The sequence below is a fragment of the Thalassobaculum sp. genome, from assembly GCF_040219215.1.
Taxonomy (GTDB): domain Bacteria; phylum Pseudomonadota; class Alphaproteobacteria; order Thalassobaculales; family Thalassobaculaceae; genus Thalassobaculum_A.
The window spans coordinates 1-55172 of the sequence record NZ_JAVJSX010000033.1 but is presented as its reverse complement, the minus strand read 5'-3'; the positions used below and the strand labels follow the sequence as shown (position 1 = coordinate 55172).

Annotated in this window: 56 protein-coding genes; 25 read left to right on the top strand and 31 right to left on the bottom strand. The window is 65.8% G+C overall.

Going from position 1 to position 55172, the window contains the following annotated elements; translation table 11 throughout:
* Nucleotides 1–66: 66 nt before the first annotated feature.
* Nucleotides 67–375, top strand: a complete 309-nt coding sequence (locus tag RIC54_RS22310; protein WP_350096738.1) for an NIPSNAP family protein — start codon at nucleotides 67–69, stop codon at nucleotides 373–375.
* A gap of 88 nt (nucleotides 376–463) precedes the next feature.
* Here RIC54_RS22310 and grxD read toward each other — a convergent pair whose 3' ends face one another.
* From grxD to RIC54_RS22270, 8 genes are all read right to left on the bottom strand, one after another.
* A complete protein-coding gene (grxD, locus tag RIC54_RS22305) occupies nucleotides 464–805 on the bottom strand; it encodes a Grx4 family monothiol glutaredoxin (RefSeq protein WP_350096736.1) in 342 nt (113 codons plus the stop codon).
* A 32-nt stretch (nucleotides 806–837) separates the two neighbouring features.
* Nucleotides 838–1071, bottom strand: a complete 234-nt coding sequence (locus tag RIC54_RS22300; RefSeq protein WP_007671094.1) for a BolA family protein — start codon at nucleotides 1069–1071, stop codon at nucleotides 838–840.
* A 21-nt stretch (nucleotides 1072–1092) separates the two neighbouring features.
* Nucleotides 1093–3312, bottom strand: coding sequence for a phosphoribosylformylglycinamidine synthase subunit PurL (gene purL, locus RIC54_RS22295; protein ID WP_350096734.1), 2220 nt, complete (start codon nucleotides 3310–3312; stop codon nucleotides 1093–1095).
* A 10-nt stretch (nucleotides 3313–3322) separates the two neighbouring features.
* Nucleotides 3323–4012, bottom strand: a complete 690-nt coding sequence (purQ, locus tag RIC54_RS22290) for a phosphoribosylformylglycinamidine synthase subunit PurQ (RefSeq protein ID WP_350096732.1) — start codon at nucleotides 4010–4012, stop codon at nucleotides 3323–3325.
* 79 nt (nucleotides 4013–4091) lie between these two features.
* Nucleotides 4092–6041 (bottom strand): PAS-domain containing protein, encoded by a 1950-nt coding sequence (locus RIC54_RS22285; protein WP_350096730.1) that lies wholly within the window; start codon nucleotides 6039–6041, stop codon nucleotides 4092–4094.
* A gap of 115 nt (nucleotides 6042–6156) precedes the next feature.
* Nucleotides 6157–6399 carry a phosphoribosylformylglycinamidine synthase subunit PurS gene (gene purS / locus RIC54_RS22280; RefSeq protein ID WP_350096728.1) on the bottom strand — a complete coding sequence of 81 codons (243 nt, stop codon included), beginning with the start codon at nucleotides 6397–6399 and terminating at the stop codon, nucleotides 6157–6159.
* A gap of 55 nt (nucleotides 6400–6454) precedes the next feature.
* Entirely contained in the window at nucleotides 6455–7222 is a 768-nt protein-coding gene (gene purC / locus RIC54_RS22275) for a phosphoribosylaminoimidazolesuccinocarboxamide synthase (RefSeq protein ID WP_350096726.1), read from the bottom strand.
* Nucleotides 7223–7339: 117 nt separating this feature from the next.
* Nucleotides 7340–8122: an NRDE family protein gene (locus RIC54_RS22270; protein ID WP_350096724.1), complete on the bottom strand. Its 783-nt coding sequence runs from the start codon at nucleotides 8120–8122 to the stop codon at nucleotides 7340–7342.
* Nucleotides 8123–8245: 123 nt separating this feature from the next.
* On the opposite strand from RIC54_RS22270, the gene RIC54_RS22265 reads away from it, so the two are divergent.
* On the top strand, nucleotides 8246–8572 hold the full coding sequence (locus tag RIC54_RS22265) for a DUF1476 domain-containing protein (RefSeq protein ID WP_350096722.1): 327 nt from the start codon (nucleotides 8246–8248) through the stop codon (nucleotides 8570–8572).
* A 25-nt stretch (nucleotides 8573–8597) separates the two neighbouring features.
* Here RIC54_RS22265 and RIC54_RS22260 read toward each other — a convergent pair whose 3' ends face one another.
* From RIC54_RS22260 to RIC54_RS22250, 3 genes are read right to left on the bottom strand one after another with little or no spacing between them, the layout of a single operon-like run.
* Nucleotides 8598–9059 carry a GNAT family N-acetyltransferase gene (locus tag RIC54_RS22260; RefSeq protein WP_350151425.1) on the bottom strand — a complete coding sequence of 154 codons (462 nt, stop codon included), beginning with the start codon at nucleotides 9057–9059 and terminating at the stop codon, nucleotides 8598–8600.
* Nucleotides 9056–10354, bottom strand: coding sequence for an adenylosuccinate lyase (purB, locus tag RIC54_RS22255; RefSeq protein ID WP_350151423.1), 1299 nt, complete (start codon nucleotides 10352–10354; stop codon nucleotides 9056–9058). Before purB ends, RIC54_RS22260 begins: the two co-directional genes overlap by 4 nt.
* 36 nt (nucleotides 10355–10390) lie before the next feature.
* A complete protein-coding gene (locus RIC54_RS22250; RefSeq protein ID WP_350096716.1) occupies nucleotides 10391–10969 on the bottom strand; it encodes a P-loop NTPase family protein in 579 nt (192 codons plus the stop codon).
* A gap of 129 nt (nucleotides 10970–11098) precedes the next feature.
* Between RIC54_RS22250 and mtnA the strand changes: the two genes are divergently transcribed.
* The 6 genes from mtnA (at nucleotide 11099) to RIC54_RS22220 (ending at nucleotide 15877) form a co-directional block, all read left to right on the top strand.
* Complete coding sequence (gene mtnA / locus RIC54_RS22245) at nucleotides 11099–12202, top strand: S-methyl-5-thioribose-1-phosphate isomerase (RefSeq protein ID WP_350096714.1); 1104 nt, start codon at nucleotides 11099–11101, stop codon at nucleotides 12200–12202.
* An 88-nt stretch (nucleotides 12203–12290) separates the two neighbouring features.
* Complete coding sequence (locus RIC54_RS22240; RefSeq protein ID WP_350096711.1) at nucleotides 12291–13007, top strand: class II aldolase/adducin family protein; 717 nt, start codon at nucleotides 12291–12293, stop codon at nucleotides 13005–13007.
* The gene (locus tag RIC54_RS22235; protein ID WP_350096709.1) at nucleotides 13004–14329 is read left to right on the top strand and encodes an aspartate aminotransferase family protein; all 1326 of its coding nucleotides are present in this window, start codon (nucleotides 13004–13006) and stop codon (nucleotides 14327–14329) included. Before RIC54_RS22240 ends, RIC54_RS22235 begins: the two co-directional genes overlap by 4 nt.
* Nucleotides 14326–14577 (top strand): hypothetical protein, encoded by a 252-nt coding sequence (locus RIC54_RS22230; RefSeq protein ID WP_350096707.1) that lies wholly within the window; start codon nucleotides 14326–14328, stop codon nucleotides 14575–14577. The genes RIC54_RS22235 and RIC54_RS22230 overlap by 4 nt, the downstream gene beginning before the upstream one ends.
* Nucleotides 14578–14586: 9 nt before the next feature.
* Nucleotides 14587–15657, top strand: coding sequence for an AraC family transcriptional regulator (locus RIC54_RS22225; protein WP_350096705.1), 1071 nt, complete (start codon nucleotides 14587–14589; stop codon nucleotides 15655–15657).
* Nucleotides 15554–15877 (top strand): VOC family protein, encoded by a 324-nt coding sequence (locus RIC54_RS22220; protein ID WP_350097337.1) that lies wholly within the window; start codon nucleotides 15554–15556, stop codon nucleotides 15875–15877. The genes RIC54_RS22225 and RIC54_RS22220 overlap by 104 nt, the downstream gene beginning before the upstream one ends.
* A gap of 6 nt (nucleotides 15878–15883) precedes the next feature.
* Here the strand turns inward: RIC54_RS22220 and RIC54_RS22215 are convergent, their stop codons facing one another.
* Complete coding sequence (locus RIC54_RS22215) at nucleotides 15884–16369, bottom strand: MarR family winged helix-turn-helix transcriptional regulator (RefSeq protein WP_350096703.1); 486 nt, start codon at nucleotides 16367–16369, stop codon at nucleotides 15884–15886.
* 113 nt (nucleotides 16370–16482) lie between these two features.
* Between RIC54_RS22215 and RIC54_RS22210 the strand changes: the two genes are divergently transcribed.
* From RIC54_RS22210 to RIC54_RS22200, 3 genes are all read left to right on the top strand, one after another.
* Nucleotides 16483–17409, top strand: coding sequence for a DMT family transporter (locus RIC54_RS22210; RefSeq protein ID WP_350096701.1), 927 nt, complete (start codon nucleotides 16483–16485; stop codon nucleotides 17407–17409).
* Between the two features lie 70 nt (nucleotides 17410–17479).
* A complete protein-coding gene (locus tag RIC54_RS22205) occupies nucleotides 17480–17728 on the top strand; it encodes a hypothetical protein (protein ID WP_350096699.1) in 249 nt (82 codons plus the stop codon).
* A gap of 112 nt (nucleotides 17729–17840) precedes the next feature.
* Nucleotides 17841–18113: a hypothetical protein gene (locus tag RIC54_RS22200; RefSeq protein WP_350096697.1), complete on the top strand. Its 273-nt coding sequence runs from the start codon at nucleotides 17841–17843 to the stop codon at nucleotides 18111–18113.
* Between the two features lie 9 nt (nucleotides 18114–18122).
* Here the strand turns inward: RIC54_RS22200 and RIC54_RS22195 are convergent, their stop codons facing one another.
* Both RIC54_RS22195 and RIC54_RS22190 read right to left on the bottom strand, forming a co-directional pair.
* Nucleotides 18123–18569, bottom strand: coding sequence for a cupin domain-containing protein (locus RIC54_RS22195; RefSeq protein WP_350096695.1), 447 nt, complete (start codon nucleotides 18567–18569; stop codon nucleotides 18123–18125).
* Nucleotides 18566–19222 carry a helix-turn-helix domain-containing protein gene (locus tag RIC54_RS22190; protein ID WP_350096693.1) on the bottom strand — a complete coding sequence of 219 codons (657 nt, stop codon included), beginning with the start codon at nucleotides 19220–19222 and terminating at the stop codon, nucleotides 18566–18568. Before RIC54_RS22190 ends, RIC54_RS22195 begins: the two co-directional genes overlap by 4 nt.
* A gap of 181 nt (nucleotides 19223–19403) precedes the next feature.
* Between RIC54_RS22190 and RIC54_RS22185 the strand changes: the two genes are divergently transcribed.
* Nucleotides 19404–20687, top strand: coding sequence for an MFS transporter (locus RIC54_RS22185; protein ID WP_350096691.1), 1284 nt, complete (start codon nucleotides 19404–19406; stop codon nucleotides 20685–20687).
* Here the strand turns inward: RIC54_RS22185 and radC are convergent.
* The 5 genes from radC to RIC54_RS22160 all read right to left on the bottom strand — a co-directional run bounded on the left by radC (nucleotide 20684) and on the right by RIC54_RS22160 (nucleotide 25737).
* A complete protein-coding gene (radC, locus tag RIC54_RS22180; protein ID WP_350096689.1) occupies nucleotides 20684–21373 on the bottom strand; it encodes a RadC family protein in 690 nt (229 codons plus the stop codon). The two genes, RIC54_RS22185 and radC, sit on opposite strands and share 4 nt — an antisense overlap.
* A 96-nt stretch (nucleotides 21374–21469) precedes the next feature.
* On the bottom strand, nucleotides 21470–21907 hold the full coding sequence (locus RIC54_RS22175; RefSeq protein WP_350096687.1) for a c-type cytochrome: 438 nt from the start codon (nucleotides 21905–21907) through the stop codon (nucleotides 21470–21472).
* Between the two features lie 102 nt (nucleotides 21908–22009).
* A complete protein-coding gene (locus RIC54_RS22170) occupies nucleotides 22010–23647 on the bottom strand; it encodes a GMC family oxidoreductase (protein ID WP_350096685.1) in 1638 nt (545 codons plus the stop codon).
* Nucleotides 23648–23768: 121 nt separating this feature from the next.
* Nucleotides 23769–24593 carry an SDR family NAD(P)-dependent oxidoreductase gene (locus RIC54_RS22165; RefSeq protein WP_350096683.1) on the bottom strand — a complete coding sequence of 275 codons (825 nt, stop codon included), beginning with the start codon at nucleotides 24591–24593 and terminating at the stop codon, nucleotides 23769–23771.
* 34 nt (nucleotides 24594–24627) lie between these two features.
* On the bottom strand, nucleotides 24628–25737 hold the full coding sequence (locus RIC54_RS22160; protein WP_350096681.1) for a C45 family autoproteolytic acyltransferase/hydrolase: 1110 nt from the start codon (nucleotides 25735–25737) through the stop codon (nucleotides 24628–24630).
* 198 nt (nucleotides 25738–25935) lie between these two features.
* On the opposite strand from RIC54_RS22160, the gene RIC54_RS22155 reads away from it, so the two are divergent.
* Nucleotides 25936–26544 carry a pyridoxamine 5'-phosphate oxidase family protein gene (locus RIC54_RS22155; protein ID WP_350096679.1) on the top strand — a complete coding sequence of 203 codons (609 nt, stop codon included), beginning with the start codon at nucleotides 25936–25938 and terminating at the stop codon, nucleotides 26542–26544.
* 9 nt (nucleotides 26545–26553) lie between these two features.
* Here the strand turns inward: RIC54_RS22155 and RIC54_RS22150 are convergent, their stop codons facing one another.
* Nucleotides 26554–27717 (bottom strand): NAD(P)/FAD-dependent oxidoreductase, encoded by a 1164-nt coding sequence (locus RIC54_RS22150; protein ID WP_350096677.1) that lies wholly within the window; start codon nucleotides 27715–27717, stop codon nucleotides 26554–26556.
* Nucleotides 27718–27811: 94 nt separating this feature from the next.
* Between RIC54_RS22150 and RIC54_RS22145 the strand changes: the two genes are divergently transcribed.
* Both RIC54_RS22145 and RIC54_RS22140 read left to right on the top strand, forming a co-directional pair.
* The gene (locus RIC54_RS22145; protein ID WP_350096675.1) at nucleotides 27812–28738 is read left to right on the top strand and encodes a LysR substrate-binding domain-containing protein; all 927 of its coding nucleotides are present in this window, start codon (nucleotides 27812–27814) and stop codon (nucleotides 28736–28738) included.
* A gap of 248 nt (nucleotides 28739–28986) precedes the next feature.
* Nucleotides 28987–30006, top strand: a complete 1020-nt coding sequence (locus RIC54_RS22140; RefSeq protein WP_350096673.1) for a hypothetical protein — start codon at nucleotides 28987–28989, stop codon at nucleotides 30004–30006.
* Nucleotides 30007–30022: 16 nt separating this feature from the next.
* Here the strand turns inward: RIC54_RS22140 and RIC54_RS22135 are convergent, their stop codons facing one another.
* Entirely contained in the window at nucleotides 30023–30244 is a 222-nt protein-coding gene (locus tag RIC54_RS22135; protein ID WP_350096671.1) for a hypothetical protein, read from the bottom strand.
* A 343-nt stretch (nucleotides 30245–30587) separates the two neighbouring features.
* On the opposite strand from RIC54_RS22135, the gene RIC54_RS22130 reads away from it, so the two are divergent.
* Both RIC54_RS22130 and RIC54_RS22125 read left to right on the top strand, forming a co-directional pair.
* Nucleotides 30588–32846, top strand: a complete 2259-nt coding sequence (locus tag RIC54_RS22130) for a patatin-like phospholipase family protein (RefSeq protein ID WP_350096669.1) — start codon at nucleotides 30588–30590, stop codon at nucleotides 32844–32846.
* 135 nt (nucleotides 32847–32981) lie between these two features.
* Nucleotides 32982–33104 (top strand): hypothetical protein, encoded by a 123-nt coding sequence (locus RIC54_RS22125; RefSeq protein ID WP_350096667.1) that lies wholly within the window; start codon nucleotides 32982–32984, stop codon nucleotides 33102–33104.
* A gap of 80 nt (nucleotides 33105–33184) precedes the next feature.
* Here the strand turns inward: RIC54_RS22125 and RIC54_RS22120 are convergent, their stop codons facing one another.
* The 3 genes from RIC54_RS22120 to RIC54_RS22110 all read right to left on the bottom strand — a co-directional run bounded on the left by RIC54_RS22120 (nucleotide 33185) and on the right by RIC54_RS22110 (nucleotide 34906).
* The gene (locus tag RIC54_RS22120) at nucleotides 33185–33457 is read right to left on the bottom strand and encodes a hypothetical protein (protein ID WP_350096665.1); all 273 of its coding nucleotides are present in this window, start codon (nucleotides 33455–33457) and stop codon (nucleotides 33185–33187) included.
* Between the two features lie 112 nt (nucleotides 33458–33569).
* On the bottom strand, nucleotides 33570–34373 hold the full coding sequence (locus RIC54_RS22115) for an SDR family NAD(P)-dependent oxidoreductase (protein WP_007670996.1): 804 nt from the start codon (nucleotides 34371–34373) through the stop codon (nucleotides 33570–33572).
* Between the two features lie 62 nt (nucleotides 34374–34435).
* Nucleotides 34436–34906 (bottom strand): DUF423 domain-containing protein, encoded by a 471-nt coding sequence (locus tag RIC54_RS22110; protein WP_350096663.1) that lies wholly within the window; start codon nucleotides 34904–34906, stop codon nucleotides 34436–34438.
* 16 nt (nucleotides 34907–34922) lie between these two features.
* On the opposite strand from RIC54_RS22110, the gene RIC54_RS22105 reads away from it, so the two are divergent.
* The 3 genes from RIC54_RS22105 to RIC54_RS22095 all read left to right on the top strand — a co-directional run bounded on the left by RIC54_RS22105 (nucleotide 34923) and on the right by RIC54_RS22095 (nucleotide 39333).
* Nucleotides 34923–35378, top strand: coding sequence for a FecR family protein (locus RIC54_RS22105; RefSeq protein ID WP_350096661.1), 456 nt, complete (start codon nucleotides 34923–34925; stop codon nucleotides 35376–35378).
* Nucleotides 35379–35381: 3 nt separating this feature from the next.
* Nucleotides 35382–36416: an OmpA family protein gene (locus tag RIC54_RS22100; RefSeq protein ID WP_350096659.1), complete on the top strand. Its 1035-nt coding sequence runs from the start codon at nucleotides 35382–35384 to the stop codon at nucleotides 36414–36416.
* A gap of 64 nt (nucleotides 36417–36480) precedes the next feature.
* Nucleotides 36481–39333, top strand: a complete 2853-nt coding sequence (locus RIC54_RS22095; protein ID WP_350096657.1) for a CHASE2 domain-containing protein — start codon at nucleotides 36481–36483, stop codon at nucleotides 39331–39333.
* 83 nt (nucleotides 39334–39416) lie between these two features.
* Here the strand turns inward: RIC54_RS22095 and RIC54_RS22090 are convergent, their stop codons facing one another.
* The 5 genes from RIC54_RS22090 to RIC54_RS22070 all read right to left on the bottom strand — a co-directional run bounded on the left by RIC54_RS22090 (nucleotide 39417) and on the right by RIC54_RS22070 (nucleotide 44051).
* Nucleotides 39417–39800: a hypothetical protein gene (locus tag RIC54_RS22090; RefSeq protein ID WP_350096655.1), complete on the bottom strand. Its 384-nt coding sequence runs from the start codon at nucleotides 39798–39800 to the stop codon at nucleotides 39417–39419.
* A 186-nt stretch (nucleotides 39801–39986) separates the two neighbouring features.
* A complete protein-coding gene (locus RIC54_RS22085) occupies nucleotides 39987–40766 on the bottom strand; it encodes an SDR family NAD(P)-dependent oxidoreductase (RefSeq protein ID WP_350096653.1) in 780 nt (259 codons plus the stop codon).
* A 2-nt stretch (nucleotides 40767–40768) separates the two neighbouring features.
* Nucleotides 40769–41806: an isopenicillin N synthase family dioxygenase gene (locus RIC54_RS22080; RefSeq protein WP_350096651.1), complete on the bottom strand. Its 1038-nt coding sequence runs from the start codon at nucleotides 41804–41806 to the stop codon at nucleotides 40769–40771.
* Nucleotides 41807–41862: 56 nt separating this feature from the next.
* Entirely contained in the window at nucleotides 41863–43128 is a 1266-nt protein-coding gene (locus tag RIC54_RS22075) for a TIGR04372 family glycosyltransferase (RefSeq protein ID WP_350096649.1), read from the bottom strand.
* A complete protein-coding gene (locus tag RIC54_RS22070) occupies nucleotides 43125–44051 on the bottom strand; it encodes an NAD-dependent epimerase/dehydratase family protein (protein WP_350096647.1) in 927 nt (308 codons plus the stop codon). The genes RIC54_RS22075 and RIC54_RS22070 overlap by 4 nt, the downstream gene beginning before the upstream one ends.
* A gap of 88 nt (nucleotides 44052–44139) precedes the next feature.
* Here RIC54_RS22070 and RIC54_RS22065 point away from each other — a divergent pair, with 88 nt between their 5' ends.
* On the top strand, nucleotides 44140–45003 hold the full coding sequence (locus RIC54_RS22065; protein WP_350096645.1) for an alpha/beta fold hydrolase: 864 nt from the start codon (nucleotides 44140–44142) through the stop codon (nucleotides 45001–45003).
* 4 nt (nucleotides 45004–45007) lie between these two features.
* Here the strand turns inward: RIC54_RS22065 and RIC54_RS22060 are convergent, their stop codons facing one another.
* Nucleotides 45008–45403 (bottom strand): response regulator, encoded by a 396-nt coding sequence (locus RIC54_RS22060; RefSeq protein ID WP_350096643.1) that lies wholly within the window; start codon nucleotides 45401–45403, stop codon nucleotides 45008–45010.
* A 9-nt stretch (nucleotides 45404–45412) separates the two neighbouring features.
* Nucleotides 45413–49066, bottom strand: coding sequence for a PAS domain-containing hybrid sensor histidine kinase/response regulator family protein (locus RIC54_RS22055; protein ID WP_350096641.1), 3654 nt, complete (start codon nucleotides 49064–49066; stop codon nucleotides 45413–45415).
* Nucleotides 49067–49195: 129 nt separating this feature from the next.
* Here RIC54_RS22055 and RIC54_RS22050 point away from each other — a divergent pair, with 129 nt between their 5' ends.
* From RIC54_RS22050 to RIC54_RS22035, 4 genes are all read left to right on the top strand, one after another.
* Entirely contained in the window at nucleotides 49196–50467 is a 1272-nt protein-coding gene (locus tag RIC54_RS22050; protein ID WP_350096639.1) for a hypothetical protein, read from the top strand.
* A gap of 279 nt (nucleotides 50468–50746) precedes the next feature.
* On the top strand, nucleotides 50747–52522 hold the full coding sequence (locus RIC54_RS22045) for an N-acetylglutaminylglutamine amidotransferase (protein ID WP_350096637.1): 1776 nt from the start codon (nucleotides 50747–50749) through the stop codon (nucleotides 52520–52522).
* An 18-nt stretch (nucleotides 52523–52540) separates the two neighbouring features.
* Nucleotides 52541–54349, top strand: a complete 1809-nt coding sequence (gene ngg / locus RIC54_RS22040; protein ID WP_350096635.1) for an N-acetylglutaminylglutamine synthetase — start codon at nucleotides 52541–52543, stop codon at nucleotides 54347–54349.
* On the top strand, nucleotides 54333–55172 hold an 840-nt coding region (locus RIC54_RS22035; RefSeq protein WP_350151420.1), incomplete at its 3' end, for a M20/M25/M40 family metallo-hydrolase. The genes ngg and RIC54_RS22035, both read left to right, overlap by 17 nt.

Genomic DNA, 55172 nt, shown 5'->3' with positions numbered 1-55172 from the left:
TGCGGCCGAAGCATACGGCCTTCGGCGCGGGCTACATCCCGGGTCAGTACCAATCAGGAGGCTGACGTGACAATCACCGTGTTCATCCGCTACCAGCTCGACCCGTTCAAGCGCGATCGGTTCGAGGAGTACGCCCGGAACTGGCTCACCATCATTCCGAACTGCGGCGGCAACCTGCTCGGCTACTGGATGCCGCACGAGGGCACCAGCAACATCGCCTTCGGACTGATTTCGTTCGAGAGTCTCGCTGATTACGAGGCTTACCGGGCGCGGTTGCGCGCCGACGTCGACGGCAGGGAAAACTTCCAGTTCGCCGAGGGCGAACGGCTCATCCTGGCCGAGGAGCGGACGTTCCTACGGCAGGTCGAGCCCTGAACCCAGATGCCGACCGATGGCCGACGGGTATACCGCTGAACAACCGGCGGCTGGGGCGGCGCCGCCGCCCCAGCCGCCGGGATATCAATCAGGCAGCCGGCCGGGCCTCGACGCCATGGGTGTTGAGCATCTCGGTCAACTCACCGGTCTCGAACATCTCACGGATGATGTCGCAGCCACCGATGAACTCACCCTTGACGTACAACTGGGGAATGGTCGGCCAGGAGGAATACTCCTTGATGCCATCGCGGATCGCCGGGTCCTCAAGCACGTTGATGCCCTTGAACTTGACGCCGAGATGGCTCAGCACCTGAACCACCGTGGCGGAGAAGCCGCATTGCGGAAACACCGGCGTGCCCTTCATGAACAGCACCACGTCATTGCCTCCGACCTCCTGGTCGATGCGCTGGCGCAGGGTCTCATCGAGCATTGTCGAAATCCTCCGTTAAGGGTGCTTCGCCGTCACTCCGGCGTCGCCGTCTGCAGAGCCAGGGCATGCAGTTCGGTTCCCATCCGCCCCTGCAAAGCCTTGTACACCATCTGGTGCTGCTGAATCCGGTTCTTTCCCGAGAAGGCAGCCGACACGACGTGGCATGCGTAGTGATCACCGTCGCCGCGCAGGTCCTCAATGGTGACCAGAGCATCCGGCAGCGCGGACTTGATCATCCGCTCGATTTCACCCGCGTCCATCGCCATGACGCAACTCCTCTGTTTCGTTCAGACGCCGCTGGCCATGTAGCCCGGCAGCCATGCTTCGTGTCGTTGGCGAAGCGTCTCCACCGATATGAGATCGCTGCCCCCCACTGTCAAATCGCCGTCGTCGGTGGACGTCCCAACAACACTGGCCGGGACCCCGGCGGCGGCCGCCGCCGACAGGACCCGGTCGGGGTCATCGGTCGTGACCACATAACGGCCCTGATCCTCGCCGAAACACCAAGCATACGCCAGTGCCCCCGTGGGGATCTCGACCGTGGCGCCGAGCCCGCGCCCGGCGAGGGCCATTTCGGCGACCGCCACGAGCAGGCCGCCATCGCCCACGTCATGGCAGGCTGTGACGGCTGCATCGTTGATCAGCCTGCGGACCAGTTCGCCGCTCCGGCGCTCTGCCGCCAGATCGAGTGGCGGCGGGGCGCCTTCCTCGCGTCCGGCGATCTCGCGCAGGTACAGCGAGGCGCCAAGCCAGCCGTCGGCACGGTCGGCGGCCTGCCCGAGCACGACCAGGGTCTCGCCGGCGGCCTTCAGCGAGGGCGTGCACAGTTTGCTGACGTCGTCGATCAGGCCGACGCCACCGATCACCGGGGTCGGCAGGATCGCCTGACCCTCGGTCTCGTTGTAGAGCGAGACGTTGCCGGAGACGATCGGGTAGTCGAGGGCGCGACAGGCGGCCCCCATGCCGTTCACGCTGCCGACGATCTGGCCCATGATCTCCGGCTTCTGCGGGTTGCCGAAGTTCAGGTTGTTGGTCACGGCGAGCGGCTTGGCGCCGACCGCGCAGATGTTGCGCCACGTCTCGACCACCGCGTGCGCGCCGCCGATCTCCGGGTCGGCCACGCAATAGCGCGGCGTGCAGTCGACGGTCACCGCCAGGCCGCGATTGGTGTCCTGGATCCGCACCACCCCGGAATCCGCACCCGGCCGGATCATGGTGTCGCCCATGACCAGATGATCGTACTGCTCCCAGATCCAGCGCCGGCTGGCCATGTCGGGGCATTCCAGCAGCTGGGCGAGCGCGCCGGTCAGGCTGGCCGGTGCGGGCACGTCACCGGAGGCGACCACGGGGCGCTTCGGCGTCGGGATGTGCGGCCGGTCGTACTCCGGTGCCTCGGTCACCAGCGGGCCGACCGGGATCTCGGCCTGTACCGCGCCGTCCTTCTTGAGGACGATCGTGCCGGTCTCGGTCACGGTGCCGATGATGGCAAAGTCGAGATCCCATTTGTCGAACACCGCGCGAGCCTCGGCCTCGGATTCCGGGCGGATGATCATCAGCATCCGTTCCTGGCTTTCCGACAGCATGATCTCGTAGGCGGTCATGCCGGTCTCGCGCACCGGCACCATGTCCAGGTCGAGTTCGATGCCGAGCCCGCCCTTGCCGGCCATCTCGACGCTGGACGACGTGAGGCCAGCGGCACCCATGTCCTGGATCGCGATGATGCAGTCCTTCTGCATCAGCTCCAGGCATGCCTCGATCAGCAGCTTCTCGGTGAACGGATCACCGACCTGCACGGTCGGGCGCTTCTCCTCGGAGTCCTCGGAGAACTCGGTAGACGCCATGGTCGCACCGTGGATGCCGTCGCGGCCGGTCTTGGCGCCGACATAGACCACGGCGTTACCGGGGCCGGCAGCGGCCGAATAGAAGATGCGATCGGCCGGCGCCAAGCCGACGGTCATGGCGTTGACCAGGATGTTGCCGTTGTAGGCGGGATGGAAGTTCACTTCGCCGCCAACGGTCGGCACGCCGACGCTGTTGCCGTAGCCGCCGATGCCGCCGACCACGCCTGCTACGAGATGACGGGTCTTCGGATGATCCGGGCTGCCGAAGCGCAGGGCGTTCAGGTTGGCGATCGGCCGCGCGCCCATGGTGAACACGTCGCGCAGGATGCCGCCGACGCCGGTCGCCGCGCCCTGGTACGGCTCGATGAAACTCGGATGGTTGTGGCTCTCGATCTTGAAGATCGCCGCCAGGCCTTCGCCGATGTCGATGACGCCGGCATTCTCGCCGGGCCCCTGGATGACGTGCGGGCCTTCGGTCGGCAGGGTCTTCAGCCAGCGCTTGGACGACTTGTAGGAACAGTGCTCCGACCACATCACCGAGAAGATGCCGAGCTCGGTGATGTTGGGCTCGCGGCCCATGATTTTCAGGAGAACCTGGTACTCGTCCTCCGAAAGGCCGTGCTCGGCGACCATCTGCGGCGTGATCGCGACGTTCGGAATGCTCATAAGATGTCCTCTACGCCAGCGCCCGGGCCAGGCCGTCGAACAGGCCGCGCCCTTCGGTGCCGCCGTGCAGCGGGTCGATCGCGTCCTCGGGATGCGGCATCAGGCCGAGCACGGTCTTGGTCTCGTTGAAGATGCCGGCAATGTTGCGGCGCGAACCGTTCGGGTTGGCATCTGCACCGTCGCCACCGTCGGCATCGACGTAGCGGAACGCCACCAACCCCCGGTCTTCCAGCCGGTCAAGGGTGGCTTCGTCGGCGTAGTAGTTGCCGTCGTTGTGGGCGACCGGCACCGCGATGGTCTGGCCCGCCGTGTAGCCGCCGGTGAAGATCGACTGGGATGACTCCACGCGCAGGTGGACGGTCTTGCAGATGAACTTCAGGCTGGCGTTGCGCATCAGCGCGCCCGGCAGCATGCCGGCTTCGGTCAAGGTCTGGAAGCCGTTACAGACGCCAAGCACCGGCACGCCCTTGTCGGCGCGTTCCTTGACGGTGCGCATCGCCGGGGAGTGGGCCCCCATGGCGCCGGCCCGCAGGTAGTCTCCATAGGAGAACCCGCCGGGCACAACGATCAGGTCGACCGCGGGCAGGTCGACCTCCTTGTGCCAAACCATGAGCGGATCGGAACCGAATGCCTGCCGCAGGGCGATCATCATGTCGCGGTCGCGGTTCGAGCCGGGGAAGACGATGATTGCGGATTTCATGGGCGCTCCGGGGGCGTCGCGGTGGGCCGGAACCTAGGTCCGTCTCAGGCGAGACGCAAGCGCGGAGCGTAAGGGATTGTCATCGGTCGGTGCCGGCGGCCAGCGCGTCGGGCCGGGCGCCGCCGATGCATTCCTTCGGGAGCCGAATCGTCATGGTGGTGCCCTTTCCAACGGCACTTTCCAACTGCAGTTGGCCCTTGTGGACCTCCACGAACGCCTTGGTCAGCGGCAGCCCCAAGCCGACACCTTCGTAACGCCGGCTCAGCCGATTGTCGGCCTGCTCGAATGGACGCAGTACCTTGGCATGATCCTCGGGGTCGATGCCGATCCCATCATCGATCACGGCAATGGCGACGCCGTCTTCCGCCACCTGCGCGGTTACCAGGATGCGCCCGCTCGGTGGTGTGAACTTCGCGGCGTTGGAGACGAGGTTGATCAGAATCTGGCGGATCAGACGGGCGTCGGCATTGAGGATCGGAAAGTCCGGGGCAACCTCAACATGGATGCCGGCGATTTCCTGACCTCGGCGGGCCCGGACCATCGCGACGGCTGCCTGGATCTCGACCGACAGGTCGACCAGGCCCAGACGGAGCCGGATCTGTCCCATCTCGATCCTGGACAGGTCGAGAACATCCTCGATCAGGCTCAGCAGGTGCTGTCCGCTGGTCTGGATGTCGTGGGCATAGCCTTCGTACCGCTCGTCTCCCAGCGGCCCGAAGATCTTTTGCGCCAGCAGGTCGGAGAAGCCGATGATGGCATTCAGCGGGGTGCGCAGTTCGTGGCTGACGGTCGCCAGGAACAGGCTTTTCGAGCGGTTGGCGATTTCGGCCTGACGCAGGGCTTCCTGAAGTTCGCGTCGCGCGCGGGCCAGTTCCGCGCTGAATTCGGTCTCGTCGGTGGACGTGCCGCGATACCCGCAGAAGCGGCCGGTGTCGTCATAGATGGGCACGCCAGAGACACGCCAGTAGCGCAGTGAGCCGTCGACCGTGGGAATCTCATACCGGAAGTCCCGGAACGGCTCACGGGCGTCCAGCACCGCTTTGTGTGCGGTGAACAGTGGATCGTCCTCGACGTCCACTCCGGCGTTGCCCCAACGGGTCTTGCCGAGGACCTGGGCGACCGGTGGTTCGCGCCGGCCGACGGCGGTGTCGACGACCATTGTGAACTCCAGGTTTTCATCCATCTCCCAGAAGCGGTCGGAGCTGGCGTTTACGAAATCATGAAATCGCTGCTCGCTTTCCCGATAGGCGTGCTCGACGCGCTTTATGTCGGTGATGTCCTGGGAGGTCGTGACGGTACCGCCGTCGGGCAGGCGGTGATCCCTGATCACAATCCATCGGCCGTCCCGCATGCGGGTCGTGTGACTGCGACCGGAGAGACGGTGCATTTCCAGCCGTTTCTGGATATAGGCTTCGGGATCGGCTTCGGCCTCGGCGGCGAGGTTCTTCGCCACCCGCGCCCGGATGTGTTCCTCGAACGTCATGCCCGGGCGCAGTGGCGCGCCTTCGGCCTCGCTCACCTGCCGGATCCGCGCGTTGGCGTAGATCAACCGGTCCTCGGCGTCCCAGACGCGAAGACCATCGGGGGCGTAGTCGAGAGCCTGCTGAAGCGCTTCGAACGTCAGGTCCGCTCCGCGCAGACTTTTCCGATCGTCCTGACGCTCGTGATATGTTGAAACGCTGCCACCCGAGGGAAGCGGGCGGTTGACGACCTTGATCTGGCGGCCGTTCGACCGGGTCAGTTCAATCTGATGCTCAATGTGGTACTGGACACGCTCCAGTTGTTCATTGACCAGATCGTCCGCTGCACCGGAGCCAAACTCGCCCCTTTCGGCGTCGAAACGCAACAGCGCTTCGCGGGTCGTGCCGGGTGCCGCCAGCCCCTCGGGGTAGTCGAAGATCTCTTTGAAACGATTGTTGCAAAACAACAGGACCAGCTGTCGGTCGAACACTGCGAGCCCGACATCGGCATGGTTGAGTGCCTCGATCAGAGGCGCAATGTCTGGCGGCAATGTCGTCGAGTCGAGCAAGTGCGCACTCCGACAGACTTATGCAACAGACCATCTACTGTACCGGAGGACGCCCGGAATCCAAGCAACACAGCGGGACCCGCCATGACAGTCCTGCGGTGCGCCCGTTCCGCTGTCAGGCTTCGATGCGGATCGAGTAGTTCTCGATGACGGTGTTGGCGAGCAGCTTCTCGCACATCGACTTCACCGTCGTTTCGGCCTGCGCCGGGTCGCTTTCGGCCAGGTCGATCTCGATGACCTTGCCCTGGCGGACCTCACCGACCCCGTCGAAGCCGAGAGTGCCGAGCGCGTGTCCGATCGCCTTGCCCTGGGGATCGAGAACACCGGATTTCAGGGTGACGTGAACAATCGCCTTCATCGATCCTCCATCGGCGCGCCATGCGCCATCGTGCCTGGTGACGGTCGTCAGTCGGTTATTGCATCAACTGTGGACCCTTGAGGTCCATTGGGCCGGCTTCGGGCAGCACGCCGAGGCGACGGGCCACCTCCTGGTAGGCTTCCTCGACCCCGCCGAGATCGCAGCGGAACCGGTCCTTGTCCATCTTCTCGTTGGTGCGCAGGTCCCACAGACGGCAATTGTCAGGGCTGATCTCGTCGGCGATCACGACCTGAACCTCGTCGTGCTCGTTGTACAGGCGGCCGAACTCCAGCTTGAAATCGACGAGGCGCAGGCCGATGCCGAGGAACAGCCCGGTCAGGAAGTCGTTGACCCGCAGCGCCAGCGCGACCATGTCGTCCAGGTCCTGGGGGCCGGCCCAGCCGAACGCCGTGATGTGCTCCTCGGTGACCATCGGGTCGCCGAGCTCGTCGGATTTGTAGCTGTACTCGATGATCGAGCGCGGCAGGACGGTGCCTTCCTCCAGACCGAATCGCTTGGCGATCGAACCGGCGGCGATGTTGCGGACCACCACGCCGATCGGAATGATCTCCAGCTCACGCACCAACTGTTCGCGCATGTTCAGGCGCCGCATGAAGTGCGTCGGGATGCCGACCTCCGACAACCGGGTCATCAGGTACTCGCTGATACGGTTGTTCAGCACTCCCTTGCCGGTGATCGTACCCTTCTTCTGATTGTTGAAGGCGGTCGCATCGTCCTTGAAGTACTGAATGAGGGTGCCGGGTTCGGGGCCCTCGTACAGAACCTTGGCCTTGCCTTCATAGAGCTTGCGGCGTCTGGCCATGAAGCGGTCTCCGGAGCCACGCGGTTACGCGCGTGGGCGGGCGTCGAGTTGTTTGGATCGGTACTGCGGCGCACCCGCGCTACCAAGGGCGTCCTATAGCAGCCGGCTTCCTGAAACTCAATCTGCGGCCGCCCGAGCCTGGGTAAGGGGTTCCGTGTCAATCGTTGCGAATGCCGTCCGGTCCGGTCGGCCGGGGGCAAAGCGGAACACCGGGTGGCCGCCGCCAGGCGCCGGCAGGGCGACCATGGTCGAACTGCTGGTTCCGAACTCGCCCGGACCGGTGATGGTCATGGCTCCTCCCGGGCCGGCATCCGGTGCATGGTCGGTTGTGCCGAGCAGCATTTCCCAGGCGCCCCAGTGCTCCGCCGTTGGATCGGGAGCGGGGGCCGCCCGGAAACGGTCCAGGTAGCGGGCGGTGCGGGCCGAGCCGGAGCGGTCGTTCAGGTCGTGCGCCGTCAGCATCGACACGCCAGCCGGAATCGGCGACAGGTCGATGGAGTAGCCGTCGCCACGATGGGCCAGCCAGAAGGCGTCCCTGTTGTCGGCAATCAGCATGTTGAACGGCCGGTAGCTGCCGGGCTCGAGCGCCTCCAGCGCCCGTGCCGCATCGGCCGCATCGGTATGGTCGAGCACTTCCAGCACCAGCTCGCCGCGAGACCGCTTGCCGGGCGCCGGGCCGAGCGTGCCGTGGCGGTTCAGGATGCAGGCCACGACACCGTTGTCGTTCAGGCCGAGCCAGCTGCCGCCTGCCAGTACGTCGAGCCCGGCGGTGACTTCCGGACGGTCCGGCCAGTGCCGGGCTGGCGGATGCCACGGCCGGCCGGCAAGCTCGTCGCGGTTGGCGGCGAGGATCACGGGCCAGCCATGGCCGGGGCGGCGGAGAATGACGACGGTGCACATGCTGGCGGGAAAGTGGCGGCATTGGCACCATTTCGCAAGGCCGTGATCGATCGTTCACATCCGGCGGGGCGCAGTGTATGGTCCGCGCGATTTCAGCCGAAAGGCGTTCCCAGGAGGGCCGTAATGAGTGGTTTCCAGGACCGTGAGCGCGCCGAAGAATCGCGTTACGCACACGATGCCGAACTGATGTTCAAGGCGAACGTCCGCCGCGACCGCAAGGTCGGGCTGTGGATCGCCGAAGAGTTCCTGAAGCTCCAGGGCGAGGCCGCCGCCGATTTCGCCGGCGAAGTCGTGGCCTCCGATTTCGAGAAGCCGGGTGACTCCGACGTCATCGAGTTCGTGCTGAAGAGGGTCGCCGATGCGGGTGGCGAACTGACCGAAGCGCGTCTGCGCCACCGCATGGACGAGTTCCTGCGCGAAGCGCTGGCCGAGGTGAAGGCGAAGAACTGATCGGGTAGGCCGGACGTCGCGAAGGTCAGCGCGACCAGACGTAGCGGGCGTCCGGCTCGTTCTCCTTGTTACCCGATCCGTCGGTGAGTTCGGCGAGAACGAAGCCGCGGGCCTCGTAAAATCGGCGGGCCCGGCTGTTGCACTGGAATGTCCAGAGCTGAAGGGCCGGGCGGTCCGCACGTGCCTGCTCCAGAAGCGCGCTGCCGGTCCCGCGCGCCCAGCGGAGCGGATCCACGTAAAGCTGGTTCAGCCAGCCGCTCCGGACCGCGCAGTAACCGATGATATTACTGCTGCCCGAGCCATCGTCCTCGGCGACCCAGACCTCGTCGTGGGCAAAAACCCGCTTCCGGAAGAACCAGCGGTCCTCCTCCGGCGTGTGCAGCCCGACCAGATGCGGCATCGCCGCGTCGAACGCAGTCCGATGCAGCAGGGCGATCACGTCGCTCTCGCCGGTTATGGCCCGGCGGATGCGCAGGCCGACGCTCACGCCCGACCGAACACCCGGCGGAAGATCGTGTCGACGTGCTTGGTGTGATAGCCGAGGTCGAACAGGTCATCGAGTTCCACGGCTGACAACGCGGCCGTCACCTCGGCGTCGGCGGCGAGCAGGGTGCGGAAATCCTTGCCCTCCAGCCAGACCGGCATGGCGTTGCGCTGGACCAGGCGGTAGGCGTCTTCGCGGCTGACGCCCTTCTGGGTCAGGGTCAGCATGACCCGCTGGCTGTGCACCAGGCCGCCGAGCTTGTCCAGATTGGCCTGCATGGTCTCCGGATAGACGATCAGCTTGTCGACCACGCCGGTCAGCCGGGCCAGCGCGAAGTCCAGGGTGACGGTGGCGTCCGGGCCGATCATCCGCTCGACCGAGGAATGGCTGATGTCGCGCTCGTGCCACAGGGCGACGTTCTCCATCGCCGGCACCACGGTCATGCGCACCAGCCGGGCGAGGCCGGTCAGGTTCTCGGTCAGCACCGGGTTGCGCTTGTGCGGCATCGCCGACGAGCCCTTCTGCTTCTCGCTGAAGAACTCCTCGGCCTCGCGCACTTCGCTGCGCTGCAGGTGGCGGATCTCGGTGGCCAGCCGCTCGACCGACGACGCCACCACGCCGAGCACGGCGAAGAACATGGCGTGGCGGTCGCGCGGGATCACCTGGGTCGACACCGGCTCTGGCTCCAGGCCGAGTGCAGCCGCGACGTGCTCCTCGACCCGCGGGTCGATGTTGGCGAAGGTGCCGACAGCACCGGAGATCGCACAGGTCGCGACCTCCTGCCGGGCGATCACCAGGCGGGCGCGGGCGCGCTGGAACTCGGCGTGGTAGCCGGCCAGCTTCAAACCGAAGGTCAGCGGCTCGGCGTGGATCCCGTGGCTGCGGCCGATGGTCGGCGCGTCCTTGTACTCGAACGCCCGCCGCTCCAGCGCGGCCAGCATCGCGTCCACATCCTCGATCAGGATGTCGGCGGCGCGCACCAGTTGCACCGCCAGGCAGGTGTCCAGAACGTCGGACGAGGTCATGCCCTGGTGGACGAACCGTGCCTCCGGGCCGACGTGCTCGGCCAGGTTGGTCAGGAAGGCGATGACGTCGTGCTTGACCTCGGCCTCGATGGCATCGATCCGCTCGACCTCGAACGCGCCGCGCTCCCACACCGCCTTGGCGGCTTCCTTCGGGATCACCCCCAGTTCGGCCTGGGCGTCGCAGGCGTGTGCCTCGATCTCGAACCAGATCCGGAACTTGCTCTCTGGCGCCCAGATGGCGGCCATCTTCTCGCGGGAATAGCGCGGGATCATGCGGGGTACACTCCGTCGGCGGTCGGTAGCGGGCTTCTAGCATCCGCTCCCGGGGCTGTCACCAAACGCAGCACCGTCCGCGGCGGCCAGCAGGGATGCAACCAGTTGGAGGAGCGGCCGGGAGCCGTCCAGGCGGACCACTGGGCAGGGCAGGCCGGCCAGCCATTCCTCATGCCGGCGCAGCGTCCGTCCCTGGTTGCCGCCGTCGTAGCCGGCGGCCCAGTTCAGGAAGCCCTCGGTCGCGTCGTGGTGCGAGCCGCCGGGTGCGATGGCTGCCTGTCCGTAGCGCACCGCCTCGCGGTTGCGCAATCGTGCGAGCCGGGTCCGGGCGGGGGTATGCAGGAAGACGACCAAGTCGAACAGCGGGATCAGCGGGTCGCCCCAGCCGACCAGCGAACCGCTCAGCACCCACGCCGCGCGCGGGGTGAACAGCTCGGACATCAGTCGCAGGCGATCGACTTCCGGTCGTTTCTCGGTGAACGGCGGCTCGGTCGGCAGCCAGAAGTAGTCGTCGGTGTCATGGTGCGGAACGGCCATCTCACAGGCCAGCGTACGGCCGAGGGTGGTCGTGCCTGAACCGGAAGCGCCCAGGATGTGAATGCGGCGAGTGTGCATGGTTCCGGCCGTCCGCTGCTTGGGTCGATCCAGCGTGCCGCATCGGAAGCCGCCGCGCATCGGCTAAACGGTTGTGCAGGAGTGCGAGGCTCGCCATTTTGTCGGCTGACAACCCCATGGAGGGACGCCATGAAGGTCGACGGAACCCACTATCGCCCGATCTGGCAGGCCGCCGACGGTGCGGCGGTCGAGATCATCGACCAGACCCGGCTGCCGCACGATTTCGTCACCGCGCGCCTGGAGTCGATGGCCGACACCGCCCACGCCATCAAGGCGATGCTGGTGCGCGGTGCGCCGCTGATCGGTGCGACCGCCGCCTGGGGGCTGTGGCTGGCGATGCGCGCCGATGCCAGCGACTCTGGCCTCGCCAATGCCTACGAGACGCTGATGCAGACACGCCCGACCGCGGTCAACCTGCGCTGGGCGCTCGACGCCGGCCGAGCCCGGCTGGCGGCCGTGGCGCCGGGCGAGCGGGTAGCGGCGGCCGAGGCGTTCGCGCGGCGGATCTGCGACGAGGATGCCGAACTGAACCACGCCATCGGCCGGCACGGGCTGGAGATCATCAGGGGCATCGCGGCGAAGAAGCAGCCCGGCGAGACAGTCAACGTGCTGACCCACTGCAACGCCGGCTGGCTCGCCACCGTCGATTGGGGCACCGCCACCTCGCCGATCTACCAGGCCCACGACGCCGGCATTCCGATCCATGTCTGGGTCGACGAGACCCGGCCGCGCAACCAGGGCGCCTTCCTGACCGCCTGGGAACTCGGCAACCACGGTGTTGACCACACGGTGATCGTCGACAACGCCGGCGGCCATCTGATGCAGCGCGGACAGGTCGACCTCTGCATCACCGGCACCGACCGGGTCAGCGCCAACGGCGACGTCGCCAACAAGATCGGCACCTACCTGAAGGCGCTGGCCGCCCACGACAACGGTGTGCCGTTCTACGTGGCCCTGCCCAGCCCGACCATCGACTGGTCCCTGCACGACGGCTTCGCGATCCCGATCGAGGAGCGCTCCGGCGACGAGGTGACCCGCATCCCCGGCCGGCTCGATGACGGCAGCATCGGCGCGGTCACCATCACGCCCTCCGGCAGCAAGGCGGCCAACCCGGCCTTCGACGTCACCCCGGCGCGCCTCGTCACCGGCCTGATCACCGAACGCGGCGTGGCCCCGGCGACGGCGCAGGGACTGCGCGGCCTGTTCCCGGAAAGCCGGGCGGCGGGGGAGTAGGGGCGTCGCCCACGCCACCCCTTCCCGTGGCGCCGTGTTTGTTTCAGGATCGGGGCACCGGAAAACCAGTCCAGAGGATACGTCCGTCATGATGCCGGCCAAGGAACGCGCGCTGCGCCAGCAGGTCATCGACACCTGCCTGAAGATGAATGCGCTCGGCATCAACCAGGGCACCTCGGGCAACGCCAGCGTGCGGGTGTCCGACGATCCGACCGCCGGGTTCTTCATCACCCCGTCGGCGATCCCGTACGAGGAGATCCGGCCCGAGGACATCGTGCGGATGGAACTCGACGGCAGCCACAGCGACAACCGCCGGCCGTCGAGCGAATGGCGCTTCCACCTGGACATCATGCGGCACCGCCCGGACTGCGGCGCGATTGTTCACACCCACGGGATGTTCGCCACCACGCTGGCCTGCCTGCGCATGGAGATTCCAGCGTTCCACTACATGATCGCCCAGGCCGGCGGGCCGACGATCCGCTGCTCGGACTACGCCACCTTCGGCACCCAGGAACTGTCGGACACCGCGCTGGAGGCGATGCGCGACCGGCGGGCCTGCCTGCTGGCGAACCATGGCATGATCGCCATCGGCTCGACCCTGCCGAAGGCGCTGGCCCTGGCGCTCGAAGTCGAGACCCTGGCCGGCATGTACTGGCGCACCCTGCAGGTCGGCAAGCCGGTGATCCTGCCGGATGACGAGATCGCGCGGGTCGGCGAAAAATTCGGTACCATGGGCTATGGGGTCGTCGACAAGGCGGCGCCGGAAGCCACCGGCAAGGCCGGTGGAAAGGGCAGGGCAGCATGACCACGACCCTCGTCAACTCGGACCTGGAGGCCGCCTACGCCGAGGCGGCGGAGCGGTTCGTTTCCGCCAACCCCAAGAGCCGGACGATCCAGGAGCAGGCCGAGCAGGCCATGCCCGGTGGCAATACCCGCACGGTGCTGCACTACCACCCGTTCCCGCTGCGCTTCGCCCGCGGCGAGGGCTGCCGGCTGTGGGATGCCGACGGTCACGAACTGGTCGATTTCCTCGGCGAGTACACCGCCGGCCTGTACGGCCACTCCGAACCGGTGATCCGCGACGCCATCAAGCAGGCCGCTGACGACGGCTGGGTGCTGGGCGGCCCGAACCTGCTGGAGGCGCGGCTGGCCCAGGCGGTGGTCGACCGGTTCCCGGCCATCGAACGGGTGCGCTTCACCAATTCCGGCACCGAAGCCAACATGATGGCGATCGCCGCCGCGCGCGCCTTCACCGGCCGCGACAAGGTCATGGTGTTCCGCGGCGCCTATCACGGCGGGGTGCTGTACTTCTCCGGCTCGCCGCTGAACGCCCCGTTCGACTACGTCATGGGCGACTACAACGACGCCGAGGGTGCGGCGGCGCTGATCCGCCAGCAGGGCGACAGTCTCGCCTGCGTGCTGGTCGAGCCGATGTCCGGGTCCGGCGGCTGCATCCCCGGCAGCGAGGCATTCCTGGAGGCGCTGCGTGGTGCCACCGAGGCGACCGGCGCCCTGCTGATCTTCGACGAGGTGATGACCTCGCGGCTGTCGGGAGAGGGGTTGCACGGCCTGCTGGGCATCCGGCCGGACCTGGTGACCCTGGGCAAGTATCTGGGCGGCGGCCTTAGCTTCGGCGCGTTCGGCGGCCGGGCCGACATCCTGGCCCGCTTCGATCCGCGCCGGCCCGACGCCTGGCCGCACGCCGGGACCTTCAACAACAACGTCTTCACCATGTCGGCCGGACTGGCCGGGCTGACCCAGCTGTACACGCCCGACCGGGCCGTCATGCTGAACGCCGCCGGCGACAGCCTGCGCGGCCGGTTGAACGACGCCATCACCCGGCGCGGCCTGCCGATGATCGTCACAGGTCGCGGCTCGATGATGGCGGTGCATTCCGGGGCGACGGCGCCGAACTCGCCGCCGGAGTCGGGCAAACGGTCGCGCAAGCTGATCGACCTGATGCACCTCGACCTGATCGCCGCCGGGATCTACACCGCCCGGCGCGGCATGGCGGTGCTGTCGCTGCCGATGGGGGCGGCCGAGTTCGACCGCTTCTCCGCCGCCTTCGAAGAGTTCCTGGACGCCCGCCGGCCGGTGATCGAGGCAGCGGGAAGGGAGGTCGCATGAGCCTGCTGCGCCGCCTGCTGATCGAGGCCGGCCGTCGCGCCGCGCAGAATCCGGAGCTGCGCCGCGGAGCCGCCCGGATTGCCGGCGAGGTCTACGGCAAGGTGGCACCGAAGATCGAAAACGCCGGCCGCCACGTGGTCGAGACCGCGCGCCAGACCTCCTCAGAAGTGCGGGCGACCGACGACCCGCTCGGCTTCGCCCGCCGGTTCCGCGACCGGCTGCTTCCGCCGGAGGATGACCGGCGCTGAGCGTTCTTCGTGGCCGCGGGACGCAGCCGGACTTCGGGAGACAGGGCTGTGACGCAGGAAGGCGAGACGCCGGATCTCGCTGGCGTGGCCGGCGTGTACCGGGAGTATCGACCGGCGCCGGGACTGGCGCGGCATTTTCGTTGCGCATGGGACCATGCTGTCCCGGGCGGGCAACAGCGCCCGATCATGGTCGTGCCCGACGGTTGCGTCGATCTGCTGTGGACCGATGGACGGTTGATGATCGCCGGGCCGGACCTGACGGCCGTGTCGGAGCCGTTGAAGGGCGGGGCAGTTGTCTCCGGTATGCGGTTTCAGCCCGGCGCCGCCTTCCGCTGGCTCGGGTTGCCGATGTCCGAGCTCGTCGGACGCCGCGTTGAGCTGAGCGAATTGTGGGGTCCCCGCGCTGCGGCGCTGGCCGACACTCTCGACGGCGCTGAAACGTCGGCGGATCGGCTGATGCGGATGCAGGAGACGCTGGCCGGAATCGCTGGAACGATCGACACCCCGGCACCGGAGATAAGCTTCGTGTTCCGGTCGCTTGAGCGCTCCGCCGAGCCCGCCGGTGTTGCGCGTCTGCTCGACCGGTTGGCGCTGAGCGACCGGACCCTGCGTCGACGTTGCCACGACGCATTCGGCTATGGGCCTAAAACCCTGGACCGGATCCTGCGCTTCCAGCGCTTCCTGGCGATTAGCCGTGGGCAGCGACAGGTGGGACTGGCGGGGTCCGCGCACGACGCCGGGTATGCGGATCAATCCCACCTTGCCCGCGACGTTCGCGATCTGACCGGCCTCACGCCATCGGCGATCCTCCGGCAGATTGCGGCCTGTTTGGCCGTTTCGTTCAAGACGCCGGATGGATGTGAGGGCATGGTCGGCAGCGACGAGATCCGCGTCACCCGGCTTGCCGGAGCCAGCGGTCAGCCGAACCAACGATCTGAGGAGCATGCCCATGGACAAGCGGGACAGCGACCGCCGCATCGACTACGTCGAGTTCGCGGTCGTGGACATCGAGCGGCCGAAGGCCTTCTACGGGGAGGCATTCGGCTGGACCTTCACGGACTACGGGCCGAGCTACTGTGAGTTCAACGATGGCCGGATGACCGGCGGGTTCGCCCAGGGCTCGCCCCGTCCCGGCGGTCCGCTGGTGATTCTCTTCGCCGACGATCTGGCCGATCTGAAGCGTCGGATCGAAGAGGCTGGGGCCAAGATCGTGAAGGAGCCGTATGCCTTCCCGGGCGGCCGCCGGTTTCATTTCGAGGACCCGGACGGCTACGAACTGGCGGTTTGGTCGGACAAGTAGGTCGGGCTACCCCAGGCTCGCCAGCAGCTTGGCCAGCAGTTCGTTCAGTTGTTGCTGTTCGGCGCGGCTGAGGCCGGCCAGGACCCGGGTCTCGTTCTCCACGTGGGCGCCGACCGCCTGGTCGATCAACGAGAAGCCTTTCTCGGTCAGCACCACGATGGTGCCGCGCCGGTCGTTCGGGTCGTTCTCCCGCCGGATCAGGCCGCCCCGTTCCAGCCGGTCGAGCCGGCTGGTCATGGTGCCGGACGTCACCATCGTGGCTTCGTAGAGACCGGTCGGGCTGAGGGCATAAGGCTTTCCGGCCCGGCGCAGGGTCGCCAGCACGTCGAACTCGCCGCGACCCAGCCCGAAGCGCGCGAACAGCGGTTCCAGATGGTCCTTCGCGACGGTACGGGCGGCAATTCCCAGGCGTGCGAGCACCACCATCGGCAGCAGGTCCAGGTCCGGGCGTTCCTTGGCCCATTGCGAAACGGCGAACTCGGCTCTATCCATCTTTGCTCCATGTATCTTGACATCAAGATAGTTGATGACGAGATAGTACCCACGCGAGAGCGAAACAAGCATCGCCGCTGCGTCGCACCGACACCTCGATGATGGAGAGCATGATGGCCAGTGCCAACGCCGAATCCGTTTCCGCATCGCCGGTCGCCCGTTTCGTGCCGGTCCTGTGCCTGCTGGTGGTTGGCTCGTTCATCGGCATCACCGCCAACCTGGTGAAGCTGGCGGTCGGCGCCGGGGCCGCGCCGGTGGCGTTCCTGGCGTGGTCGGTCCTGGGGGCCGGGTTGATCCTGCTCATCTCGGCTGTCGCAAGCGGGAACCGCCCGCCGCTGAACCGACGTACCGTCGAGTACTTCCTGGTGTCGGGCCTGCTGAGCGTGGCGCTGTCCAACGCCCTGGTGTTCGCCGCCGTACCCCATGTCGGTGCGGGGTTCGTGGCGCTCTTGTTCGCGTTCCCGCCTCTATACACCTACGCGATGGCACTAGCCGGCGGGATGGAGCGGGCACGTCTGGTCCGGGCGGTCGGGGTGCTGTCAGGGATTGCCGGAGCCGTCGTTCTCGCCTGGTCCAAGGCCTCGGAGCCGGAGGCCAACCTGCTGTGGATCGGGGTCGCCTTGAGCGCGCCGGTCATCATCGCCGCCGGTAACATCTACCGCACCCTGCGCTGGCCGGCCGGCGCGTCGTCGTTGTCGCTGGCGCCCGGGATGCTGCTTGGGGCGGCGATGCTGCTGTTCATCGGTGCGCCCGTGATCGGAATCGACATGGCGATTCCGGCTCACGACGGCTCCTCAGCGGTCTTGCTGGCGGCCCAGACGCTGACCTTCGCGGCCATGTACATGCTGTACTTCGTGTTGCAGCGGTTGGCTGGCCCGGTCTACCTCAGCCAGATCGGGGCGGTCGGCGCGGCCGCCGGGGCCGGGATCGCCAGTCTGGTTCTCGGCGAGACGCTGCCGGCCGGCATCGGCTGGGCCGGGGCCCTGATTGCGCTCGGCGTCTTCCTGGTTTCCCGAAGCAACACCAGGGATGTCCGTTGAACGGAAATGTCGGCGACTCGCAACATCGGCCGGATTGTGGGAAACTGCGGGCTCCAGGCAGGGTCCCGACATGGTCAACAGCATACCCGGCGTTCCCCCTCCGATCCCGCACTCCAAGCTTGTGGGCCCGGAGAAGGTGCGTCTCGCCGGTTCGGGCTCGGACCTCGCAAGCGAGCCGGTGAACCAGCCGCTGGTCAAGCTGGCGTTGCTATCGGAAGTAGCCGCCCTCAGTCCGGCAGAGCGGTCGGAGTACTTTCAGTCGGTCGGGCGTCAGGCGACCGCGCGGGCAACCGCCAAGGTGGTCGATATCCTGGCCTAGCTTGCAATTTCACAATATTGACAATTTTATTTAAAATACCACTTAATTATGATCTACTCAGGTTCTGAGACGTCCTGGGCGGGATGCTCAAGGGTTTTCGAGGAGCGGCAGAATGGCGATCGGCCCGACGGGGGCTTCCCCTCTCGCCCCCATTCCCCAAGGATCAAGCAACGCGCTTGCCCCGTCCCGGCTCGCCCGTGGCCTGCAGGAGGCGTTCGGCTTCCGCACCCGCAGCGCGGCTCCGCAACTGGACGATGTGCTGAAGGCCGAACCGCTCGACAACGAGGCGGATCGCCGGCAATTCAACCTGGAACACGCGGCCGAGCAGATCCGCCGCCTGAACCCCTCCGCACCGCGCGGTTCGATCGTCGATATCGTCGCCTGACCCGCCCGCTCACAGGTCGGTGCGCTCGGCCTCGATCGGCTTGCGGCTCGCCTTGTTGAACCGATCGTCGTAGATCGGGCGCCCGCCGGTGGTCGGCCCCGGATACTGGACGATCAGGATCTCGCCACCGGTGTCGGTCCGGAACTCGTCCTCGAAGTGCGGGTCCGGGTGGAACAGCATCGTGCCCGGCCCGTAGACGCCGCCACCGATGTGGAATTCGCCCTCCAGGATGTACCAGACCTGGGCGAAGTCGTGCCGGTGCACGGGATGATGGGCGCCCGGCTCCAGGCGCAGGATGCCGGCGTTCGGCTCGGTCGGCCGTTCCGGACGCGGATGGAACAGCATCTTGCCGGTCTCGCCCGGCCAGCGGATGGTCTCCCACTCCAGGTCGTCGCGGTGCCGGGCCTCGAACGCCTGGTGCCCGTGCCGGGCGATCGGTGCGGTCTGCTCGCTCATCGTTCTTTGTCCCTTGCTGGTGCGTCCGGTGACAGGGCGGTCGCACCCTGGTTCCACCAATCGGAATGCCCACCTGGTCCAGACGCGTGATGCGTCATCATCAGCACGCGGGCGGGTGCGTCGCCGGCGGCCCCCGCTGTGTGCGGGATATCGGAGCGCAGATGGATGGCGTCGCCGGTTTCCAGCAGGGTCGTCCGTTCGCCGACCACGAAACGCACCCGGCCTTCCAGCACGAAACAGATCTCCTCGCCGGGGTGGGCGAAGCGGGTGTCGGCCGTGCCGGCGGCCGGGAGTTCTAGCAACGTCGCCTCGATGGCCCGGCCCGGTCCGCCGGTCGAGACCGGGGTCCACCGGTAGCCGGTGGCCGGGATCGACCGCGGCATCGACCCGGCGGACCGGAACACCGCGAACCCATGATCGGGGGCCGCAGTGTCGGGCGGGCCGATCAGGTCGTGGATGGATCCGCCCAGCGCATCGGCTATGCGGATCAGGTTGCCGACCGAGGACTGCGCCTGCCCGCGCTCGACCCGCGACAGGAACGACACGGACAGTCCGCTGCGTTCGGCCAGGTCACCGAGCGTCATTCGACGGCTGGTCCGTCGATCGCGGATGGCGTCGCCAATCCGTTGAAGGCTCTGATCGATCAAATTCATCGTGCCTTCCGACATTAAGTTTGCATGTCATGCAAACTGAAATTGCGTTATTGTGCAAGGAAAATTGCACACTATGAAAATATGCAATGGTTTGGCACCATACCGCTGCCGATCTGCACGCCTTGACCCGGCCGGTGGACGGCGCCTAGCTTCGCCAACCCTTCAGCGTGGCGATCATTCCGTGACCATATCCAACGAAACGCACTCCGCTGCTCCGCGCGCGGCCCTGCTCGGCTTCGGCTGGTTCCTGTGTGCGGTGTTCTTCCTGTACGCCTTCGTGCAGCGGGTGGCGCCGTCGGTGATGGTCGACGACCTGATGCGGGATTTCGCGGTCGGCGGTGCGCTGCTCGGTAACCTGTCGGCGTTCTATTACTACTCCTACGCAGGGTCGCAGATCCCGGTAGGAGTGCTGATGGACCGCTACGGGCCGCGCCGTCTGGTGACGGTCGCGGCCGCCTTGGCGGGGGCCGGATCGCTGGTGTTTGCCGTCGCTGACGATCTGTGGTTCGCATCGCTCGGCCGGCTGATGATCGGCTTCGGATGCGCGTTCAGCTTTGTCGGGGCGCTCAACTACGCTGCCCTGTGGTTCCCGCCGAACCGGTTCGCCACGCTCGGCGGCTGGGCTCAGATGCTCGGCGTCGTCGGAGGGATTCTCGGGCAGGCGCCGCTCGGCTATCTGGTCGAGGCGGTGGGCTGGCGGGCGGCGGTTGGCGGCCTGGCGGTGTTCGGCCTGGCGCTGGCGGTGGCCACCGGGTTGGTGCTGCGCGACAAGAAGCGCCCGGCCTCCAGTACGCCGACGCAGAAGCGCAGCCTGTTGTCCGGCCTGAAGCGGGCGGCGAGCACCGGACAGGTGTGGGTCGCGTCGGGCTTCGGCATGTCCATGACCGGCAGCATGCTGGCGTTCGGCGGGCTGTGGGGCGTGCCCTATGTCGAGCAGGCCTACGGCCTGCCGAAGGCCGAGGCGGCAGCCCTGGTGTCCGTGCTGTTCGTCGGCTGGGGCATCGGCGCGCCGCTGTGGGGGTTCCTGTCGGATCGCTTCAGCCGGCGCCGGCCGTTCATGGCGTTCGGCGGCGTGATGGCGACCGCCGGTATTGCCGCAGCGGTTTACCTGCCGGGCCTGACGATCGAGTCGCTGGCGGTCGTCCTGTTCTTCCAGGGCATGGGTGCCGCCTCGATGGTGCTGTGCTTCGCGGTGGCGCGCGAGAACACGCCGTCCTGGTCGGCCGGTGTGACACTGGGCATCGTGAACGGCTTCGTGGTCGGTTCCGGCGCGGTCCTGCAGCCGCTGGTCGGCTGGCTGCTCGATCTCGGTTGGAGCGGCACGCTGGTGGCCGGCGCCCGGGTCTACAGCCTGGACACCTACCAGGCGGCTTTCCTGGTGCTTCCGGCAACCTGCGGGCTGGGCGCGCTGCTGACCCTGTTGCTGCGCGAGACCGGCGCCCGGCCGTTCGAGGAGCCCGCCTAGAGCAACCCGGCCGAGCGGAAGCTGGTGTGCCCGCCACGACCCACGATCAGGTGATCGTGCAAGGTCAGGCCGAGCGTGGACAGGGCCTCGCCAAGTTGGCGGGTCACGGAGATATCCGCCTGCGACGGTGTCGGGTCGCCGGATGGATGGTTGTGAACGACAATCACCGCCGACGCGCCGAGTTCAAGCGCGCGCTTGACCACTTCGCGGGGATACAGCGGAGTGTGATCGACGGTGCCGCGGCCCTGGCGTTCGTCGCGGATCAGGCGGTTCTTGCGGTCGAGATACAGTACCCGCACCTCCTCGACCGCCTGATAGGCGAGGGCGACCCGGCAGTAGTCCAGCAATTGGGTCCAGCTTGAGAGCAGGGGTCGGTTGAGCAGCGGTTGGCCCAGCAGCCGGGCGGCCGTCGACTGGGCGGTCTTCAGGGCGACGATCGAGGCTTCGCCCATTCCATCGATCCGCTCCAACGCCTCGACCGGGGCGCTGACTGCCTCGGCGAACGACCCGAACCGTGCGACCAGCCGCTTGGCCAGCGGTTTCACGTCGCCACGCGGCTTGGCCAGGAACAGCAGCAGTTCCAACAGTTCGTAGTCGGCCAAGGCTTCGGCACCGGCGGCAAGAAACCGCTGGCGGAGCCGAGAGCGGTGTCCCACACGATCATCGTTGTCATCGGTTCCCGACATACTTGCAGTCCGGCGGTTTCCCGTCGGTTATGGCAAGGGCAGGGACGTTTTGCGGTGGCGAGGTGACGCGCCGGATGGCGCGTCACCCTGAGTCGGTCAGGTCTTGGGCTTGCGGAACGGCTTGTGGCAGGCGCCGCAGGTGCCGCCGAGGGCCTTCAATGCGTCACCGGTAGCGCTGGCGTCGCCACCCTTGGCGACCATCGCCAGCTTCTCGGCCGCGGCCGAGGTGTTGGCGGACGCCTTCTCGAACTCGGCCCAGTCGGTCCAGATCGCCGGCATGGCATCGGTGTCGCCCTCGCCCGAGCCTTTGGGGAACAGGCTGGGGAACTTCTTCAGGCTGGCGGCGATCGACTCGGCCGGTGCCACGGCATCCGTCGCCTTGCCACCTTCGACAGCGGCCTTGATCGCCTTCATGGCGGCGCCGTTGCCCTTCATGATTTCCTTGCGCTCGGCGATCACGTCGGCGGCCACCGCGCCGCCGAATGTCGCCAGGATCACCGCTCCGACGGCGGCCGCACGTACGAGATATCGCATGATTCCTCCTGCCCGCTTCCAGGTCGGGCCGGGAGCCCGCCTACACGGCAAACAGCATGCGGGGATGACGCGCTCGGTTCAATTGACATCTGCGTGCGCCGGTCAGTCCGGCAGGATCGTAGCCTCCAGGGCCTGCCGCCCGCGGATGATGTCGGAGGCCTTCTCGGCGATCATGATGACCGACGCGTTGAGGTTGGCGGACAGCATGGTTGGCATCACCGAGGCGTCGACCACCCGCAGTCCTTCCATCCCGCGAACCCGCAACTGGTCATCGACAACGGCGGTCCGGTCGGTCTCGGGTCCCATCCGGCACGAGCCCATGGGGTGGAAGGTGGTGGTGCCGCGCTCGCGGGCGGCCGCCAGCAACTCGTCGTCGGTCTGCACGTTCGGACCGGGATACTCCTCGCCGTCGTAGTACGGCTCCAGCGGCTTGGTGGCGAGCAGCCGGCGGGCCAGCTTCATCGCCTTCAGCAGGACCTGCCGGTCGCTCTCCTGGGCAAGGTAGTTCGGCTGGATAACCGGGGCCTCGAACGGATCGGCGTTTCGGGCGCGAACATAGCCCTTGCTGTCCGGGCGCTGCTGCCACGAGGCCACGGTCATGCCCGGGTGGTCGTCGAGCCGTGACTGCACGCCTTCCTTGTAGCTGGCCGGGGTGAAGGTGAACTGCACGTCACTGTTCCGCGCCGCCTCGTCGGAATGCCAGAAGCAGTACACCAGGGTCGGGCTGAGCGAGAGGATGCCCTTCCGGGTGGCCAGCCAGCGCAGGACCTGGCCGACAAGGCGGGTACCGCGAACCTCCTCGTTGATCGTGTCGGTGCCTTTGACGCGGGCGACGAAACGCGGGGCGTAGTGGTCACGCAGGTTCTCGCCGACACCCGGCAGGTCGTGCTGCACCGGAATGCCTAGCGCCTTGAGGTGCGCGGCCGGACCGATTCCGGACAATTGCAGCAGCTGCGGCGAGTTGTAGGTACCGCCGGCCAGGATGACTTCGCGCCGCGCTGTGACCTCGAGCGGGATGCCGTGGCGGCCGCCCTTGTTGTAGCGCACGCCGGTCGCACGCTTGCCGTCGAGCATCAGCGCGGTGGCATGGGCGTCGGTGATGACCGTCAGGTTCGGGCGCTTCATGGCGGGGTGCAGGTAGGCGCGGGCCGCGCTCATCCGCCGGCCCTTGGAGATGGTGCGCTGGGCGTAGGACACACCTTCCTGGATGGCGCCGTTGTAGTCGGGGTTGCGCGGAATGCCGAGGGTGGTGGCACCTTCGATGAACGCCTCGCACAGCGGATGACGCCAGTCGATGTCGGTGACCACCAGGTTGCCGTCACGGCCGCGGAAGGTGTCGTCGCCTGCACCCTCGCGCTTTTCCGAACGCCGGAAGTACGGCAGCACGTCGGCGTATCCCCAGCCGTGGTTGCCGCGCTGCGCCCAGCCGTCGAAATCCATGCGCTGGCCGCGATTGTAGATGTGGCCGTTGATCGAGCTGGATCCGCCCAATGTCTTGCCGCGTGGCGCCTTGATCCGCCGGCCACCGGTCCACTCGCTCGGCTCCATGTCGTAGAGCCAGTTCACCGCCGGATCGACCATGGTCTTCATGAAGCCGGCCGGGATGTGGATGAACGGATGCCAGTCGGACGGTCCTGCCTCCAGAACGCAGACGGTTGCGGTGCCGTCCTCGGTCAATCGGTTGGCGAGCACCGAGCCGGCAGATCCGGCACCGACGATGACGTAGTCGAACGTGTCCATGCGGCGAATTCCCTCGCGAGCGCGCAGGGTGGAGGATGGTCACCTCCTTACCAGACGCCGGCCGCGCTCGGCAAAGATATTGAATTCAATCCAGCGCATTTGCCGAATTGGACCGGGAAGGTCAGTCCACGGCTTTCGGCCAGACCCGTGTCGCCTGTGCGAGTTCGGGCCAGCCGATCGGCATTGCTGCCTTGGCCACGGCCGCGTCTGCATCCAGCGCCGGGTCCCAGTAGGCGGCAATGATCCGCTTGCCGGTGAAGCCGTCAGACCCTGGCGATGCCAGCCACGCCGCGGGCGGTCCCATCACCTCGGGCCGCAGCATGGTGGCGCGGTCCATGCCGCTGCCGTCACCGATGAACGCGGTGTCGGTTGGGCCGCCCGGAACCAGGACATTCACCGTCACGCCGGTCCCTTCCAATTCGGTCGCCCAGACCGCCGAGGCTGCTTCCAGGGATGCTTTCAGCGCGCCATAGGGAAAGGTACGCAGCATGGTGAAGAAGCTGGTGGTGTTGTTGATGACCCGGCCCCAAGCGCGCTCGCGCATGCCCGGCGTGACGAGCCGGGTGAGCAGGAACGGGCCGCGCAGGTTGACCGCGATGAACCGGTCGAAGATCTCCGGGGTGACCTCCTGCAGGTCGGGCAGGTTGCGCTCGCCATCGGGACGCAGCGCGCTGAGGCCGATGCCGGCGTTGTTGACGAGGATGTCAACCGGGCCAAGACGTTGCTCGGTCGCCCGGACCGCAGCCGCACAGCCGGATTCCGTTGAGATGTCGCCGGCGATTGCGACGGCCTGGTCCCCCAGCGCCTGCGCCACCCGGAGGGCGGCGGACTCGTCCTGGTCGACCACGGCAACCCGTGTGCCGGCGGCGGCGATCGCGGCGCAGAGTGCCTCGCCGATCCCGCCGCCGCCTCCGGTGATCAACGCCACTCTGTTCTGTGCTGGCATGCCCGATGGTCTCCCCGTGTCGGTCGCCCGGTGCTCAGTCCAGGCTGAAGGTTTGGAACTCGCGGTTCAGCGCCGGCAGCATCGCCACGTCCATCCGGCCGAGCGCCGGCTGCATGACGATCATGGCAACGGTGGCGCTGAGGTTGGTGGTAAGCGATGGCCGCGGCGGCCGGCAGACCGACCACGGCGAGGCGAAGTCGTCGAACAGCGCCGTCTTCACGCCGTCGACCGTGATCCGGCCGATCTGCGGGGCCAGCAGGTCGCGGACCCGGATGTCGCGGTACAGGCTGTCCGGCGTGTTGGCGATGCCGGTGTCCTTCAGCTTCGCCAGCGCCACCGGGCTCTGCCAGTGGTTGGCGTGCACCAGCAGGCCGTCCTGCGGGTGCACCTGGAAGGTCTCGTCCGGCGCGCACTCGAAGTCGATCGCCACGCCCCCGCAGTGGCTGACGATCATGTTGTTCGACGGCGATTTCGGCGTGGCGTAGACCGTCCGCATCGCCAGGGCCAGGTGCTCGGTCTCCAGAACCTTGCGGCGGATCAGGGCGAGCGGGACGCCGATCTGCGAGTAGTCGCGATCGGATTCCAGGTAGTTGGCGGTGATCGCGATGCCGGCGGCGTTAAGGCCGCAGCGGGCCAGTCCTCCGGCCTCGGTGAAAGTCAGGATGTCGGGACCGTCGTCGCGGCGGATCCGCAGGACCACGGCGGTTTCCGCGCATTCGGCCTTCCAGTCCCAGTTCTGGGCGTGGATCAGGCGGCCGTCACGGGTGGCGCCAGGCAGCGCCACCAGACCGGTGCAACCGTCGGGGTCCTCCGCGGCGGCCAGCTTCGCCCGCAGATCCGGCCGGGCGCCGAGTTTCAGGATCTCGGTACGGGCATTCAGCAGTGCGATCTGCTCGAACGGCATTTCTGCGCCGTCGGCGATGCCGCGCATCTCCTCGACGTAAGCGGCATCGAACCGCTCGATCACCGGCAGGTAGTCGGCAACCAGGGACCGGACCTCCGGCCAGCTGAGGCCCAGGCCGTCAAGCTGCGAGGTGTAGTGCGCGACACCCTTGGCGATGCGTTCGGCCGCCTGTGTTCCGTACTGCCGGCCGCGTTCGATTGGTGTGCCGGAAACATCGATCAGCGGGCAGGGATCAACCATCTGGAAACCTGGCGACGAGTGTCGAGGCAGCGACCATAGCAACAGATCCGGCGGTCATCGAGACGATGATCCGCGCACACTCTTGGTCCGATCGAACGGATGAGGTTTGGTCCTGTCATCGTTGCCAAGAACCGCGAAACGTGGCGATGAAAACACGCATCGGGTCAGATCACGGACCGCGTTGACGAGAGGAATCCCATGACCGCCATCGATACCGCCGACGCCTTGCGCGCGACCTACGATGCGCCCGGCGAGGCGGCGCGCAAGAAGCTGATGTCGAAGCTCGACAAGCACGCGCGGGCTTTCATTGCGCTCAGCCCGTTCCTGGTGATCGCGTCGCGCGGATCGGCTGGCGCTGATTGCTCGCCGCGCGGCGATGCGCCGGGTTTCGTCCAAGTGATCGACGACCACACGCTGCTGATACCGGACCGGCGTGGCAACAACCTGCTCGATACGCTCGGCAACGTGGTCGAGGACCCGGAGGTTGGGCTGCTGTTCATGGTGCCGGGTGTGAGCGAGACGCTGCGGGCCAACGGTACGGCGCGGATCGTGACCGATCCGGCCGCGCTGGAACCGTTGGCCGTGCGTGGCCAGGTTCCCGCGTCGGGCATGGAGGTGACGATCCGGCAGGTCTACTTTCACTGCGGCCGGTCGCTGATTCGCGCCAAGTTGTGGGATCCGGACAGCCGGATCGAGAAGGGCGGCTTTCCGTCACTCGGCCGAATCATTGCCGATCAGGTCGCCGGCATCGATGCCGAAGCGGCGGACAAGCGGCTGGAGGAAGCCTACACGACCCGGTTGTATTGATCGCCGCCGCTACAGGATGCCGAGTTCCCGGTAAGGCATGTTGTTCAGGACCCGATCGTACCCCAGCCGGGTCAGGTCGATGGTCTGGAACGCGCCGTGCACGATCATCTCCGCAATGCCTCGGCCGGCGGCCGGCGCGTGCATAAGGCCGTGTCCGGAGAACCCGGCAATCACGTAGACGTTAGGATGGCGTTGCCGCCAGTTTCCGATGATTGCGTTGCCGTCCAACTCGCACTGCTCGTACAGCCCTGACCAGGATCGGTGGCATCTGGTGGCCTCAAAGGCCGGGAACCGGTGGGCCAGTGCCGGCCAGACGACGGTCTCGAAATAGTCGTGATCGACATCGAAGTTGAACCCACGCGGCTCTTCGGAGTTGACGAGACTGCCGGTGTAGCCGGCGCCCTCGGGCCGAAACGCCAGCCGGTCCAGATCCTTCACGAACGGCAGCGGCTCGATCGGTGTCCGTGTGGTGAAATAGTGCTCGAACCGGCGCATCGGCGCGATCGGCAGGGGCATGTCGATTGACGCAACCACCTGCGGCGACCAGGCGCCGGCAGCGACTACGAAAGTGTCTGCCTCAAGCGAACCGCCGCTCGCCAGGGCCGCCGATCGAACGACGCCGTTTCGCGCGCGTAGGCCGACTACCCGATTCCGAATGACGTCCGTTCCAGTGGCGCGTGCCTTGCGCAGAAAGCCCTGAAGAACACCGTTCGGATCGCACCAGCCGTCGCGCGGAGACAGCGCGGCGGCGCCGACATCGTTGACATTGATTGACGGGAACCGCCGCTTCAACGCCGGCTGATCCATCAGGGTCACCTCGACCCCGAGTCCCCTCTGAGTTCGGATGTTCGCCTCCAGCAACGCGACACCCGCCGGCGGGACCAGGAACAGGTAACCTTGCTCGCGCCAGTCGATGGCCGGGGCGTCGCCGTCCACCGCCATCTCGGCATCGAAGCGCTTCAGGAAGTCGATGCTGTAGCTGGACATCGCGATGTTCTCCGGACCGGAGAACAGTCGGCGGGCCCCACCGGATGCACGCAAGGTCGACGAGAATTCGTAGGACGGGTCCGGTTCGATGATGCAGACCGATATGGCTGGATCCAGGCGCTTGAGGAACACCGCAGTGCTCAGGCCCATGATCCCGCCGCCGGCGATGCAGACATCGTAGTTCATGAAACCCGACTCCTGTGCGGCCGACCCCTTGTGGGAACGACCTGCCGTCCTGCAGCCGCTTGAATTTCATTCAGGTTAACACCACCCTCGGCGGATGGATGACTCGCGTGTCAGCTTGCCGCCGTTTGCCGCTCTGCGCGCGTTTCACGCGGCAGCGGTCCATGAGCGGTTCCGGAATGCCGCGGAGAGCCTGGGTGTGACGGAGTCGGCCATCAGCCATCAGGTCCGCAGGCTTGAAGACTATTTGCGTACCTCGTTGTTCGATCGCTCGGGCGCCGGGGTAAAATTGACGTCTGCCGGCCGTCGCTACCTCGAACAGATCGACCCGGCCATCCGGCAGATCCAGTCGGCGACCGAGGCGATGCTGCGACCGGACGGGCGCGGCGTGGTCCGCCTGACGTTGCCGCCGTCGCTGGCGGCGACATGGCTCATTCCAAAGCTCGGAGCGTTCGAGCGGACCTATTCCGATGTTGAACTCCAACTGGTGACCACGACCCGGGTGGTGGATCTGCGCCGCGACCAGATCGATCTGGCGATTCGCCACGGCAAGGGCACCTGGTCGGGGCTTGATGCCACCTTCCTGCTGGAGGAGACGGCTCTTCCGGTGTGTGCGCCCGGCTACCTGACCCTTGACGAGGAAGAGAATCCGCTGACAGCGCTCGCTCGAGTTCGGCTGATCGTCAACGATCGCTTCCCCGATGAATGGGAGGAATGGGCCCGGGCCCGCGGACTGGCACCGCCGAGTCTGTCCGGTGCCGTCACCATGGATGCCATGGAGCAGGCACTGCAGGTCGCCGAGAGCGGCCATGGCCTCGCCCTCGGGCGACGCCCGCTCGTCGATGATCGTTTGACCCGGGGCGTCTTGGTCGCGCCGTTCGGCGCGGCCGACCCGACCGGCGCCGCCTACTACTTGTGCAGACAGGCCGGGACTCCCTCAACGGTGTCGGCACGACGGTTGGAACGCTGGCTGATCGAACTCTCCGGGGTCGATCGTGCCGATTCGGTCAGTGGTGTGCCGTGAGACGGTGCCGGACTGACGGCTGAATGGTCGGCCGTCGCGATGACAGTGAGGCTTGCCAAAGGATCGTGATGATGACCTGTAATCCGGTGACGCCGATCTCGGAATCTTGTAGCAAGCGCGCAGACTCGGATTGATAGCTGCTGCTCGCGCGATGTGCGTAATACCTGGGGGGTCGCGCTTTGGACATCACGTCCTACGATCAGGCTGAACGATCCGCACTCTCGGACACTCTAGTCTGGGCGAAGGGTGTGGATCTGAGCCCGGTCACCTTCGAGAAGGCGGGGTTCCTCAGCCGGTTGAAACATGTCGATCAGATCAAGCCGTTGCTCATCGGCTTCCACGGGCTTGGCCGGTGGCCGGAATTGATCGGCGAACTGGATGGATTGCGGGACGACGATCTTCAGAGCTTGATCATCGGAATCACTCGGTACGTAGGTTGGTACCGAACGTTATTCCCTGACGCCACGGTTCCAATTCCGATCGTGGATTTCATTGCGCAGTATGCCGTATATACAAAGCTTCGAGGGTTGCCGAGCCGGTCCAGAGTGCTTGAATTTGGGTCTGGACTGGGGCTGATTGCGTTTTTCATGAGTGTTGATGACGCAGTCAGTTGTTTCGATCTGGTAGAGATCACCCAGTCACTATTTGTGATGCAGGCATCGATTTGTTCACATTGCTACGGAGAGGCATTTCAAAATCATGCTCTGATTTCTACTGGTCAAACAGATGGCGACGTTTCGCAGACGGCTCAACGCGGACTTGGCGTTGACATACCCAGGAAGTTCCGGAGCAAGCTGTTTCCATGGTGGCGGGCGAATATTGCGCTTGCCGGTCGTTATGACGGGATCATTTCGAACTCCAATTTGGCGGAAATGTCGGACTCCGCACTCGGCTACTACTTAGAAAATTGGAATGCGACGTTGACCGATGCCGGGCACATCCTGGTACAGGATCTCGGCAGTCAGCGCAGCTACCGCCACCTGGATGTCCTGGCCGCGATCGACAAGGCCGGGTACCGAGCGCTGGCCCGAGTGGTAGGTATAATCGGAGATCGGCGTTTCACGTGTGAGAACCTGCTGCTTGTGGCGGAGGGTCATCCAGACTTCGATGTGGCACGCCCCGTGGCCGACGGACCGTTTCTCCTACAGGATCATGAGACCGTTCGGCTGGTGTTCGGCTTGGACCGGCCAAAAGGAGCCATGCTGTCCATACGCGACATTCTTCGACGGGTTGTTGCTGGTCTGACTCGGAAAGCGCCGGCCGGTTAGTCCACGGGAAGCTCGTTCACCGAGCGGTGATGCGGGTCAGTGCGTGCCGGCCGGCATCCAGGACATCGTCCAGGTCGTCCGGGTCGACGTGCGGGTAGTGCTTGACCAGCCATGACGGCGCTTCGAAAGGCGTGTCGCGATGGCGCTCGTGATCGATCGTGGCATCAAGCAGGCCAACCAGGATCTGCAGCTTGTCGAGACGGGAAACACGCTCGGTCATCATGCTGTCGGCAGTCATGGCAGGGCTCCGTTAACGGTTGCCGAAACTTAGCCCGTCGGGCAGGCGGTGCCTACTGCTTGCTGCGTACCGACGCGGCAGAGACGCTTGGCGCTCGGAGCAGCGGGCGCCATGCTTAATCATAGTTTAAACAATTGATATCAGAACGGACGATCAACGTGCGGCACGCTGCGGTGCGGGGTGTGGGGCAGGCATCGAGGCGGCGAACGGTCGGCATTCATTCGACCGAAGCGACTATCCGGCGTTGCCGTTGCCGCTATGCTGTCCCGGGCGGTCTTGGGAACCGGTGAGCGTCGGCTCGGCGGCGCAACATATCTGGTTTGGGGGGAGAATGATGAGGCTGGTGTTTGACTGGTCCGCGCCGCGGACGCTGGTGCGGAAGCTCGGCCTGTTGGCGTCAGTGGGGGCATTGCTGCTTACCGCGGGTCCGCCGGCGTCCGAGGCTGCTGCCGCTGCCCCAGCCCCGACGGCCCGACGCCCGGTCATTGGCCTCGTGCTGAGCGGTGGGGGCGCGCTGGGCGCGACGCACATCGGCGTCCTGAAGGTGCTCGAGGAACTGCGTGTCCCGATCGACATCATTACCGGGACCAGCATGGGCTCAATCGTTGGGGGGCTGTATGCGCTTGGGCTCCCCGCCAACGAACTGGAAGCGGTCGTCAGCGACATCGACTGGGCCAAGACCTTCCGCGACACCCCACCGCGTGGTTCTTTGCCGGTCCGGCGCAAGCAGGAGGACTATGGCTTTCTCCTCGACCTCAAGCTCGGCATCAAGGACGGTGCCCTGCAGTTGCCGGCGGGCATCATTCAGGGCCAACGGCTGACTCTGATGATGCGCGAGTTGACCGTGCGGGCTCGCAACGTCACCGATTTCGACCAGCTTCCGATTCGCTACCGCGCGGTAGCGGCGGATCTGGAGACCGGCCAGCAGGTGATTTTGAAGGGCGGCAATCTCGCGACGGCGATGCGGGCAAGCATGTCGGTGCCTGGGTTGCTTCCGCCCGTTGAGATTGACGGCAAGCTGCTGGTCGATGGGGGGGTAGCTAACAACCTCCCGGCTGACGTGGCCCGTGCGATGGGCGCCGAAGTTCTTATCGTGGTCGATATTCCGACGATCCTGAAAAAGCGCGATCAACTGACGTCCAGCCTCGATATCGCCGGCCAGATCCTGGCGGTCCTCGTGCAGCAGAACTCACTGACGCAGATCGCCAACCTGCAACCGCAGGACATCCTGATCCAACCGGATCTAGGCACCCGAGCATCCACCGATTTCGACAAGATCCTTGAGATGATTGCTCCGGGCGAAGCGGCGGCCCGAGGTCAGACCGACCGGCTGCGGGCGTTGTCGCTGGACGAGACCGCCTATGCCGCCAAGATTGCCGCGCGCGGAACGGAGAAGGTGCAGACGCCGGTCATCGCCTTCATCGACGTGGACAACCGCACGGCGCTGTCCGACCGTCGTTTGACCTCCAACATCCGACAGCAGATTGGCCAGCCGCTGAACGTGAAGCAGGTCGAGGAAGATTTCTCGCAGCTTTACGGCTCCGGGCTGTTCGAACAGGTCGATTACGCGCTGGTCGACCGGAACGGCGAGACCGGCATGGTGGTGACCGCCACGGAGAAGAGTTGGGCCAAGGACTATCTTCGGCTGGGCCTGGCGCTGGAAAGCGATGTCGACGGAGACAGCAGCTACATGATCGGTGCGGGATTCACACTGACGGCCCTCAATGCCTACGGTGCAGAGTCGCGCAACGAAGTCGCCTTCGGCAGCACCCAGCGCATCCTGACGGAGTTCTATCAGCCGCTGCAGCCGGAGACCGGCTTCTACGTGCTGCCGTCGCTGAACTATGTGCGCAGCGACGTTCGGGCCTACGGCACGAATGGCAATGTCAACGAGTTCCGCACCACGCGGATGGAGACGGCCCTGAAGCTCGGCTACGAGGTCGGCACCGAACTCGATACCCGGATTGGGCTGCGCTTCGGCGTCGGGGACGTGGACCTGCATACCGGATCGGCGGCCAGCGGAACCACGGGCGATTTCCACATCGGCTCGGCCGATGCCAGCCTGCTCTACGACACTTTGGACAGCGTTCGATTTCCGAACGAGGGCACTTTGCTGCGCATGAACCTGGGCGTCTCCCGCGAGGAACTCGGGGCCGACAGCAACTACGTGAAGCTGGACGCCACGGCGGTTCAGGCCTTCACCTTTGGATCCAACACCATGATCGTAGGCGCCGGCGGTGGCACGTCGTTGAGCAGCGAATTGCCGACCTACGACCGCTTCACGGTCGGTGGCCTGTTCAGTCTGTCCGGTTACACCCGTGACGAACTGTCGACGGAGACCTTGCTGCACGGTCGCTTCCTGTACATGCGCCGGCTCACCGAGAAGGCACCGCTGTTCTTCGATCTGCCAATTTACGCAGGCGCTTCATTTGAGGCCGCGCGGCTCGACGGCGATACCGGGCCGGACAGCTTCGACCAGAACGCCTTCGGCAGCAGCGTCTTTCTCGGCGCGGACACCCCGCTCGGCGCCAGTTACCTGGCATTGGGGCAGGGCGATGGCGGCCGGACCGCCGCCTATCTGTATTTCGGCAAATTGTTCTGATCCGGCCGAAGGGTTAAACCGCCAACAGGGTGGACGCCCGGCGTTCGTGCGCGGTCGCGGATGGCCGGGCGTTAATCTTCCGTTAAGGCTCGGCAATGATAATCCATACGCTTGGCAACCAGTGCGGGTGTCGTGATGGAAGCATTGGACGTCGTCGGTTGGGTTTTCTACGCGCTGCTGTTCTGGGGGCTGTTCAGGCTTGCGGTGCCCCGCGACCGTGGCCCTACTGGACTGGAGCGGCTGGACTACCGTCGTTGACCGTGGAGTAAGCGCGCGGCCGGCTCCCGGTGGCGCAGCCTCGACGGGCCTGAGAAGATCCGGCGGCGTCGCCGACTGCTTCAGTACCCCGCGAGCCGGTCGCCCTGCCACAGCAGCTCGTGGGCGTAGCCGCTGCTGACCGTGATCCCGCTCCGGCATTTGGTGACGATCAGCAGCGTTTCGTCCTCCGCGCCGAGCACATAGGCACGGGCTTGACCAACCCGATCCTCGATCTCCCAGCGTACGGCCCCGGCCCGGCGCGTTCGCGCAACAAGACGGTCGAGCGCCGCGTGGTCCTCCGGGCCGAAGGCGATTGTCTTCGGCCGCTGCGGGAAGGCGATAACGATCCCCATGCTGATGCCCCTCCACGGATTCATCACGTACCCACACGTAATGATCCGACAGGACACAGGTAACGGCGATACGGGGGACCTCGACGGAACGTGAACGATGGTGAGCGGGGCGCTACAGCGGCGCACTCATGATCAGGCCGCCATCCACCACGATCTCGGTTGCGGTAACGTACTTGGCTTCGTCGGATGCCAGGTACAGAGCGGCATAGGCGACGTCCCAGGCGTCGCCCATGTGCCCCATCGGCACCTGGGCGTTTCGCTTGGCGATCAGCGCTTCCGCGTCGCCGCCCGCCCGCTGACCGGCCAGCCGCGTCTCGACCAGCGGGGTGTGCATCAGGCCCGGCACCACGGTGTTGCAGCGGATACGCTCCTTGGCATAGCTGACCCCGATGGCACGCGACATCTGCACGACGCCGGCCTTGGTGGCGGCATATGCGTGGATGTGCGACCCGATGTGACGGTACCCGGCAACCGATGCGACGTTGACGATGGCGCCGCCCCCCGTCTTGCGCATGTGCGGGATGGCATGATGGCAGCCGAGGTAGACGGTCTTCAGATTGTGGTCCATCTGGCGATCCCAGGTGGCCTCGTCCATTTCCGCGACACCGCCCGGCATCGAGCCGCCGACATTGTTGTGGATGACGTCAAGTCTGCCGAAGCGCTGCACGCAGTCGTCGAGCAGCGCCTTGACCGTGGCATTGTCGGTAAGGTCACCGTCCGCGGCGTGGCACCGACCGCCTTCCGACTCGATGATGCGGCGGGTCTCCTCGACCGCTTCGGACACCCGGTCGATCAGATAGACCGTTGCACCTTCGCGTGCATAGAGCACCGCTGAAGCCTTGCCGTTGCCCCAGCCCGGACCAACCGACCCGGCTCCAGCAACCACGATAACCTTGTCCTGCACGCGTCCGGCCATAACCGTGTCCTATCCCTATTCCAGAATTGTCGATGAACGTCACATCCGAATGAAGCCAACCGTCAACGCGGGTTGCGCAGGGCTGCAACGGCCATGGCCAACCAGGCGAAAACCAGCAGAGTACCGCCGGTCGGCGTCAGGAAACTGCCGGTTTCCCAGGCGCTGATGCCCTTGACGTAGAGCGTTCCGGAGAACAGCACGACCCCGACAAGCATCAGTGTCGCTCCCAGCGTCCCCCACGCCCAGTGGAACCGGCCCCAGGCGGCCCCCACGGCGAACAGACCCACACCGGTAACCGCGTGCCAGAAAACCGCCGTCCACCAGAGCCCACCGGGATGCGCGGCGTCCGGAACGGCGTGGGCGCCGATCGCCGCAAGCGCAACGGCAGCGGCCAGCAGGATTGAGGCGATGAAGAGGACAATGCGGGACATCAGCATGGTGGGGACGCTAGCACGGCTGGACAGGCCGTCCAGAGGTGTAAAGGCGCCTTGACCGTGATCGCCGAACAGGGTCAGGCTGTGGACGATGAGCACGGTATGCAGACACCTTTTGTTCTTGAGCGCAGTGGTCGGCGTTGGACTCGGGTTCCTTTGGGGAGCCGTTGCGCATGCGCAGGATACCGCGATCGGGATCGTCAAGATCTCCGAAGGCGAGGTTGCGCTGTTGCGATCGGATGCGGTTATCCCGGCGGATGCCGGAATCGGGGTCAACCTGCATGACCGGTTGCGCACCGGAGCGAATGGCTCAGTAGGCGTTACACTGGATGATGGCACGCTGATCTCGCTCGGACCGAACTCGCTGTTCGAGTTCACCGAGTATGAGTATGTGCCGCAACGCGGGGCATTCGGCTTCCTCGGCTCTGTACTCGGCGGAACCATGCTGTATTCGTCCGGCAAGATCGGGAAGCTGGCGCCGGAGCGGACCAAGATCCACACACCGATTTCGGTGATTGCGGTGCGCGGCACCCGCTTTGCCGTCCGGTTGCCATCTACGGCCGGAAACTAGACAATGCCCGTCACACGCCTTTCGTCCCCCACGAACTGGATTGCCGCGGTCGCGTTTCTGCTCTCCGGTTGCACCCTTGGGCCGTTCGACGCCGACCGGCTCGCGACCAGCCCTCCGCCGAGCTCGATGTTCGACGCGACGCTGAGCCGGGAGTATGTGGCGCTCGGAGACCTGGAGCGCGCCGAGTACGACTGGCCGGACACCGCTCGTTTCTATCAACGCGCCATCGACGTCGCTGCAGGCGATCGGGTCGAGCCCGAAGCGCTTGAGAGGCGCGATCTGGCGAGCGCTGACCGCGAGACTTTGGCCGCCGCCCGGGGCAGGCTGGTGCAGGCCCTGAAAGAGGGCGCGCGGGCGCTGACCCCAAATGCCGCAGCGCAGGCCCAGGGCGGATTCGACTGCTGGATGCAGGAACAGGAGGAGGGCCACCAATCGGGTGATATCGCCGCCTGCCGTGCCCGCTTCGATACAGCAATGACTGTGGTTGAGGCTGGGCTGAAGGGCGTTGTCGTGGTTCTCCTCGCCGACGCCGGGGGTGCGGTCGGGGCCGTCGATCTGCAGAACGCTCTCGGTGCAGTCACGCTCGACACCGTGCGGGCGAGTGCTGTTGTTGCAGCGGGTGGTGCGGCACCGGATAGCACGGGGACGCTCGGCGAGCGCGATGTCCGCGAGATCTTCGGCGGTGCTCTCGGTGCCGAACCACCGGCGCCGGTCACCGTGCTGTTGTACTTCGAGGCTGGCACGAACGTATTGACCCCACAGTCCCAGGCCGTGCTTCCGGCACTGCTCGAGGTTATACGCCAGCGCGTCCTGCCGGGCGTCGAGATCGCCGGCCACACCGACCGGGTAGGAGCCAGTGACGTCAATGATACTTTGGCGCTCCGGCGTGCCGAACTGGTTCGGCAGATAGCGCTTGATCTGGGAATATCGCCACGGCTGATCCGGGTGGACTCGTTCGGCGAACGCGATCCGGTGGTGCGCACGGCCGACGGTGTCGACGAGCCGCGCAATCGTCGTGTCGAGGTGACCGTTCGCTGATCGGAGCGGTCTGCGGCAACGTACCGTGGTGCGCCCGAGCGGCAAGAGCGCCTAGTATCGAGGCATGACCATCCCGCCACCTCATCCGTTTGCGCCGGAGCCGAGCAACCATGGCGGCCGGTGGCGAGACCGGTTGATCGGATGTGCGCTTCTGGGCGCGCTGCTGCTCGCGCGGTTTGCCGACGTGGCTCCCCTGACGGCGATGCGCCTTTGGAGCTTCGATGCCATTGCCAGCCTGCGGTCGACGGCATCGCAGCCACCGGCCGTGATGGTCGTCGATATTGACGAGGAGAGCCTGGCGACCCTCGGTCAATGGCCGTGGCCGCGGGGTACGCTGGGACAGGTTGTCGACAGACTGGTCGATGCCCAGGCGTCGGTTATCGTGTTCGACATGCTGCTGGCGGAAGCCGACCGGATGTCGCCGGCTCGGTTGTCTGGGGCCGTCTCCGATATCGAACCTGCAGCGCTGTCGGCCGAAGAACGCGCCAAGGACAACGATGCGGTCCTGGCCCGGGCGATGGGCCGGGGCCGTGTAGTGTCTGCAGCGGCAGCGACCGCATCCGGCCCGACAGCGAATGGCCGTGATCCGATCATCGGGCGCATGGCAGTGCACGGCGCTCCGATCCCTATCGGCCTACCGGCCTCTACCGGCGTTGTTCGCCCCCTTCCGGTCATCGAACAGGCAAGCCTGGGTGTCGGGATCATAAATCTTTACCCGGACCTGGACGGCGTGGTGCGGACCGTTCCGGGTGCGATGGTTGTCGACCGGACGATGCTTCCCGGCCTGGCGGTCGAGGCGGCCCGCACCGCGGCGGGTGCCGGCAATCTCATTCTTCGGGTGCCATCAACCTCCGGTCCGGACGGCATCCTGCTTGGCGACCGGTTCGTGCCGACGGACAAGCGCGGTCGACTCTGGATTGACGCGAGCGGTTCTGAACGGATTCCAGTGATTGCCGCCCACCGGTTGCTGAAGGGCGACGGCTCCGACCGTGACGTCCAGGGGCGTATCGCTGTGGTAGGGGTCTCGGCGGCGGGCATCGGGGTGTCGGTCAAGACCGCATCCGGAGTTGGCACCGCGAGCGCGGTGTTCCAGGCCATGGCGATCGATTCGATTCTCGGTGACCGGGTCATGGCGCGCCCGGCATACCTGATGACGCTCGAACTCGCAGCGGCCGTCGCGATCGGCCTGGCCCTGGTCGGTGGTGCGCCGTGCCTTGGGCTGGCGTCGCTCGGGGCGGCGGCGGTTGGCCTTGGCGTGGTGATGTCCTCGGCCGCGGCGGTGATGGCGCTCGGGGCGGCGCTCCTGGTGGATTTCAGCTTCCCGCTTGTGGTTGCGCTGGTGCTTGCGGGTCACCTCGCGGTTGTGCGCATCCATGAACAAGGCGTGCAACGCCGCCGGCAGTCTGCGCTCCTCGCACAGCAAGACGCCTATATGCGTCAGGTCGTGGACGCCAGTTTCGACGCCATCATCACCGTTGATCGCGATGCGCGAATTCTGACGGCGAACGCCGGCGCCGAGCGGTTGTTCAAGGTGCCAGCCGAGCAACTGCGCGGCTCACGGGTCGAGGGGTGGCTGGTCGGTTTCTGGGCGCGGGCGGTCCGAGATGAGCCGGAGCGAGCTCTGCATGACTCGGTTCGCGGCCACCAGATCATCGCGGCTGCAACCGATCGAGGCAGCGGAGTGCAGGTGCCGATCGAATTGACGGTTGCCGAGACCGCAGCGCCGGAGCTGACCTTTGTGATCGTCCTGCGGGACATCAGCGCCCGGATCGGCGCCGAATCGGCGGCTCGCCAAGCCGTCGAAAGACTGCGAGACGCCGTTGAGCGAATCACCGATGGATTTGCCCTGTTCGGTCCGGATCATCGTCTGGTTATCTGCAACGCGCGCTTCGTCGACATGCTTGGCGAAGCCGGCTCGACGGCGCGTCCCGGTGGTCGCTTCGACGTCATCATGGAGTGCTATGCCGAAACGTCGCGGGCGCCGGTCGATGCCGTCGGTCGGGGACACGACTGGGTTGCCGAGCGTATGGCGACGCTCGCCGAAACCAGCAGGCCGGTGGTGCGCGAGTGTCTGGACGGGCGATGGTTCCTCATCGACGAACGGCCGACCGCCGAAGGCGGGGTGGTCTGCGTGTACACCGACATCACCGAGTTGAAGCATCGGGAGATGGAGATCACCGAGGCGATGATCAGAGCCGAGTCGGCGAGTTCCGCAAAGTCGGAGTTCCTGGCGAACATGAGCCATGAGTTGCGCACGCCGTTGAACGCCGTGATCGGGTTTGCTGACCTGATGAAGCAGGAGCTGTTCGGCCCGCTTGGCCATGACCACTACCGTGCATACGTCGAGGACATCATCGGTAGCGGCTCGAAACTCTTGAGCATGATCGAGGTGATCCTGGACTTCTCACGCTCGGAGCGGACCAACCTGTCGGAGAGCGGCGCGCGCAGTGCTATCAACGACGTGGCGGACGCTGTGGTCAGGGACCTTGGCCCGACCGCACTGCAGAAAAGCATCGACGTCACTGTCGACCGGGACGACGCCTTGCTGCCGTTGAACGTCGACGGTGCGGTCCTGTATCAGGTCCTGCAGAACCTGCTGTCGAACGCCATCAAGTTTTCGGCTTCCGGTGCGTCCGTACAGCTACGCACCTTCCGGGATGCCGATGGTGCGATTGGAGTATCGGTCAGGGATCAGGGTGTTGGTATTCCGGCGGAACTGATCGACAACGTGACGCAGCCGTTCTGGCAACGCCAGGGGCCGCTGGTCCGCGACCATGACGGCGTTGGCCTCGGGCTGGCCATTGTCAAATCGCACGTTGACGCTCTTAAGGGTGAACTCAGGTTCGACAGCCAAGTCGGCCGCGGCACGACCGCGACGGTCCTCTTGCCGGCGTCACGAACAATCCGTCCATCCTGAACGCAGCCGTCCGTTCACGACGGAGGCGCACGAGCAATCCGGGTGCATCCCCGTTGAGGAAATGCACCCGCACCGCGTGTCTCTTACTGGCCGGTATACCAGGAATCAGCGTACAAGCCGCCGCCGATGGCGCCGAGGACCCGCATGCTGCCGCGGACCACGTGCACGAGGTTACCCATCATGACCCCTTCAACGGTCATGCCGGTAACGCCGCCTGCCGCTGCGCCACCGCCCATCCCGCCGGCCGCTGCTCCGCCACCGGTCATGTAGGCGTAGACCGGGATGATGAGACCATCGGTGGCGATCGTGGCGATTACCGCACCGCCAATCACACCGGCGGTGATTGCGACGACGCGATAGCCATCGAAGCTTGAAGCTGTCGGGGCCTGCGCATGGGCTCCTGATGGCGCCAGCGCCATGGTCGAGGCAATAACGCCGGCCGCAGCCACTGTCTTGAGCGTCTTCATGGGGTACTCCTCAGATCTGTTTCTACAGTCCATCGCTGAGGATTCATCGCTGCCGCCCCCCAACGACCGGTCCGACCGCATCGGGTTGATGTCGATCATGTTCCCGCAGGCAGCGTACCCCAATCCGGACAGGACCGCATCGGGTGCGGTAAAATATTCCAGCAATTGACGCGAAATTTATGTGACTCAATCGGGATCGAACATTGCTCCGGTAGACGCGAACCCGCCATCGACCGGCAATGTGTGGCCGGTGATATAGCTGGCGTCGTCCGATGCGAGGAACGCCGCCGCAGCCGCGATTTCCTCCGGCAGTCCATATCGGGCGAGCGGGATGTTCCGTGTATATGTCGAGCGCGTTGTCTCGGTGTGGACCTGAGCGACCATGGCGGTGTCCACCGGTCCCGGCGCCACCGCGTTGACCCGGATGCCGAACGGCGCAAGCTCGATGGCGAGTGTCCTGGTCAGGCCGACCACGCCGTGCTTGGAACTGCCATAGCCGACGCGTCCAGAGATGCCAGTAAGGCCGGCTACGCTGCTGATGTTGATCACGGTGCCCTGCCCGGCGGCGATCATGGCTGGGGCGACTGACCGGACGCAGCGGTACGAGCCAGTCAGGTTGACGGCGACGATCCGCTCGAAATCCTCGCTCCGCTGCTTCAGGAACGAGACCTGCTCGCCGATCCCCGCCGAGTTGACCAGGATGTCGATCCGACCGAACGCGGTCATGGAAGTGGTCACCATGGCCTCGACGCTGTCACCGTTGGTCACGTCGACACGGCTCGCGATCGCGGTAGCACCGGTCTCGGCCAGTTCGCCTGCCGCCTGCTCGGCGAGTGCGATGTTCATGTCGGCCAGCAGAACGCTCGCCCCTTCATCCGCCAACCGCCGCGCGATGGCGAGGCCCAGCCCGCCTCCACCGCCGGTCACGATGGCGGCGCGTCCGTCGAACCGTCGGCCGGTCGCCATACTCATCCCTCCGTCAGCTTTTCGCCGTCCTTCGGCTTGATGTGCGCGTAGTTCCGGCTGCCGAACCAGAGCTGGTACTCCGGATAGGTGGTCGGCGGGTACTTCGGCGGATTGCCCGTCCCCATACAGGTGGGGATGCATTCCATCACATGGTCGTAGGAGCAGTCGAAGAAGAACGGCACCGCATAGCGGTCTGTTGGCGTGCGGTGGATCACCCGGTGTGGCGTGGACAGGAACCGCTCGTTGGTCCAGCGGTGGGCCAGATCGCCGGTGTTGACGACGAACGAGCCGGGGATCATTGGCGGTTCAACCCACGTGCCGTCCGGCAGGCGGATCGTCAGGCCGGGAATGTCGGACTGCGCGAGCAGGGTCAGGAACCCGGAATCGGTGTGCGGCGCAATCGCGAACTGGTTGTCCTCGATCTCGGCCTGCGGCACCGGCGGATAGTGGGTCATCCGCAGCGTGTACATCGGCATGTCGAAAGCGGTGCCGAACCAGTCGGCCGGCAGATCGAGTGCACGGGTGTAAACGGGGATCAGGGACTTGGCGAGCGCCTCCAGCGCATCGCAATACGCCACGACATCGGCGCGAAAGCCGGGCAGGACCGCCTCGTCGGGCCACTGGTTCGGCGCCTTGTAGCGCTTGCCGGCCAGAACGTCAGGATGGTCCGGTGCCAGGTCGCGTTTCACGAACAGCGCTTCGTTCAGGTTCGGCTTGGTGTTGACGTTGACCCTGGACGACCGGGTGGTGCTGCCCTTGAACGGCAGATAGCCGATGTTGTGCTCGTTCGCCCGCAGTGCCAGCTTGGCCTCAAGCGGCAGGGCATGGAAGCGCCGGGCGCTTTCGAACGCGGCGGCGATCCGCGACTGCGGTACGCCGTGGTTGATGATCACGTAGAAGCCGACATTCTCCTGGGCGTGTCGCAGTTCGGCGGCCAGAGCATCGAGCGCACCCGCGGTACCGGCGCGATACGCTGCGAGGTCCAGGACCGGAACTTCCGCCGCTCTGGCGTCCGCTTGCAGTCCGCGTGTCCGGGCCATGCCATCCTCCCGACTCTCATCACTGCGGCGAGCGTAGCATCACCGCAAAGCCAGCGTCATTCGCCGAGGAAATCCGGTTCGGTCGGCAGCGCTAGGCTGGCGATTTCACCGAACCGGTGGCCATAGCCGTAGAAATCGAGGTTCTCATCCCGGAACCATGCCTCGCCGGATATCGACTGTTCATAGGCAGCGCCGAGATCGAGGAAGCGCTGGTGTCGTTCCGCCGGCAGTGTTCCAGCCCCCCCTCCGAGCATCATCAGGAACTCCTGGGTCACCGCATCGATCTCGTCGGCGGTGTTCTCGACCAGTTCGATGCCGCGTTCCTCGAAATCGGCGTCGCGGAACACCGACGGCAGGCGGCGCTCAAGGATCTCCGGGTAGTTCAGCATCCGTCCGTCGGACCGGTCCCGGTAGCGTTTGAACAGGGTCAGGTCGCGGTTATAGGGCAGGTTCAGATGCTCGAACGGGGTGTTGGTGCGCAGGGTCGGCGTACCGAACGCGGCGGCCACCCAGATCGGCCCGGAGTTCTGCGCCGTGCCGAACGCCGCATCGGCGAGCACCGCGAGATCGACCGCCCGGTCGTCCGGCGCCAAGTCCGGCAGCGCGTCGGGCAGGCTGACATAGCCGTCGGAGATCCAGCCGGGTGGCTCAAGCCCCGGTTCGCCGATCCGAACGACCTGGTAGCCGGCATCGCGGATCCGCCGGATCGACGGCGCGTAGGATTCGATCCGGGCGGTGCGGTGCCCGTGGTGCGACAGGGCATCCAGGTACTTCATGGTGCGGACGTGGAAGAAGGCGAACGGGGCGGACGGGTCGATGCCGATGCTGCGCAATTGCCGATGCCCGCGCTCGCGTACCGCATCCGGCAGGGTCAGGAGCGTCGGCTGCGCGCCGCCCACCACCTTGCGCCAGAAATCGACAATCAGCAGGCGCGGCGACTGCAGCAGCAGGTGGATGCGTTTCAGATCGGCCAGTCCGCCGTCAAGGAAGCCCATGGACTGGATCACCGGATCGTCGGTCTCGACCCAGACGAAGGTGTCGTCGAAACAGTCGCGCACCAGGGCATTGGTGCCCGGCTTGCCCAGGGTCGGCGTGATGATGACGATGCGCCGGTATGTGCCGGCGTACAGGGTCTTCAGGATCTGCGGTTCAAGCGTGAAATGGCCGATGCGGTCGGACTGGGTGAGGATGTAGACCAGGGTCGGCTGCTCGGGGTCCATGTGCGGCAGCACCAGACGGAACAGTTTTTCCAGGTTCTCGCGCTGCAGGAACCGCGCGCGCATGTCCTGTTCGAACGCGGCCGCGTCGGGGCGTCTGGTCATTGCGGAATCTTTCGGGTGTCGATTGCCGATTGAACCACGGTCGACCAGTCGTCGCGGGCCACCCAGCCGAGGTCGCGCTCGGCGGCGCGGCTGTCGAGCGGGCTGGCATGCGCGTTGTCGGCAAACCACGCCGGGTCGCGGACCATCGGTCGCCGGTCATGGACGCGATCGATCCACGGCAGGGCATCGACCCGCCCGAGTGTGTCGCGCGCGGCTATGACGTATGCGGCGAACGGTGCGGTGTCGGCCAACAGAGCGGCCCGGAACGCTGCGGCGGCGTCGCGCGAAGTGACGTAGCAGCGATGGGCCGGCAGGTCGCCGTAGCGCGGAGCGTCAACGGTGATCCCCGGATTTCCCTCCGCTGGAGTCATCGTTGCCAGTTCCGCGAGAATTTCGGGCGCCTTCTCGGGCCGGACGATCAGGGTGGGACGCAGGCAGACGATCGAGCCGATGCGGCCCCGCCGCGCGAAACTCTCGGCCGTGTGTTCAATCAGCATTTTGGTCAGGTCGTAGGTGCGTGTCGGCCGCAGCGCATGGGCTTCGTCGATCGGCAGGTAGTCCGGCGGGTTGCGTGGGTTCAGGCCGAACGCGGCCGACGAGGACGCGACGACCACTTTCGCGACCCCGGCTTCCTCGCAGGCGTGCAGCAGGTTCCATGAGCCCTGCACGTTGACTTCGACGTATCGCTGGTCGGGCACCTCGGTGCCGTCGTCGATCCCGGCTAGGTGTATGACCCGGTCGTGACCGCGTACCGCGCTGCGGACGGCATCAAGGTCTCGGATGTCTACGGGACGGTGGATGACGTTCTGCGTCGGTTTGCGCAGGTCGAGAACCTCGACGGCGTGGTCAGGCAGCAGGGCGTCGACCACATGGTGTCCAAGAAGGCCGCCGCCGCCGGTTACCAGCACTTTCGAATGCGCCATGTCGTTCTCGTCCCAATCGGCTCTGGTCGTCGACGGAATCCGCGGAGCATAGTACCGGCTTCTCTCTCGAGGAAAGGATGGGTCCGGTATGCGCGTCCTGGTCAACGGGGTCCGGTTGTTTTTCGACGTCGAGGGTGCAGGCTTGACGCCGAGTGGATCGACGTTGCGCCCGAAGCCGACCCTGATCGTCATGCATGGTGGACCGGGCAGCGATCACAGTTCCTTCAAGCCGTGGTTCGGCCGGTTCGCCGACATCGCGCAGGTTGTCTACATCGACCATCGTGGCAATGGACGCAGCGACGACGGTCCGCCGGAATCGCAGACCCTGGCCCAATGGGGCGACGACATTGTCGGTTTCTGCGAGGCGCTGGAGATCGAGCGGCCGATTGTCTACGGCCTATCGTTCGGCGGCTTTGTGGCGCAATCGGTTGCAATTCGTCATCCGGATTTGCCGTCCAAGCTGATCCTGGCGTCCACGGCGTGTCGGTCGGTGTTCGAGCGAAAGTACGAGGCGTTTGAGTCGATGGGTGGACCGGAGGCGCGGCGGGCCGCCGAACGATTCTGGGGCGGGGCGATCGACAAGGACCCGGCGGTCATTAGGGAGTGGGACCGGCACTGTCTGCCACACTACAACACCCGCCCGCAGGATCCGCAGATGCGTGCCCGGGCGATCCGGCGCGATGCGACGGCGGCGAGGTTCTTCAAGGCCGATGGCGAGCGCTGGCGAATGGACTTCCGCGCGGACCTTGCCAAGGTGCGATGCCCGACGCTGGTCCTTGCGGGGGACCGGGATCCGGTCACCCCGCTTGCTGACTCTGAGGAGATCGTGGCGTCGCTGCCGAAGGATCTGGTGCGCTATCAGGTGGTGCACGGCGCCGGGCACGGCGTGCATCGGGACCGACCGGCGGAAGCCGAACGCATCCTCCGGGCCTTCATCCTGGGCAAACCGTGACCGGTCAGTTGGCGAGGGCGCTCTCGATCCGCTTCTGCAACTGGTTCACGGATACCGGTTTCACCAGGTACCCGTTCACCCGCAGTTTCTTGGCGGCCAGAACGGTGTGATGCTCGGCATCGGCCGTCAGGAATACCACCGGCGTGGCCGCAATGGCCGGGATCGGCAGCTTTCGCAGGTGGTCCAGGAACTGGAACCCGTCGACTGGCTCCATGTGGATGTCGCACAGCACGAGGTTCGGGCGGACGGTGGCGACAACTTTCAGGCCCTCGCTGCCGTCGGATGCTTCGTGAACCTTGACGACTCCGAGAGTGCGTAGGCCGCGCACAATGATCTTGCGGGTGAATTCTTCGTCCTCGATCACCACGACCCGAAGATCCGGAAAGACAATCTCAGCCATTCGTCGTCCTCACAGCGGTCGCGGTACTGAAGCCAGAGCCTGGTTCAGTTCATCCAGTGTCGGCTCAAGCAGACCTGCCATGAAGCCAGCAGTATCCGGATCGTTTTGATCCAGGGCATCCTGCACGTCAGACGCGATCTGGCCCAGTCTATTTGCACCAACCGATCGTGCCGCCCCTTTCAACGAGTGAGCAACGTGGCGCGCCTGCAACAGGTCGCCTTGTTGCAGCGCAGATATGATTCCCGCGATCTTTTCCGGTACGTCCCGGCGGAACTCCGCGACGAAGTCAAACGCCTCCTTGTCGAAGGCCCCGAACGTCTCGGCGAGGGATTGCGGGTCGAAGACCTCGCGGTCGAGTTCGGCGAGCGGATCAGCGGCTGGAGGGGCGGATGTTGCTGAGTCGGCGAGGCGGCGCAGGGCTGATGCCCCGGGCAGGAACCGCGCCAGGGTTTCGGCCAAGGCGCCGGTTCGGATCGGCTTGGTCAGGTATCCGTCCATCCCGGCTTCCAGGCATCGTTCCTCGGTACCGGCGAGCGCATCGGCGGTCAGGGCAACAATCGGGATGCGCTGGTCGCTGCCGGCGGCAGCTTCATCGGCACGGACGGCCGCGGTCAACTGGAAGCCGTCCATCTCCGGCATGTGGAAATCGGTGAGGATCAACCCGTACCGGGCGCTACGCCACCGCGCCAGTGCCTCGGCGCCATCCTCCGCCATCTCGTGGGCGTAACCGAGGCGACCCAGTACCTTGGCGATGACCAGCCGATTGGTCGGGTTGTCCTCGGCAACCAGGATCAGGACACCGGCGGCCCGCGCCTCCTCGACCGGTGGCGGAGTGTAGGTGTCGCTGTCGCCGGCCGAACGGTCGGTCAGTGTCGCGCGGCCAAGGGCTGCGGCGATCACCCGCCAGGTGTCGGCACGCCGGGCCGGCAACCGCAGGTTGGCGATCACTCCGCGGCGGGTGGCTTCGTCCAGGGTCGAGACCAGCGCCCGCGGCGCAACCAGGATCAATCGGTGTGAACCGCTTTGAGTCTGCAGGCGATGAATGGCGTCGAGCACGGCGGTTCGACGCCCGTCGAGCAGAACGACGGTTGGCAGGCCGTTGACGGGCTGGCCGGCGAGCGTGGTGTCCAGGTCTCCGAAGTCGCACTCCACCGGTGCAGCAACACCTGCTGCTGCCAGAACGGCCAGGACCTGTCCACGTACTGGTTCCTGGAAGCCGGCCATTACGACCGGTGCATCGTCGATCGGGACATCAGGTGCAAGCGGGGCTGGATCATCGATGCCGAGTGGCAGTTCGACCATGAATGTCGATCCTGCGTCGGGCGCGGACGACGCCGTGATCGTGCCGTCCATCAACTGCGCCAGACGCATGCAGATGGACAGACCGAGTCCTGTGCCGCCGAAGCGGCGGGCTGTCGAGGAGTCGGCCTGGGCGAAGGGTTCGAACAGCCGGGTCATCTGCTCATCGGTCATCCCGATGCCGGTGTCGGTGACCTCCAGGCACAGCCGAAGCGTATTGCCGTCAAACGGGACGGCAGGTCGGGCGGTGATCCGTACGCTTCCGGATTCGGTGAACTTGACCGCATTGCCGCCGAGGTTGACCAGGATCTGCCGAAGCCGTGTCGGATCGCCAAGTACCCGTTCCGGCAGGTCTGACGCCAGTTCGACGATCAGGTCCAGTCCGTGGTCGTCGGCACGCGGCGCCAGTAACTCCGCGACATCCTCGACCAACTCGCCAAGCTCGAACGGCACCCGTTCAATCGGCAGGCGACCGGCTTCGATCTTGGAGAAGTCGAGGATGTCGTTGATGACGGTGAGCAGGGCTTCGGCTGACTGCCGGATCACGCGCGTCATGCCGCGCTGCTCGCCATCGAGGACGGTGTGGTCCAGCAGCTCGGCCATCGACATCACGCCGTTCATCGGCGTGCGGATCTCGTGGCTCATGGTGGCCAGGAAGGCCGCCTTGGCCGTCGCGGCTGCTTCGGCTCGCGCCTGTGCGTCCTTGAGGTCGGTCACGTCGGCAACGACCAGCACGACGCCGCCGTCCGCCGTCGGAGATCGGATTGCGGCGGCCACACGGCCACCCGGCAGGGTGTCCTCATACCGCCGCGCTTCTTTGCTGCGGTAGTCCACGACTCGGCGGGCGATGTAATCGTCGCCTGCATCGGGGCCGTAGTCACCGCGCTCGGCCCGGAAACGCAGGAGCGCCTCGATGGGGGTGCCTTCTTCCGACAACGCATCGGGCAGGCCGTAAAGCTGGGTGAACTGTCGGTTGGACAGGCGGACGTTGAGGTTCCGGTCGAGGATGACCAGCCCGCCCGGCATCTGGTCGAGGGTCAGTCGCAGGCGTTCCTGTTCGTCCGCGAGTCTCGCCGCCGATTGCTCGGCCTGCCGATGTTCCCTGTCGAGTTCGTCGACGTACCGGGTGATCTCCTCCGTCAGGCCGCTGAAACTGCGTGCCGCATCGCCGATCTCGTCACGACGCTCGCTACCCGGGACGGTTATCGGGCGACGGGTATTGGTGAACTGAAGCATCGAATCGCGCAGCGCCACCACCGGCAGGGTGATCGCGCGGCCGGTCAGAATCCCGGCCAGGCTCGCCAGTCCGGCAATCGCAAGGGCGATCAGTGCGGCTTCCTGCAGGGTCGTGTAGACGGAACGGTACTCTTCCGCGGCGTCGACTTCGGCGAGCAGGGCCCAGGCATTGTCGAACACGACGACCGGTTGATACGCCGAGAGGACCTCGATGCCGCGATACCCAGTGATCGTCGCGAAGCCGGACTGCCCCGAAATCGCACGATCGGCGCTCTCGGTGTGTACCGCTTGCTTGAGCACAGCGGCGCCCGGTAGATGTCGGGAATCGCTGCGCATCAGATTGTCGTGGCCGACCAGGTAGGTTTCGCCGGTCGTGCCAAGGCCTGCGGTGCCCCTGACGATGTCGTTGAAGCCCTCCGAGCCGATCACCACCACCACGACGCCGAGCAGACCGTCGGCCATATCCCTGGCGGCGTACGCCCCGAACGCCAGTGGGTCCTGCGGGGACCAACTGCGGTTGCTGAAATCCACGAATGCCACCCGGTCCGGATCGTCCCGCGAAATGGCGCGCCGAAACGCTCCGGCTGCACCGGTGGACGACCAGGGGCCGATGTTGAGGTTGGTGCCGAATGCCGGTCCCTTGGAGACCGAGTACACGACCTGCCCGTTCGGTGCGACCATCAGAACGTCGCGAATGCCGAGGCCATTGACCAGGGCCGTCAGCCACAGGTGGAAGCGGTCGTGGGTGGCGTAGTACTGCGCCATCGGATCGTTGGAGGACATCGGGCGCGTCTTGGATTGATCGGGCGACCCACGATCGACCTGGGTGTCGCGGACCCACGCGGCGAGGTCGCCCCCGACAAAGTTCACGCGATTTGCAGCGGTCACGAATGCGGCGAGCGCATGGTGGGTGGTTTCTGAATTGGTGATCGTACGGACGCGGTTCTCAAGCTGATTGGCGTACCGCTCGACGGTCTCTGCTCGAGATGCCCGTAACGCGACGAGTTTCTCCTGGTTTTCCTCGTAGATCGTATCGACGATTCGAAAACCGTTGGTGACGGTCAGCAGACCCACCGTGGCTAGGGCGACGCCGACAACCAATAGGGGTACGCGAACCGACATGCGCATCGCGCGCTGCTCCTACGACCATCAGGCGTGTCTTCTCGGCTTGGGTGGCGCTAAACTGCCCTGTGGTTTGGTAAAAGTCGAGGCGGCGGGCTGCCGCCGCGCATACGAAAAACTAGTGGGGGCGCGTCGATGATCTGGCTCGGCGCCTTGGGGCTTGTACTCGCGACAGCGCTCGGTGCTGTCATTTTCGCGTGGCGCGGCAGCCGGCGCGGAGCGGAACCCGTTGCCGATGTGCCAGCGGTCGAACGCCGCCGGACACCGTCGGCACCTGTGCCGTCGCCGGATGCGTCGGTTGGCGACCGGCTGCGTGATGCCGTGAAACGGCAGCGCGAGCAGGCCGGTCGACTGACGGCCGGCCATGTCCAACTCATCGATGTCGGTGCGATGATCGAGGGCAGCACGAGTGCCGGTCTGTCGCCGGCGAAGGCTCTGAAGGTCGCGGAGGAGGTCGCTCGCCAGATGATCCGGCCATCGGACATCCTGGTGCGGATGGATCCTGACGGCGTCGCGATCCTGTTCGACGGCATCAGCCGCGACGACGCCGAAGCCCGAAGCCAGCGGATTGCAGACGCGACGATGGCGGCCCTCGGCGAGGTTGGCGCCGGTGGTCGCTATCTGGCAGAAGGTTTCGGCTACGAACTTGACGAGGTGCTCGATGGCGCGCTGATCGACTCGATCGAGGATCTGATCCGGTTCGTGCACATCGCGCACCGGGGGTACGTGGCCAAGCAGCGTGGCGTTGCCCGTGAACTCGAGCAGGGTGTGAGCGTGGTCCGCCGACCGGTCATGGCGGCCAACGGATTTGAGCTCATCGGGTACGACATGGCGGTGTTCCGTCGTCACGGCATAGGTGACGGTGCGACTCTGCGCGACGAGAGCTTCGCGGCGGCCCAGCCGGCGATGGGGGCCGAGACGGACTGCGTGGTGCTGGAGAAGCTGACGGCGCTCGCCAAGCCGGTGCTTGGCGAGGAGGCAAAGCCGATCTACGTGCCGATCCGGCTGACCAGCCTCGTCAACCCGCTGTACTTCGACAACATCCGTTCAGCTCTCGACGCCATGCCGCCAGTCCTTCGCCAGCGCCTGGTGCCGGTGATCGATCCGGGTGACGGGCCGGGGCGAACGCATCTGCCGCGTGCCCGCGAACTGCTTCGTTCCCGCGTGCTTGGTATCGCGGTCCGGGTAACCGATCCGGCGGTCGACATCGCCGCCGCCTCGGCAGGCGGTGCGACGACGGTCATCCTGGATGGACCCGAGCGCCGCTTCGAGAAGCCGGAAGACATGGTGGCGCGTTTTCGCAGGATTGCGCGGGAGGCCGGGTTGACCCCGATCGTGCTTGGCGCCGGCGACGTCGTTGCCGGCATGTCGGGTGGGGTTGCGTGCTCGCTGGTTACGCCAAACTGAGGTCTGAGCAGTGTCTCGCAGTCAGCTCTCGCTGGGGTGTTGTGTTAATGGTGAAGTAATTTCGGGTTGTTTTTAGGTGATGCGTGTTTTGTTCAGAATGTAAATTTGAGTGCGATGCGGGATGTATCTATAAGGATTCTTTGTTACTATAAATTACAGTGCATTTTCCGGAATTGGATGAATTTTACTTAATTATTGTACTGCAATACCATCTGTGGGTTCAATTTTGATGAGGAGGTGCTATATACTCGTCATCTTTCACTGAATGGTAACAGTCTCATGTGTGGTTTGGCCGGCGAGGTCCGGTTCGACGGGCGTTCCGCATCGCCCGATCGGCTTGCTGTAATGGCGAACGCCATGGTGTCCCGAGGTCCCGATGCTGAGGGGCTTTTTGTGCAGAGCGGCCTTGGATTGGCCCACCGCCGCCTGTCGATCATCGACCTGTCCGACCGCGCCCAGCAGCCCATGGTCGACGCGGAACTCGGCCTGACGATCGCCTACAACGGTGCGATCTACAATTATCGGGAGCTCAAGGCCGAGCTGCAGAGTGCGGGATACCGCTTCTTCTCGGACGGCGACACCGAGGTGATCCTCAAGGCGTTCCACAAATGGGGAGCGGCCTGCGTGGAACGCTTCGCAGGTATGTTCGCCTTCGCGATCTGGGAACGGGCCAGCGGCACGGTGACCCTGGCGCGAGACCGGCTGGGCATCAAGCCGATGTACCTGGCCGACGTTCCGGGCGGCCTGCGATTCGCCTCCAGTCTGCCGGCGCTGCTGAAGGCTGGTGACATTTCGACGGAGATCGATCCGGTCGCCTTCAACTACTACATGAATTTTCATGCGGTGGTCCCCGCGCCGCACACCATCGTAAAGGGCGTGCGCAAGCTGCCGCCGGCGACGGTGCTGACGATCGAGGCGGACGGCAAGCGCCGGGAGCGGGTCTATTGGGCGCCGGCCTACGAGACACGCGACGACGAACGCGGACTTGGCGTCGAGGATTGGGCCGACCGGGTCCTGGAGTCGCTGCGCATGGCGGTGCGGCGGCGCTTGGTCGCCGACGTGCCCGTCGGCGTTCTGTTGTCCGGCGGGGTCGATTCCTCCCTGATCACCGGTCTCATCGCTGAACAGAGCGATGCGCCGCTGGAGACGTTCTCCGTCGGATTCGAGTCGGTCGGTGACGAGGTCGGCGACGAGTTCCGCTACTCCGACATCATCGCCAAGCAGTTCGACACCGTTCATCACCAGATCCGGGTCAACAGCCAGCAGCGCCTGCTGCCGTCGCTGCCGTCCTGCATCGCCGCGATGTCGGAGCCGATGGTGAGCCATGACTGCATCGGCTTCTACCTGCTGTCCGAGGAAGTCTCCAAGCGGGTCAAGGTGGTGCAATCCGGGCAGGGGGCCGACGAGGTGTTTGGGGGCTACCACTGGTACCCGCCGCTGCTCGACGACAGCACCGGCCCTGCCGACTACGCCCGTCTGTTCCGCGACCGCGACCACGACGCATTCCTGGCGGCGGCGGGACCGGCGATGCGCGACGGCGACCACACGGCGGCGTTCCTCAAGGGCGCATTCGACGCGCCCGGTGCTGCGCGCACCATCGACAAGGCGCTTCGGCTCGACACCAATGTCATGCTGGTCGACGATCCGGTGAAGCGGGTCGACAACATGACCATGGCTTGGGGACTCGAGGCGCGGGTGCCGTTCCTGGATCATGATCTGGTCGAACTGGCGGCACGGATCCCGGCGGAGTTCAAGGTCGGGGAGGGCGGCAAGTACGTGCTGAAGCAGGCGGCGCGCAGGGTCGTGCCGTCGTCCGTCATCGATCGTCCCAAGGGCTACTTCCCGGTACCGGCGCTGAAGTACATCCGTGGCCATACCCTCGAGCATGTCCGCGATATCCTGAACGACCGCCGGGCGCAGGAGCGGGGACTGTTCGATCGGACCTGGCTTGACAGCCGGCTGCAGGATCCGGAGGCGTTTATCACCCCGCTGGGCGGATCCGAACTGTGGCAGGCGGCGTTGTTGGAGGCGTGGCTGCAGGCTCACGCGGTCTGACACGGGAGAATGAACACCATGACCGATCGCAACCAAACCGCCTTTCGCCAGCGCCGGTCGCGGGCTCGTGACTGGGTCCGGCGGTCCTGGAACCCTGGTCATTCAGAGCACGGCGATCTCGATCCGCCAGACGACAACGCGGTGGTGTATTGCGGCTGGGGACGGCTGCTGTTCGGCCACACGTTCGACTCCGCCGAGGCGCTGACCGAGGCTATCCGCGCCGAGGCGGCGGACGAGCGTGACATCGCGGTGTATCTGAGCGACCCCCACGTGCTGCTGGCGCAAGCGCCTGAGGCGCTGTTCCTGGATCCGTCCCATACCTTCAGGCTTGACTTCCAGCGCTATCGGCCGCGCCGCGACCGGGTGCCCGGATTGTTCGTCCGCCGCGTCCGATCCAGCGATGACGCGGCTGCCGTCAACCAGATCTATGCCAAGTGCGGGATGATCCAGGTCAGCCGTGCATTTCTTCTGAACCATCGGGTGTCGCGGAGAATCGTGCACCTGGTCGCGATCGACGAGGCATCGGGCGCCGTCGTCGGCACCGTCACGGGCGTCGATCACGCATTGTCGTTCGGCGACCCGGAGCGCGGGTCGAGCCTGTGGTGCCTGGCGGTGGATCCACAGGCCAGTCTGCCGGGGATCGGTGAGGTTCTGGTCCGGCATCTGATCGAGACCTTCCAGACACGTGGCTTGGCCCAGATCGACCTGTCGGTGATGCACGACAACGAGCAGGCGATCGCCCTGTACGACAAGCTGGGTTTTGAACGGGTGCCGCTGTTCAGCGTGAAGTACAAGAACCCGATCAACGAGAAGCTCTACTCGGCCCCGGCGCCGGATGCCCAACTCAACCCCTACGCCCGGATCATCATCAACGAGGCCCGTCGGCGTGGCATCGGAGTGGAGATCGAGGACGAGGATGCCGGCCTGTTCACGCTGGTCCATGGTGGTCGCCGGGTCGCCTGCCGAGAATCGCTGTCGGAGTTGACCAGCGCGGTTGCATTCAGCCGATGCGACGACAAGGCAATCACCTCCCGTTTGCTGAAGCGTCAGGGCTTCCGTGTGCCGGAGCAGCGCGAGGTCACCGACGACGAGGACGATGAGGCGTTTCTCGAGACCTATGGCCGGATCGTGGTGAAGCCGGCCAAAGGGGAGCAGGGCCGGGGCATTGCCGTCGACATCAGTGACGTCAACGATATGCGCCGCGCGATCGATGCGGCCTATGGCGTTTCCGACCGGGTTCTGCTCGAGGAGTTCTGCACGGGTGACGATCTTCGCCTGATCGTCATCGACCACAAACTGGTGGCGGCTGCGATCCGCAAGCCCGCAAGCCTGGTGGGCGACGGTACGTCCACAGTGCGAACGCTGATCGAAAAGCAGAGCCGGCGGCGGGCTGCCGCGACCGGCGGTGAAAGCCGCATCCCCATCGATGCCGAGACCGAGCGATGCATTTCGCTCGCCGGGTACAGCTACGACTCCGTGCTGCCGGCAGGGCAGCATTTGGCGGTCCGCAAGACGGCGAACCTTCACACCGGCGGCACGATCCACGACGTCACGCCGATCCTGTCGCCGCGTCTCGCGCTGGCCGCCGAAGAGGCATCGCGCGCGCTCAGCATCCCGCTCGTGGGGTTCGATTTTCTGGTGCCGGATCCGGCTGGCGATGACTATGTCATCGTCGAAGCCAACGAACGTCCGGGTCTCGCCAATCACGAGCCGCAGCCGACCGCGGAACGGTTCGTCGACATGCTGTTCCCGCACACAGTCGACCGGGCCGCGCGTCCTGGAGGCCAACGAATGACCGAGGAGACCAGACATGCCACCGCTCGATAGGTCCGCCGAGGAGCGACTGCGCGCCTATGGTGATGCTTCCCGTACCCTGTCGGCCATCGAGGGGCGGCGGATTCTCGATCATCTGCTGAACCTTGAAGCGATACCGAGTCCGTCAGGGTATACCGACAGCATCGTGCGGTACCTGTGCGGTTGGCTGGACGATCAGGGAATCGACTACGAACTGACCCGCCGCGGAGCGATCCGGGCCAATCTGCCGGGCGAGGTCAGAAGCCCCGACCGGGCGGTGGTCGGCCATGTCGATACGCTGGGCGCGCAGGTAACGCGCCTGAAGCCGAATGGACGTCTGTCGGTGCGGCCGATCGGCACCTGGGCGGCACGGTTTGCTGAAGGTGCGAGGGTTTCGGTGTTCACCGAGGCCGGGCCGCGCCGCGGCACGATCCTGCCGCTCAAGGCGTCGGGTCATGTCTACGACGACGAAATCGAGACCCAGCCGGCCCATTGGGACAACCTGGAGATCCGGGTCGACGACCGGGTCTCCTGCGAAGAGGATCTGGTCGCCCGGGCCTTCCATGTCGGCGATATCGTGGCGATCGACCCGCAGCCCGAAGTGACCGACACCGGATTCATTAACGCCCGACATCTGGACGACAAGGCCGGCGTGGCGGCGATGATGGAGGTCCTTTCGGCGCTGACCGAGTGCAACGCCAAGCTGCCGGTGGAGTGTCATTTCCTGTTCACGATCTCCGAGGAGACCGGCTCTGGTGCGTCGGCGGTGCTGCACGGCGATGTGGCGGAACTGCTGGCCGTCGACAACGCCACGGTCGCGCCCGGACAGAACTCGTCGGAGTACGGCGTCACCGTC

Excerpts from the sequence above, each read along its gene's own strand:
- ngg (WP_350096635.1), top strand. The coding sequence starts at position 52,541 with ATGACCGATCGCAACCAAACCGCCTTTCGCCAGCGCCGGTCGCGGGCT.
- RIC54_RS22055 (WP_350096641.1), bottom strand. The coding sequence starts at position 49,066 with ATGCGCATGTCGGTTCGCGTACCCCTATTGGTTGTCGGCGTCGCCCTA.
- RIC54_RS22115 (WP_007670996.1), bottom strand. The coding sequence starts at position 34,373 with ATGGCCGGACGCGTGCAGGACAAGGTTATCGTGGTTGCTGGAGCCGGG.
- RIC54_RS22075 (WP_350096649.1), bottom strand. The coding sequence starts at position 43,128 with ATGACCAGACGCCCCGACGCGGCCGCGTTCGAACAGGACATGCGCGCG.
- RIC54_RS22050 (WP_350096639.1), top strand. The coding sequence starts at position 49,196 with ATGATCTGGCTCGGCGCCTTGGGGCTTGTACTCGCGACAGCGCTCGGT.
- RIC54_RS22235 (WP_350096709.1), top strand. The coding sequence starts at position 13,004 with ATGACCACGACCCTCGTCAACTCGGACCTGGAGGCCGCCTACGCCGAG.
- RIC54_RS22070 (WP_350096647.1), bottom strand. The coding sequence starts at position 44,051 with ATGGCGCATTCGAAAGTGCTGGTAACCGGCGGCGGCGGCCTTCTTGGA.
- RIC54_RS22045 (WP_350096637.1), top strand. The coding sequence starts at position 50,747 with ATGTGTGGTTTGGCCGGCGAGGTCCGGTTCGACGGGCGTTCCGCATCG.
- purQ (WP_350096732.1), bottom strand. The coding sequence starts at position 4,012 with ATGAAATCCGCAATCATCGTCTTCCCCGGCTCGAACCGCGACCGCGAC.
- purC (WP_350096726.1), bottom strand. The coding sequence starts at position 7,222 with ATGGCCAGACGCCGCAAGCTCTATGAAGGCAAGGCCAAGGTTCTGTAC.
- RIC54_RS22205 (WP_350096699.1), top strand. The coding sequence starts at position 17,480 with ATGGTCAACAGCATACCCGGCGTTCCCCCTCCGATCCCGCACTCCAAG.
- RIC54_RS22120 (WP_350096665.1), bottom strand. The coding sequence starts at position 33,457 with ATGGGGATCGTTATCGCCTTCCCGCAGCGGCCGAAGACAATCGCCTTC.
- RIC54_RS22145 (WP_350096675.1), top strand. The coding sequence starts at position 27,812 with ATGGATGACTCGCGTGTCAGCTTGCCGCCGTTTGCCGCTCTGCGCGCG.
- purL (WP_350096734.1), bottom strand. The coding sequence starts at position 3,312 with ATGAGCATTCCGAACGTCGCGATCACGCCGCAGATGGTCGCCGAGCAC.
- grxD (WP_350096736.1), bottom strand. The coding sequence starts at position 805 with ATGCTCGATGAGACCCTGCGCCAGCGCATCGACCAGGAGGTCGGAGGC.
- RIC54_RS22250 (WP_350096716.1), bottom strand. The coding sequence starts at position 10,969 with ATGCACACTCGCCGCATTCACATCCTGGGCGCTTCCGGTTCAGGCACG.
- RIC54_RS22060 (WP_350096643.1), bottom strand. The coding sequence starts at position 45,403 with ATGGCTGAGATTGTCTTTCCGGATCTTCGGGTCGTGGTGATCGAGGAC.
- RIC54_RS22155 (WP_350096679.1), top strand. The coding sequence starts at position 25,936 with ATGACCGCCATCGATACCGCCGACGCCTTGCGCGCGACCTACGATGCG.
- RIC54_RS22135 (WP_350096671.1), bottom strand. The coding sequence starts at position 30,244 with ATGACTGCCGACAGCATGATGACCGAGCGTGTTTCCCGTCTCGACAAG.
- RIC54_RS22175 (WP_350096687.1), bottom strand. The coding sequence starts at position 21,907 with ATGCGATATCTCGTACGTGCGGCCGCCGTCGGAGCGGTGATCCTGGCG.
- RIC54_RS22065 (WP_350096645.1), top strand. The coding sequence starts at position 44,140 with ATGCGCGTCCTGGTCAACGGGGTCCGGTTGTTTTTCGACGTCGAGGGT.
- RIC54_RS22090 (WP_350096655.1), bottom strand. The coding sequence starts at position 39,800 with ATGAAGACGCTCAAGACAGTGGCTGCGGCCGGCGTTATTGCCTCGACC.
- RIC54_RS22265 (WP_350096722.1), top strand. The coding sequence starts at position 8,246 with ATGAGTGGTTTCCAGGACCGTGAGCGCGCCGAAGAATCGCGTTACGCA.
- RIC54_RS22195 (WP_350096695.1), bottom strand. The coding sequence starts at position 18,569 with ATGAGCGAGCAGACCGCACCGATCGCCCGGCACGGGCACCAGGCGTTC.
- RIC54_RS22230 (WP_350096707.1), top strand. The coding sequence starts at position 14,326 with ATGAGCCTGCTGCGCCGCCTGCTGATCGAGGCCGGCCGTCGCGCCGCG.
- RIC54_RS22300 (WP_007671094.1), bottom strand. The coding sequence starts at position 1,071 with ATGGCGATGGACGCGGGTGAAATCGAGCGGATGATCAAGTCCGCGCTG.
- RIC54_RS22125 (WP_350096667.1), top strand. The coding sequence starts at position 32,982 with ATGGAAGCATTGGACGTCGTCGGTTGGGTTTTCTACGCGCTGCTGTTC.
- RIC54_RS22085 (WP_350096653.1), bottom strand. The coding sequence starts at position 40,766 with ATGGCGACCGGCCGACGGTTCGACGGACGCGCCGCCATCGTGACCGGC.
- RIC54_RS22215 (WP_350096703.1), bottom strand. The coding sequence starts at position 16,369 with ATGGATAGAGCCGAGTTCGCCGTTTCGCAATGGGCCAAGGAACGCCCG.
- RIC54_RS22210 (WP_350096701.1), top strand. The coding sequence starts at position 16,483 with ATGGCCAGTGCCAACGCCGAATCCGTTTCCGCATCGCCGGTCGCCCGT.
- RIC54_RS22270 (WP_350096724.1), bottom strand. The coding sequence starts at position 8,122 with ATGTGCACCGTCGTCATTCTCCGCCGCCCCGGCCATGGCTGGCCCGTG.
- RIC54_RS22160 (WP_350096681.1), bottom strand. The coding sequence starts at position 25,737 with ATGGTTGATCCCTGCCCGCTGATCGATGTTTCCGGCACACCAATCGAA.
- mtnA (WP_350096714.1), top strand. The coding sequence starts at position 11,099 with ATGAAGGTCGACGGAACCCACTATCGCCCGATCTGGCAGGCCGCCGAC.
- RIC54_RS22080 (WP_350096651.1), bottom strand. The coding sequence starts at position 41,806 with ATGGCCCGGACACGCGGACTGCAAGCGGACGCCAGAGCGGCGGAAGTT.
- RIC54_RS22190 (WP_350096693.1), bottom strand. The coding sequence starts at position 19,222 with ATGAATTTGATCGATCAGAGCCTTCAACGGATTGGCGACGCCATCCGC.
- RIC54_RS22170 (WP_350096685.1), bottom strand. The coding sequence starts at position 23,647 with ATGGACACGTTCGACTACGTCATCGTCGGTGCCGGATCTGCCGGCTCG.
- RIC54_RS22165 (WP_350096683.1), bottom strand. The coding sequence starts at position 24,593 with ATGCCAGCACAGAACAGAGTGGCGTTGATCACCGGAGGCGGCGGCGGG.
- purB (WP_350151423.1), bottom strand. The coding sequence starts at position 10,354 with ATGATCCCGCGCTATTCCCGCGAGAAGATGGCCGCCATCTGGGCGCCA.
- RIC54_RS22095 (WP_350096657.1), top strand. The coding sequence starts at position 36,481 with ATGACCATCCCGCCACCTCATCCGTTTGCGCCGGAGCCGAGCAACCAT.
- radC (WP_350096689.1), bottom strand. The coding sequence starts at position 21,373 with ATGTCGGGAACCGATGACAACGATGATCGTGTGGGACACCGCTCTCGG.
- RIC54_RS22200 (WP_350096697.1), top strand. The coding sequence starts at position 17,841 with ATGGCGATCGGCCCGACGGGGGCTTCCCCTCTCGCCCCCATTCCCCAA.
- RIC54_RS22150 (WP_350096677.1), bottom strand. The coding sequence starts at position 27,717 with ATGAACTACGATGTCTGCATCGCCGGCGGCGGGATCATGGGCCTGAGC.
- RIC54_RS22240 (WP_350096711.1), top strand. The coding sequence starts at position 12,291 with ATGATGCCGGCCAAGGAACGCGCGCTGCGCCAGCAGGTCATCGACACC.
- RIC54_RS22100 (WP_350096659.1), top strand. The coding sequence starts at position 35,382 with ATGCCCGTCACACGCCTTTCGTCCCCCACGAACTGGATTGCCGCGGTC.
- purS (WP_350096728.1), bottom strand. The coding sequence starts at position 6,399 with ATGAAGGCGATTGTTCACGTCACCCTGAAATCCGGTGTTCTCGATCCC.